Here is a 57,671-nt window from a genome sequence, read left to right on the forward strand (position 1 = left end):
GGAACTGGAAGGAAATGTTCGGTTCCTTTGGGGCTGAATTGTGTTCGGCGTGGGCCGTAGCCAGGTATATTGATGAAATAGCGGCCGGAGGGAAAGAAATCTACGATATTTTCATGTATACCAATGTATGGATGGATCGCAACAGTGATTACGGCTGGAACCTGGCCGGACTGGAATACCCCTGCGGCGGCGCAGTTTCCAAGTGCCTTCCGTTATGGCATTGCGCCTGCGGCCATCTGGACGCCGTCTGCCCTGATATCTACGAACAGAATCCGGATGCGGTCAGGAAAGCATATGGGATATATGAAAAGGAAGAGCAGGGCTGGCCGCTCTATGTACCGGAATCCGGTCTGACCAGTGTGAATGCGGCCTGTATGTTTGATGCCGTGGGAAGGCATAACGCCATAGGCTATCATGTTTTCGGTATAGAAAGCTGTCTGGATTCGGATGGAAAGCTGAAGGAATCCGCGGAGCCTGTCATGCATTCCTTCGCCATGCTCACAGCGGCGTCCGGGTTGCTTCTGCCGGGAAGCGGCGTACAGGAGCGTTACAGCTTCTTCCAGAGTATGGGGCAGGACTCCGCGTTTATGGAAATCGGACGGCGCAGGTGCCGGATTTCCTATGCGGGGGTGGGCGCGGACTATGCCGGCTGGGTTCCGTTCGACTATCATCATGGTAAAGAAAGCGGCGGGGATGCGTTCCGGGTGCCTGTAAGCCTTAACGAGGAAACGGCAAGAGGGCTGCTGTTCCGGATGAGCGAGGACGAATTTTATCTGGTGGGACATAAGGTGAGGCTGTTTTTTACCGGAGAAGAGCCGGAAGACGGTTCCATCCCTGTCAGCTGGATGAACGGGCAGCATCTGGCGCACAGCATGGAATTCCTGTGTCTGGAGGAAGGACATTTCGAAGAGGGGAAATTTGTGACGGACAGGGTGCGTTCCGGGGATGAAGCGAGACATGGTATCTGGGCTCAGTATGACTGCGGTGTGGTACATTTTATCCTGGGGAAATAAGCTGCGCGTTTTCGGCGCTGCAGCTTTAAAGAGCAATGGCCGGGGCATCCTCAGTAAGAGGAAAGCCCCGGCCATTGTCAGCTTTTGCTGGGAAAAGGAAATTGTGATAAAGCCGTTAAGGCACCAGCTGTATCACATTTACAGAATGCGGTTCCACAGAGATTTCCATATTCTCACGGAACATGCCAAGTTCTTCCTTGCGGATGGAAACCTCAGTCCTGTCCACATCATTATAGGAATCCGGGCTGCTTCCGTTCAGCCGGTAAATCACAACGTTCATACCTTCGAAAGCTGTGGACAGACGGATATCTGCACTGTCGGAAGGATGTTTGTTGACGGCCGCAAGGGCGGTTCCCGCGCGGTCCGACCAGGTGGTGGCGAGCAAATCCAGGGTTTCCACGTCAGTTTCCTGCCCGTTTTTGCCGGTGACATGCATACAGGGGACAGAATCAGGCGTCCACAGATCCACAACAGTATCGCCCAGGTAATTTACATATAAATCAAACACATGATAGGTGCTGCGAAGGACAATGCCCTCCGGATAGCTGTAAATGCATCCTCTGGTATTCAGTATGGGCGCGAAGTTGGCCATCCCCACGATATCGCAGTTCCGGTTCATGGCGCTTAAGAAGCAGGCTGTGAATACGGCGTCTGCCATGGTATACATGCTGTTGTCATCGTTTTTGTCCCTGGGAGTGATATAGTCCTCTTTTCCGGTGCCCTGCCGGACGGTATGTACATTGGGGTGGTGCCAGCTTCTTAAGTTCCATTCATCAAAGGCGATGCGGATTTTTTTATCCAGCTTCATGGCGGCCAGCATGCCTCTCACCTCGTCCATGGAATGATCGATATGGTCGGTATAGGCCATACATTGCTCGTAGGTGGCCGGCTCATTTTTTTCCGCCATCATATCCCAGTATTCGTGAATGGATATCCAGTCCAGGAACTGTCCGCAGTTTTTCAGCAGATTCATATTCCAGTCCAAATCGGAGAGGGCGGCAGCGGATAATTCGGCCCGGGGATCCACATGCTTCATCATCTTGGCGGATTCCTTTACAAGCCTTCCCCATTCGTCGGCAGATTTGGCGCCGATTTCCCAGAAGCCGTAGTTCTCGTTCCCGATACTCCAGTATTTTACCTCGTAAGGCAGGGGACTGCCGTTTTCGATGCGCCATTTGGCGTATTTCCCTTCGGATTCCAGGTTGCAGTATTCCACCCAGTCGCTCATTTCTTCCGCGCTTCCTGTCCCGGCATTGGTGCAGATATAAGGCTCACAGCCAATTTTCCTGCACATTTTGATGTATTCATCCGTGCCGAAGGTGTTGGGATCCTCCACGCGCCATGCCTTGTCAAAGAAGGGCTGACGTTTTTTCCCGACTCCGTCCTTCCAGTGGTAGGAGGATACAAAACAGCCGCCCGGCCAGCGCAGAACAGGCACCTTTATCTGCCGCATGGCTGATAAAATGTCGCCGCGCAGTCCGTCTTCATCGGATAAAGGGTTCTGCGGATCGTATATTCCGTTATAAATCTGTCTGTGAAAATGCTCGATGAAATGGCCGTAAAGCATGGGGCTTCTCCGGCCCTTTATTCTTTTTTCATTTACCTGAATGGATATTGCCATATTCGTATCATCCTCCTTTTGCCGTTTGCGGTATCTTGTTTAAAGGGGTACCACTGAAACATAATACATGTCTATCTTAATAAATAGCACGGACGAAGAAAATAGTATATAACAAATATGGTATTTTTGTCGTATATCTCAGATCCCGGAAAATTGATTTCTGTACTGACTGGGTGTCTGTCCGGTTTCTTCTTTAAAACAATGGCTGAAATGGCTTTGGGAGCAGAAGGCCAGCTGGTTTGCGATTTCATCCATTTTAGCATCGGAATATTTCAGCATATATTCTGCCTGGCGTACTTTTTCCCTCCGTATGTAATGCTGCAGGGTGATACCCTCGCAGCGGCTGAACAGCTGGGAAAGATAGTCCTTATGCAAACCCACATAACGGCTGATTTCCTCTATACCGATGCTGGAATGGAGATGCCGGTAGACATATTCCTTTGCCAGATCCACATATTTATTTTTGCTGTTGGATTTTTGCAGTGCCTGGACACTTTCGGCAAACTCTTCCTCGAACCGGCGGGCGGCGGAGCGGATCTGCAGGATGTCGTTCATCCGTTCCGTACGGATAATGAAGCTGTCGGCCATGGAAAAGGCCAGTTCCGGCAGCAGCCCTCCGCGGATCGCGGCTCTGGAGGCTAAGACAATCACGATGATGGCGATGTTTTTCTCCTGCCTCAAAGGCGTGTCGGCCACCCTTCCCAGCCTGCCCACCCAGACCTCTTCCTGACATTTTTTCAGCTGTTCCGGGCTGCCGTCCTCTATGCTCTTTAATTTTCTTGCCTCGTGGCTGTAAGGATTATGCGGAATTTCAGATTCCCGGGTGGAAAAAACAAGGCTGTTGAGCTCTTTCCTTGCCAGGTCAAGCTCATCTGCGGGAAAGCCGTGATAGCTGCATAATTCCGTCATGCTGATTTCCCTGCCCGTTACGGAATGATACAGGAGAAGGATTCCGTTCAGAAAGGTATTCTCCTCACAGAAGGGCAGCTTCAGCGGCGATACCTGAATCCCGTGTGCGGCAGCCATTTGGGAAGCCATATCATGTGATTCACGGATGATGCGGACAGGACCGGCCAGCAGGCTCGTCCTGTCGGGAAGGCTCAGCCTGGCATAATAGATATAGGTATTTTCACAGAAAATATCCGGCAGGGGAAGCGCTTCCCTGTCTAAACATGCGCGGAGAAAAGAAGGATCCGTACAGAAAGGATCCTCGTTTTCCGGAAGATTTCCGAATCGTTCCAGCAGATGCCCGGTATCATCAGCCAGGCGTATTTCACAGTGAATGATGTTTATGATCCGTTCTATCGTATATTTTTCCATGGTTCTTAAAATTGATGCCTAAATGGCATCCCTCCCGTAACTTTCAGTTGAAAAGGCCGGTAAACAGCCCTTTAAGAGGAGTTTAGCATGCAGCGAAAGCAGGGTCAATGGAAAGAGCTTTTTCATGTTAAGGAGCCATTTTCGGCAGCTTCATCCGGGAAACAACATACTGCCGGCTGCATACTCCGGTTCCAGCGGAGGCTGAAAAAAATACCGGCTGTGAGGGAGAATACCAGTGTTGCCGCGCCGGCAAAGGCAATACCGTACAGTCCGAAGAAGTGTTCCATAAGCAGCAGCACCGGCAGGTAGAACAGACCTTTGTCCAGCAGGGCCACAAGGGTTGCATAGGAGGCTTTTCCCGTGGACTGTAAAAAGGTCTGGCACAGCTGGTATATCCCGTAAAAAGGCCCTGTGATGATGGAGGCGATCACCATGACCTGTCCATAGGAAATCACCTGTCTGTTGTTAATGAAGACGGCGATGATATGGTTTCTGGCATAGAAGCATATGAGAGTCAGGACGGTTCCCATTACGGCTGTAAAAATTCCTGTATTGCGGATAATGAGGTTCATCCTTTCCCGGCTGCCGCGTCCGCAGTTAAAGGAGATAGCGGGCTGCATTCCCATACAGATTCCCATGGCGAGCATGGAAAGAAGCATGCCGATTTTCCCTGCCACTCCCTGGGCTGCCAGCGCGGCTGCGCCGTAGCCTATCATCATCCGGTTGGAAATCATGGAGGATATGCTCATCAGCAGCGTGCTGCAGGCAAGGGGGAGGCCCAGTGACAAAACCGGCAGCAGGATTTCCTTTTTCAGGGAAAAATAACGGAGGTGCAGGGAAAAGGCGGGCTGTTTTTTCAGAATATAGAAGAGCAGATAGCAGCAGCTTATGGCGTTCCCGAGAACCGTTGCCAGGGCGGCGCCTGCCACATCCCAGGAAAAAACAAAAATAAACAGAGCATCCAGAGCGATATTGGAAAGGGTGCCGAGCCCGTTGGCGATCATGGATTCCTTTGCCGCCCCGTCCGCCCGGATGATATTGGCAAATACATTATTAAAAAGAATGACAGGCGCGCCCAGGGCGATAATGCGCAGATAGCCGCAGGTGTGGGAAAGGGTAGCCGAATCAGCGCCCAGGGCCAGGGATATGGGCGTAAGAAAAATCAGGACAAACGTCAGGAACAGGAACCCAATAACCAGGGAACCGTAACAGCAGAGACTGGTATAGGCTTTGATCCGGCTGTTTTCCTGTTTCCCAAGAGCAAGGGAAACGGCAGTACAGCCGCCGCTGCCCAAAAGAGTGCCCAGGCCCGAAAGGATGGAGAACAGCGGGGCGCACAGGGAAATGGCCGCTATTTTAACGGGATCGCCAGTCTGTCCGATAAAGAAAGTGTCCGCCATGTTATAAACCACCATGACAAGCATGATCAGTATGGTGGGCAGGCACAGATTCAGCAGCAGCTTTCCGAAGGATGCCTCTTCCAGCATTTTCCGGTTCTTTTCCATAACAAAATTCCTCCTTTAAAACATCACTTGTAGATTTAATATGATTTCAGTATAATGAATGTAGGAGCAAAGAACAACCGTCAATATATCTACGGATGTAGAAATAATAAAAAGGGGTGTTTGTGTGAATACCAAAGGAAACCAGCGGTTTGTACAGACAAGGCAGAAAATAAAAGGAGTGTTTCTGGAGCTTCTCAGGGAAAAGAAAATAGGTGAGATTACGGTCAGTGAAATCTGCCGCCGCGCAGATATCCACAGGACTACCTTTTACGGGCATTTTGATGATGTTTATGATCTGATGCAGAATATGGTGGAGGAGATGTATGTCCAGCTCATGGATTTTTTTATTGTGGATGATAAGGTCTGGCTGCCGGAGGGATTCCTTCAGCTTTTTCAATTTATCAGGGAGCACAGGGAATTTTTCCGCAGCTATCTGGAAAGCTACAGCCAGCAGCGGCTTTCCTTTCAGGTGATTCCCACGAAGATGGAGGAGCAGCTTGTACACTTATTAAAAGAGATGGATTTCAGTTCGAAGGAAGAACTGAATTATCATCAGACTTTTTTCTGTGAGGGGCTGAAGGCGGTGCTGAAGCTGTGGATTTCCAGGGACTGTGCAGAAGAGCCTGAGGAAATGTGCCGGATAATTGAAAAGGAGTATTCGCCTAACCGAGGGTTCTTTGCGTAGGGAGGATAATGTTTCATGCCCTGTATGTATGATCGAGGGTGAGGGGGATTCAGTATCATGTCTGGTGTGATTTTACTGGGGGGCCTTAATGGGGGCTTAAAAGAAAAATGCTTGGCTTTATAGGAGTCTGGGATTATAATTTCTCTAGGGGCGGATGAGGGAGAGTCGAGCGTGGCTGTTAGGGGTGTTTAATGAGGATGGGTAAAATGGAAGAGGTTTTGGTTGCGAATATACAGAAATATGCGATTCATGATGGGAAGGGAATCCGGACTACTGTGTTTTTTAAGGGGTGTCCGCTGGCTTGCAGGTGGTGTCATAATCCGGAGACGCAGGGTTATGGGAGGGAACTTATTTTTTATGAAGAGCGTTGTACAGGCTGCGGGGAGTGTGTGGAGGAGTGCGGGAATGGGGCTGTCACAGCGGCGGATGGGAAGGTTTATACTGACAGGGAACTCTGCAGAGGGTGTGGAGAGTGCGTGGATGGGTGTATGCGGAATGCGCGGCAGCTGTGCGGGAGAGGCTATTCTGTCGGGGAGTTGGCGGAGGAGCTTCTGAAGGATAGGGCGTTTTATGAAACTTCGGGGGGAGGGGTTACTCTGTCCGGGGGAGAGCCGCTTGTTCAGGATATGGATTATCTGGAAAGGCTGATGGGAACGCTTTGTGGGCGGGGGATTTCTGTAAATGTGGATACCTGCGGTGCGGTTGCTTTTGAGAGGTTGGAGCGGGTGATGCCTTATACGGATCGGTTTCTGTTTGATTTGAAGCTTATGGATGAGGATAAGCACAGGGAGTATACGGGAAGGGATAACGGGCTGATATTGGAAAATCTGAAGCTTCTGTCCGGAAAGGGGGCGCGGATATGGATCCGGATTCCGGTTATCGGAGGGGTGAATGATGAGGCGGAAGAGCTGGAGCGGATGGCGGGGTTCCTCTCGGAAAATGTACATGCGGAGCAGATAAACCTTATTCCTTATCATAATACGGGAAGCGGAAAATATGTGCATCTGGGGCGGGAGTATAAAGGCGGGATGTTTTATGCGCCGCCGAAAGAGCGTATGCAGGAGCTGCAGCGGCTGATGGAGAGTAAGAATATTGCGCCCGTTTTTATCGGAGGATGAAGAAACGGGACGGCGATATCAGAAAAGGAAGGATGGCTGGAAATGGAAGAACGGGGAATGAACGCGCGGATACGGAAGCTGAGGCGGGAGAGTCTGGAGACTTTGCCTCGTATCGATATGGAACGGGCGAAGTATTTTACGGAAACGTACCGGCAGTATGAGGGGACGGTCAGCATACCGGAATTAAGGGCGCTTGCACTGAAAAATTATTTTGAAAAGAAAACCATAGAGATTGGAGAGGGAGAGCTGATTGTGGGAGAAAAGGGCTGCGGTCCCCAGGCGTCTCCCACTTTTCCGGATCTGTGCTGTCATACGGCGGAAGATTTAAGGGTGATGAATGAACGGGAATTGATCAGTTTCCGGGTGACGGATGAGGATATTGCGTTCCAGCAGCAGGATATGCTTCCTTATTGGGAAAAACGTTCGATCCGCCATAAGATTCTTTCACATATGACGCCTGAGTGGAAGGCGGCCTACCGGGCGGGGATATTTACGGAGTTCATGGAGCAGAGAGGCCCGGGCCATACGGTGGGGTCGGAAAATATATACCGGAAAGGGTTCCTGGAATATAAAGAGGATATCGGCAGGGAGCTGGAACGGCTGGATTATCTGAATGATCCGGAAGCGCTGGATAAGGAAGCTGAGTTAAAGGGTATGTCCATTGCCTGTGATGCCATTATACTTCTGGCCTCCCGTTATGCGCAGCTGGCGGAGAAACTGGCGGAAGAATGTGGGGATGAGGGGCGGAAGGCGGAGCTGCTTCAGATTGCCGAAAACTGCCGAATGGTGCCGGCCCACCGTCCTGCAACCTATTGGCAGGCGATTCAGATGTATTGGTTTGTCCATCTGGGAGTGACTACCGAACTGAATCCATGGGATGCTTACAGTCCGGGAAGGCTGGATCAGCATCTGATCCGTTTTTACCGGAAAGACGTGGAAGAAGGGCGGCTGGATGCTGATAAGGCGAAGGAGCTTCTGGAATGTCTGTGGATCAAGTTTAATAACCAGCCCGCACCGCCCAAGGTGGGAATCACCTTAAAGGAAAGCAGTACCTATACGGATTTCGCCAATATCAATACGGGCGGCATTACGCCGGATGGAAAGGACGGCGTGAACGAGGTCAGTTATCTGATTTTGGAATGTATGGATGAAATGAAGCTGCTTCAGCCCAGCTCCAATGTGCAGATCAGCAGGAAAACGCCTCAGGATTTTCTGAAGAAGGCCTGTGAAATATCCAGAAAGGGCTGGGGGCAGCCTGCTTTTTATAATACGGAGGCTATCGTCCAGGAGCTGCTGAATGCGGGAAAGAGCATAGAGGATGCCAGAAAGGGAGGAACCAGCGGCTGTGTGGAGACGGGAGCCTTCGGCAACGAGGCCTATATCCTTACCGGCTATTTCAATATTCCCAAAATACTGGAGCTGGCGCTGTTCAACGGCTATGACAATATGTCCGGCGCCCAGCTGGGGCCTCAGACCGGATACGGCTATGAATTCACAAGCTATGAGGAGCTGTGGGAGGCCTTCTGCACCCAGATGCGCTATTTCCTGGATATGAAGACAAGAGGAAATCTGGTCATTGAAAAGATTTATGCACGGGAAATGCCGGTGCCTTTTCTTTCCGTGCTGACCAACGACTGTATCAGCCGGGGAAAGGATTATAATGCGGGCGGGGCGAGATACAATACCAGCTATATCCAGGGAGTGGGGATCGGAACGATCACGGACTGCCTGGCGGCCATTAAATATAATGTATTTGATTATTCCCGGTTTTCCATGAAGGAACTGATGGATGCGCTGATAAATGATTTTGAAGGCTATGGGAAAATACATAACCTGGTTTCCAACCGTACGCCCAAATACGGAAATGATGATGGATATGCGGATTCCATTATGGAGGAAGTGTTTTCCTTCTATTATAAGAGCGTGACCGGGAGACGGAACAACCGGGGAGGGACCTATCGGATCAATATGCTTCCCACCACCTGTCATGTGTATTTCGGAGATGTGTGTATGGCCGGCGCCAACGGACGCTATGCACATAAGCCGCTGTCCGAAGGGATTTCTCCGGAAAAAGGAGCGGATACCAATGGGCCTACGGCGGTGATCAAGTCCTGCTCCAAAATGGATCATCTCAGTACCGGCGGCACGCTTCTCAATCAGAAATTCACGCCTTCCGTACTGGAAGGGGAAGAAGGGCTGAATCAGATGGCTAATCTGATCCGAACCTATTTTAATCTGGACGGACACCATATCCAGTTTAATGTGATCGACAAGCAGACCTTGATTAAGGCCCAGCAGAATCCGGAGGAATACAAGGATCTGATTGTGAGGGTGGCCGGTTACAGCGATCATTTCCGTAATCTGAGCAAAGCCCTTCAGGATGAAATCATCGAACGGACGGAGCAGAGCTTTTCCTGACGGCGGAGGGGTTCCTTTGGACACATACAACAGAAAGGATGGAAAATTATGAAAATTGGATTTATCGGATGCGGAAATATGGGGGGAGCCATGATGCATGGGATCCTGGATTCCGGGAAATGTACTCCGCAGGAGCTGATGGCCTCTGATGCGCTGGAAAAAGCGCTGGAAGCGAGAAAAGAAGAGATGGGGATTCTTGCGGCGAATGATAATAAGGAGACGGCGGCCTTTGCCGATGTGCTTTTCCTTGCGGTGAAGCCCCAGTATTACCAGAGTGTGATTGAAGAAATCAGGGATACGGTGAGCATGGATCAGATCCTTGTCACCATTGCGCCCGGCAAAACACTGGAATGGCTTGCAGACCAATTCGGAAAGCCGCTGAAAATCATACGCACCATGCCAAATACCCCGGCGATGGTAAAGGAAGGCATGATGGGTATGTGTCCCAACGAAAACGTAACGGCTGAGGATATGGAGACAGTCCGTGATATCTGCAGCGGATTCAGTAAAACAGAAATTATCGGCGAGCATCTCATGGATGTGGTTACGGCGGTGAGCGGAAGCTCCCCTGCCTATGTGTTCATGTTCATTGAAGCTATGGCAGATGCCGCGGTAGCGGACGGCATGCCCAGGGCCCAGGCCTATACCTTTGCCGCGCAGGCTGTGCTCGGCAGCGCAAAAATGGTACTGGAAACCGGAAAGCACCCCGGCGAGCTGAAGGATATGGTATGTTCCCCCGGCGGTACCACCATTGAAGCGGTACGCGTACTGGAGGAAAAGGGAATGCGCAGCGCGGTGTTTGAAGCGATGAAGGCCTGCGTGAAGAAGTCACGGGATATGTAAAAAATAACAGAAAACCTGCACAAAGGACATGTCGGAGGGCATGTCCTTTGTGCAGGAATGGAATAGGTCTTAAGATGACGGTTCGGCTTCCGCTGGTACAGGAAGAATTACAGTGAATTCCGTGCCCTCCTGGAGGGAGGAAGACGCTGTGATGCTCCCGCCGTGCAGTTCCACGATCTGTTTGGCAAGAGCCAGTCCCAGGCCATTTCCGGGTGTGTTCCGGGATTGTTCGCCCTGATAGAACTTTTCAAAAATCCGGTTCAAATCCTTTTCGGCAATTCCTATGCCTGTATCGCGCAGGAGAACCGTAATCTGTTTTTCTTCCGGCAGCAGCTGCAGAAAAACAGAACCTCCGGGATTGGAGAATTTCACCGCATTGCCGAAAAGATTCTGCCATATCTGAAACAGCAGTTCTTCATTTCCAACGTAGGTTACGGCAGGCAGATCCAGCTCCAGGCACAGTTCCTTCCGGTTCCATTCGTCTTCATAGAGCAGGACGATCTGCCGCAGCTGTTCATCCAGGGAAAAAGCGGATCGTTCTATTCCGGTCTGCTGGTTTTCCAGGCGGGACAGCATGAGGATATTCCCTGTCATTGTGGTGAGCCGTTTGGTTCCTGCGATGATACGAGAAGCATACTCCAGACGCTTTTCTTCCGACAGCCCGGGACTCTGCAGGAGAGTGGCATATCCTTCAATGGAAGAAAGCGGTGTTTTAAACTCATGGGAAACATTGCGCGCGAAATCATTGTGGATGATTTCCGTACGGCGCAGTTCCTCTGCCATGCGGTTGAAATTATGGGCCATTTCCCGGACTTCCGCCACAGTTCCTTCTTCCTTGATGGAAACCCGGAAGTTGCCGTCCGCGATCTGTTTGGTCGCATGATTCAGTTCTTTGATCGGGGCAAATATTTTTTCCCCGATAAGCCGCGCGAGCAGGGTGCTGATGAGTATGCTGGACACGGCAATGGCTAAAAACAGGAAAAAGGGCCGGGGTCTGATAAAGAAACCCATATGGATCAACAGAACAAAAATGGAGCCGATAAGAAGCATGCTTCCTGTGGTGATGAGAAATACGGCGGCGCAGAATAAAAGGATCAGATTCGGACGAAGTGTCGTTTTTTTCGATTTCATAATAACACCGCCTTATAGCCGAGTCCATGTACGGTGACCAGCTGGAAATCCGGATTATTCCGGAATCTTTCACGTAGCCTGCCAATATGCACCTCCAGGGTATGAGTCGTGGCATTGGATTCCAGTCCCCATATTTCATCCATCAGCTGCATGCGGGTGAACGTCCGGTTAGGCGTTGCCAGAAGCTTATACAGGAGCTGGAATTCTTTGGGAGGCAGAATGATTTCCTCATCCTCCCTTTTTACACAGTAGGAATCACAGTATAACAACGTGCTCCCCACCGTGAGCTTTCTTTCATGCGCAGCCTGGGAACGCCGCAGAAGCGCTTTTATCCTCCAGATCATTTCATTTACATCCACGGGCTTTACCATATAATCATCGGTGCCGGCCTGAAAGCCTTCTTTTTTATAGAAGCTGCTGTCCTTCGCGGTTATCATTAGAACCGGAAGATACATATTCGCCTTCCTTATTTCTTTGGTCAGTTCATAACCGTCCATATGCGGCATCATGATATCGGAAATAATCAGATCCACATATTCGGTTTCCATAACCTTCAGCGCCTCTTCTCCGTCACCGGCTTCCAGCGGACGATATCCGTTTTCCGAAAGCACGGTACAGAAAAGTTCCCTGAGTTCGCGATCATCTTCTGCAACCAGAATTGTAAACATGTCGGTTCCCTCCCTTCTCCTTTCCATTATACAGCAAAACCTCAACAAAACTTCAATAAATAAGTGTATTTCGGAGGAAAATATTGAAGCTTTGTTGAGGTTTGTTTTTTATGATGATAAACGAAGTCCGGCAGAGTTCGGAAATGATGGATGATGCGCCCGCTGAAATGGGCAGACAAGGAGCTATTTATGAAGAAATGGAAAGGAAAGAAAAAAATAATAATTCCGGTAACTGCGGTTATTCTGGTTGGATTGCTGCTGCTGGTGCCTGTCGTATCGGGAGCCTCCGCCGGCAAATACAGGGAGCTTAAACCGGAAGAAAGGGATTTGAGTACCTATCTGGAGTTCTCAGGAAATATTGAAACAGTAACGGACTCATCTGTTTATGCATTTGCATCGGCCAAAGTGCTGGAGGTGAAGGTGGAAAAAGGAGATGAAGTGAAGAAGGGGGATGTCATTGCCGTCCTGGATTCCTCCGACGCGGAATATAACATAGCTCTGAAGGAAGCGGCGCTGAAAGCCGGAGAAACAAGCGATTATTATAATGTGCGGGACAGCAGGACGACACTGGACAATTACAGCCAGGCCCTGGAAAGCGGACTGGATTCCTCTACCAATTCGGCACAGAAGAACCTTCTGACGGCACAGGAGGATTATCAGTCGGCAGTGGATGCCTACAATAAGGCCAAAGAGGATCTGGATGCGGGAAAGAGTGCTTCCGTGGTATCGGCCCGCCAGGCACTTCAGACCCAGAGCGCTTCCTATGATTCGGCCGTGGCCCAGCATGATGCTAAAATGATTACGGATGAAGCGCTGGAAACATACCGGATTGCCTATGAAAATGCCAGAGAATCCTATGATCTGGCTGTGGAAGGGGCGGGGGAGGAACTGGAGGATTATAAAGAAGCCATGGAAAAAGCGGAGGAGAAGCTGGCTAAAGCGGAAAGGGATTATGAAACAAGCGTCCTTACGGCAGGACAGAATCTGGAAGGCTATGAAAACAATCTGGAGAAGACAGCAGCCCTTGCGAATGAAGAGAGTACCAGGCTGGAGCTGGAGCATCTGAAAGAATCCCTGGAGGATTATGTCATAACCGCTCCGATAGACGGCGTGATAACGAGCCTGGATATCAAAGCGGGAGATGTCACAGCGGCAGGAACCAGGAGCATCGCGGAGATAGCGGATTTCAGCGTGATGCAGGTGGCGGTAAAAATCGACGAACAGGATGTGGCGGGAGTAAAGGAAGGAGACGAGGTTTCCGTCTACATAAATGCCCTGGACAAAACCTATGCGGGCCGGATTGCCAGCCTTTCCAAAACAGCTACCATTGATAATAACGCCGTATATGTGGACGCGGTGGTGGAATTCGGGACAGATGAGGAAATAAGGAGCAGCTTCAGCGCAGAAGTGAAGCTGGTAAAGGCGGAGGCGGAAAAGGCAGTCTGTATTCCTGCAAAATCCATTCTTTATGATGTGGATAATACCGCCTACATTTATGTAAAGGATGAAAAAGGCAAAGAACAGAAACGGAAAGTGACACTGGGAATATCAGATGGTACTTATACACAGATAACGGAAGGGCTTTCCCTGGGAGAAACGGTTCTGGAGGAAGTGACCGCCTCTTCTGGTATGGAAATGAGCTTCCCGAGGCGGAACTTCCCTGCAATGGCGGAATAAGGCAGCTTGGAAAGGAGGTGGAAAGCCATGTTACAGGCAGAAACAGCTGTAAGGAAGGAAAGTCCGGAACAAGTGAGGGATATCCTTGTATCCATGAAAGGAATTGTGAAGCAGTACCAGGTGGGCGGCGAGACTTCCACGGTATTGAAGGGAATTGATCTGACCGTGAGAAAAGGAGAATTCCTTGCGATCCTCGGCCCCTCCGGTTCGGGAAAATCCACCCTGATGAATATCATCGGCTGCCTGGATGTCCCTACGGAAGGCGAATATCTACTGTCGGGAATACAGATCAGCGATCAGGATGAAAAGACACTCGCACATATCCGCAATAAGCAGATTGGTTTTATCTTTCAGTCTTTTTTCCTGATGCAGAGACAGACAGCCCTGGAAAATGTGAAGATGCCGCTGATGTACGGCGGGGTCCCGGAAAAGGAACAGGATGATAAAGCGCTTCATATGCTGGAGCGGGTGGGGCTGGGGGATAAGGTTTCTTATTATCCCAATCAGATGTCAGGAGGCCAGCAGCAGAGAGTGGCCATTGCCAGAGCCATGTGCAACAATCCTTCCATACTATTGGCAGATGAACCTACAGGGGCGCTGGATCAGAAAACGGGAAGACAGGTCATGGAGCTTTTTCATGAATTGAATGAAGAAGGCCGGACGATTATTATGATAACGCATGATATCCATATCGCCGAGCATGCGGGGCGTATCGTGCGGATTCTGGACGGAAATATCGGGGAAGGAGCTTTGGAGGATGCATAATACCATATCTGTCATCAGGCAGAGCATTCAGATGTCCCTGCAGAATATAAAGAGCAACAAGATGCGTACTTTCCTCACAACCCTGGGAATTATCATCGGCGTTACTGCGGTCATAGCACTGATAACCATAGTGGACGGAGTGATCGGTTCGGTCATGGGGCAGTTCTCTTCCCTTGGGGCCGGAACCCTTTCCGTGTCCATAACCGGTTCATCATTAAAGAAGGGGCTGACGGAATCAGATCTGGATTCCCTTGAGCAGCTGGAAAATGTGTCGGGGATATCCCCTTCCGTCAGCATTACTACAACGGCTGCCCGTCCCGGAAAGCTGCTGGATCATGTGTCCGTACAGGGGAAAAATGACTACTATTTCCGGAATAACGATCTGGTATCCTATGGAAGGGCAATCACCAGGCAGGATGTGGAGAACGAAGCTTATGTGTGCATCATCGATCAGGATTTGGCGGATAATCTTTTTCCCGGAGAAGATCCTCTGGGAAGCCAGGTCATTGTGGGAGGAATCCGCTATACGGTAATCGGCCTTCAGGGAGAGGACAGCAATCTTATGGCCTCTATGGCCGGAATGGGAGGATCCGTGGATGGTACCATCACGATTCCCTATACCAACGCGCTGAAGCTTTCCGGAAACAGCAGTGTTACAAGCCTTGATGTGTATGTGGCGGATACCGACCGGACACAGGAGCTGCAGGAGGCGGTGGAAAGTGTGCTGTATAAAGCATTTAATGAAAATGAAGATTGTTATAATGTTTTCAGCATGGACAGTCTGCTGGACACCATGGACAGCATGATGAGCATGATGACCTACATGCTGACAGGGATTGCCTCCATAGCCCTTCTGGTAGGGGGAATCGGAATCATGAACATGATGCTGGTATCCGTGACGGAGCGGACAAAGGAAATTGGCCTGCGTAAGGCAATGGGAGCAACGCCGGAGCGGATCCAGGTTCAGTTTTTACTGGAATCCATCGTTCTGTCCCTGATAGGAGGGCTGATAGGCGTGGCGCTGGGACTGCTCATATCCTTTGCGGCGGCGTCCCTGCTGGGAACGGACTTTGTCATATCCTCATCCGCCGTAGGCCTGGGAGTCGGATTCTCTGCGGCCGTAGGCATTGTATTCGGCTGGGCCCCTGCCAGAAAAGCCAGCCGCCTGAACCCCATCGATGCCCTGCGGAGTGAATAGCATCCAGACCGGTTACCAATAAATAGAAAATGAAATCATATCGTTTCGGGAAGGCTCTCACCCGCCCGAAACGAAGACAGGAGTGAATATGAGAACGAAAAAAATGCAGTTATCAGAACATATCGGAACATATATAATAGGAACTATATTACTTTTACTGGCGGCATTCCTTCTTTTTCCCCCTTTCCCCACGGAGGCGGCGGAGGCACAGAGCATAACCCTGAAAGATGCCACAGCCCGTCTGTCAATCGGTGAGACGAAGACCATCCAGGTGGATTACAGCAAGCTGAAAGGCGGCTATGCGGATTTGGGAATTACAGTTTCCGATCCTTCTCTTATCCAGGCAGCCCTCCACGATGCCGGAAATTCCCAGGCAGTTCTCACCATTCAGGCCAAGGGCTTCGGTACTGCGTCCGTGGCCGTATATGCCGTAAGCAATCCCGCAGTCGTTTCCTATGCCGCGGTATACAGCGGCATGGCGGAAAAAGGAGAGGTGTATACGATAACAGAAGGAAATACCCTGATTACAGTATATGATGACCGGCTTATATACTACAATACCACCCTTACCGGCAAAAACGGAGCCACCCTTGCCGTAAAAGGAATAGGACTGGAAAGAAGCAAAGGTATAGACAATCTGAAAGTAACGGGAGATCTCCTGCAGAAAGATACCAAACTCCCCGGCCTTAACACCTTTTACGCCTGCTTCTACGATGCCGCGGGCAATCTGATAAAACGTCAGGCCGTATATGCATCCGATCCCATTTCCTACAATGAACTCACCATCAGCTGGTACCTGCCCGAAGCCTGTACCAAAATCATACTGGAATAACCTTCCTCAGGGAAAGCCCTAATATTCCGGCTCGCGTACCGGAGCATTGGGGCTTTCCCGTTTTTACGTTAAGCAACAGATAGACTTTAAAGGCGGGACATATTATAATAGTGGGAGAACATTGCCGGTAATTTGACTGCGGCAGAGATGGGGAGGGATTACATATGCAGTATAATATTATGGATTACGGCGCTCTGCCTGACGGAAAAACCAACAATCAGAAGCAGATCCAGGCGGCCATAGAGGACTGTGCCCAAACCGGAGGACGTGTACTCGTTCCGGCGGGCAATTTCCTGTCAGGAACAATTCAGCTGAAATCCAATGTGGAATTGTATCTGGAAAAGGGGAGCGTGCTGACTGCCAGCAACAGCCCTGAGGACATCATTGATTTTTCAGAGGACAGGGATGCCATGGACGGCATCGAAAACGGCTGCTTCCTGTATGCCTGCCATGCCCGGAATATCACGATTGCAGGTGAGGGGACTATTGACGGACAGGGCAGGAAGGTATATCTGGATGATAACGCTGATGAGGGTTTCCATGAATGCCCTCTGGCTGTGGCCGGTTTTCGGGCGCGGACTACTTATCTGGAAGATGTGGACGGCCTGCAGGTCAGAGGAATCACCTTTTATGACGCCTGCTTCTGGACCTTGCATATGGCAGGCTGCCAAAATGTCATTGTGGATGGAATCCGTATATTTAATAATGACAGAGGACCGAACAATGACGGAATCGATCCGGACGGCTGCCGGAATGTAATCATCCGGAACTGTATTATTGAAAGCGGGGATGATTCCATTGTGTTGAAGGCGACCAGGCCGGTCTGGGAGAAATACGGAAACTGTGAAAATATAGTCATCACAAACTGTATCTTACATTCCCGTGATTCGGCTCTTAAAATAGGTACGGAAACCTGGGGGGACATCCGGAACGTGATATTCGGCGACTGTGTTGTCCGGGATTGTTCCCGTGCGGTGGGAATCTGGGTGCGTGACGGAGGGACGATTGAGGATATCCAGATCCATCATATTACCGGAAATACCAAAAGATATGCTGACGGCGTAAACAGAACCTTTGCGCCCAGGTGGTGGGGAAAGGGAGAACCGATTTTCCTTTCCGCCGGTTACAGGAAGGGGGAAAAGAAATATCCGGGTAAAATCCGCAGGATAACCTTTGACCATATCAGGCTGTATTCGGAATCCGCCCTGTTCCTTGCAGGAGAAGAGGATTCCGTTATTGAAGATATCCGCATCACCGACAGCCGCATTACATGGAAAAAACAGAGTGTGCATAATCCGGGGGTGTTTGACGAACAGCCCTCAGACAGGGATGTGTATGAGCATCGGATTCCCTGGCTGTATACCCGTTACGTGGAGGGCCTGACCGTGGAAGGAATTTATGAAATCGATCCATCCCTGGAAGGATATGTGGACAGTGAGGAAATCCTGGAGGAGAGCAGCCGGATTTCGATAAAAAGGTAAGTGAGTATAAGAAAAAGAAAAGATTTACGGGGGTATTCATGAGGCGATTTTCTTTTTTCTGGCAGATTTTTCTGATGATTTTTTGTGTCCTGATCATTCCGACCTCGCTGATAGCTTATTACGCCATGCAGGATGTGGCCAAATATGCGGAGGAAAACATTGCGGTATCCAAGCTGGACAATCTGGAGTCTGTCAGCGATGCCACGGAACTGATATTAAGCAGCTATACCAGGAATGTAATCCAGTTTGCCAACAGCGCTGCCTACAGAAACCTGGGACAGGTCACTTCCTACCAGGAACTGAATATTGATTTTGAAATGGTCAGGACAGCCTGGGATGCCCAGTCTTATCTGAGCCGCGTTTTCGGTACGGAAAAAATGGTGCAGTCCTGTTTTTACGTGGGAAAGAGCAGCGATTTTGTGATTTCCTCGGACAAAAACATCTGCAGGCTGGAAAATTATGCGTCCCTGGACTGGATGAAGGACAAAGCCGTCAGTGAAACCGGAATCAGGGGAGAGTGGATAGCGCGGGAGCTATACAATAACCAGGACGGAAAAGATGGTGGAGAAAGCCAGGGGCGGAACAAAATTCCGGTCCTGTCCTATGTATATTCCATCAGCCCCCTGATAACGGCAAAGGGCGGTTACATTGTCTGCAATATCTATAATTCCAGGCTGAGTGAATTCATCAACCCCTCCAATCAGGCATCTGGGGTCTGCTATATCCTGGATGAAGACAGGAATATCATATGCCATCCGGATAATGCCTTTTTCCTGGGAGGGGAAGAAAACCCGCTCATCCTTGATAATATCTTCGGTTCCAAGCAAAGAACCGGCTATTTCGATTATGAAAAGGACGGAGTCCGTTATCTGTGCGCCTTTAAGAGATCCTCCTTCAACAACTGGACTTATGTGGTAAACTACAGCATGGATGAAATCATGCGCCAGGTAAAGTCGGTCACATCCACGGCGATGCTGATCATCATGTTTGCCATTGCGGTGGAAATGGTCCTGGTCCTTCTTATTTCTTACTGGATATTCAAACCCTTCCGGATGCTGTTCAACAATGTAAAAGAAAACATGACGGAGGGGATGACGGAAAAAGCTTCCTCCAAAAATGAAGTGTACTATCTGAACGAAGTATTTAAGAAAATGAAGTCGGAGGAAAGCCAGATCCATGACATCCTGGAGAAGAAAAATTCAGATGCCCAGCGGCTTCATTTGAGAGAAATGCTTACCGGGACACTGGAATCCAGAGAGAAAAAGGAAAGCTTTACGAAAATGTTCCCTTATGAGCATTTTATGGTACTGCTGGCGAGTGTGGATGACGGCAGCGAAATGCTCCGTAAATATAATTCAGATGAGCGGATGTTTTATTTCCTTCAGATAGAAGAGCTGTTTACCGACTGCCTGAGCCAGGAAGGATATGAGGCGAAGTCCATCCGCTTCCGTTCGACGACCTGTGCGGTAGTTTTGAATATAAAGACCTATGATCAGAGAAAGACAGCGGAATATATCACGGACAAATTAGAGCTTGTCAAGCAGCAGGTGAGGCAGATATTTGATTATACACTGACAATCGGGATAAGCGCCGTCCATGCGGATATCAATGATTTGAATGAAGGCATGGCGGAAGCGACGGCAGCGGTAAAGCACAGGATTATAGCGGGCAAGAACCAGGTTATTTTCTGGAATCCCAGGATGAACGAGAGCAAACGGTATTATTATCCCTATACAAGCGAGAATAAAATCATCAATTACCTGAAGCAGCAGAATACGGAGGCGGTTTACGGGGAACTGGAGCTGGTACGCAAACAGCTTTCCGACATAGAGGATATTTCCTATGACAATGTGGTGCTGGTCTATCAGCAGATGATAGGGGCGATAATCAAGGCGATGATGGAGGAAAAGATCCAGATATCCAAGTTTATGGGAAATGGAAGGCAGGCCTATACGACGATAGCGGAAAAGGATACGATAGAGGAAATCGAGCTGTTTGTGAAAGGGTTTATCCGGCAGATACAGGATTATCTGGGAGAGGTGACGGAAGAAAAAGAGGATGTGAAGCTCTATGACCGCATCATCGCGTATCTGGATGAGCATTACAAAGAGGATATTGACTATGAAGAGGCGGCGGGAGAGATAGGAATCAGTTATTCTTATATGCGCAGGGTAGTCAAAGAGGGCGGCGATATCAGCATGGTGGACTATGTGAACCGCCTTCGTATTCATGAAGCCAAGAAGCTTCTTCTGACAACGGACCTTAAAATACCTGAAATTGCCGGTATGGTTGGCTATCATAATGTACAGAGCCTGAACCGGTTTTTCAAAAAATATGAAGGGACAACACCCAACAGCGTGCGTGACCTTGAAAAAAAGTAGACGGAAATTTTGCTGAGAAACCTCTTGTTCGTCAAAACGATGGCGGATAAGAGGTTTTTTTATGCTCCAATATACAAAATGACACTTTACTTTTGATTTTCACCTTCGGAATTGCTACTTTTATGGGCAGAATTAAATGCGGTTTCCATATAAAAGCTCATGGAAACGGATTGTATACAAAAAAATACAATCCTGAAATGCCTTGTTTTCAAGGCTTTTCGGGCACACTCAAAAATGATTCAGCCTATCAAAAATGATAATTTACAAAAAAACGGCTAAAAGCTATACTGGGAAGCAAGAAAACGGAAACACAATGACGGAAGGAAGGGGAAATTATATATGAGTGGTAGAAAATCAGCTGTGGCGGCTGATAGCAAGCTTGCAGTAAAGCAGGCGAAAAAGAAGCAGAGGAGCTTTGCTTCCTGTTTTAAAAGGGATTGGCAGTTGTATTCCTTATTACTGATACCGATTGCATTTTGCTTCCTGTTCAAATATGTACCTATGAGCTGGTTGCAGATCGCTTTTAAAAACTGGAAAATCAAAGACGGGTTCTTCGGAGGGGACTGGGCCGGATTGGAAATCTTCTCTAAAGTATTCCATCACAGGAACTTTATGAAGTCTTTAAGAAACACATTGCTTCTTAATGTGCTTGACCTGCTGGTAAGCTTTCCGATGCCCATCATTCTGGCCCTGCTGCTGAATGAAATCCGGAATATCAAATTTAAAAAGGTAACACAGACATTATTGTACCTGCCTCACTTTCTTTCCTGGGTAATTATAGGAGGTCTTGCCTATCAGCTGTTTTCCGTGAATACGGGTGTTGTGAACGCGCTGATTCAGAACCTGGGAGGAAATGCAGTGAACTTCCTGCAGGAGGATACCAGCTGGCTGATAACCTATATTGTTATCGGAGCGTGGCAGTCCATGGGCTGGGGAACAATTATTTACCTGGCTTCCATCACATCGGTAAGCCCGGAGCTGTACGAAGCGGCCCGTGTGGACGGCGCCAACCGGTGGCAGCAGATGTGGAGCGTGACGCTTCCCTGTATAAGAAGCACCATCGTCATCCTGCTGATTATGCAGCTGGGCAAGATTATGGGCGGTTCCTTCGAACGTATTATGGCACTGATGAATTATGCGGCAACCGAGTATACCACAACGATACCGGTTCTCGTGTACCAATGGGGTATCCAGGATATGAAGTTCAGCCAGTCAACCGCACTGGGACTGTTCCAGTCCATTATAGGTCTGGCGCTGGTGCTCGGAGCCGATTTTGTTGCAAAACGGCTCGGCGAAACCGGTCTGGTATAAGGAGGATGGAAAAATGGCGGAACAAGTAAAAACAGCTAAGAAAAGCAGGCCGAAATCCAGGGGAATAAATCTGGTGGCAGACATTCTGATATATATATTTGTAGGGCTGGTCAGCCTGACCTGTGTGCTTCCCTATATTCATGTAATTGCCAAATCCTTCAGCTCGGAAAGCTTTGTCATTGCAAAAAAGGTTTTCCTGCTGCCCAAAGGATTCACCCCGGAGGCCTACATAAAGATTTTCCACGATAATTCCTTTATTGTATCCTTCGGTGTCACCGTACTGATGACGGTTCTTTTCACCGCACTCGGCATGGTCATCACCATATGCGCGGCCTATCCCTTATCCAGAAAGGAGCTGCGGGGCAGGAAAGTGATTAACCTGCTGTTTATCTTCACCATGTACTTTTCAGGAGGAATGATTCCTGATTATATACTGATTAACAAGCTGGGAATGCTGGAAAGCCTTCCGGCCCTGATACTCCCGCTGGCCTTCAGCGCATATAACCTTGTCATCATGAAAAATGCACTGGAATCGGGAATCCCTGACAGCCTTGTGGAATCCGCGGTCATAGACGGAGCGAATCATTATACGATTCTGGGAAAGATTGTCCTTCCTCTTTCCAAGCCGATTATGGCTACCCTGACCCTGTTTTATGCGGTGGGACGCTGGAATACCTACAGCGACGCCATGTTCTATATAAAGCAGAATGTGTCCCTCAGACCCCTGCAGCTTAAGCTGTATTACCTGATTGTCGCAGCGACAGAAAGTATCCAGGGCTCCGTAAATGATACGGCGATGTCAACCGTGACGGATCCGGAAATCCTGAAAGCCGCATGTATCGTATTTGCAACCATCCCGATCATCTGTGTGTATCCTTTCGTACAGAAATACTTTGTACAGGGGACCATGATAGGGGCGGTAAAAGGCTGAGGTTTACCGATAACTTAAGAAACCATTATGGAAGTATCCGCAAAAGCGGTCGCTTATAAATCAATTAAGGAGGAATAACCATGAAAAAAGCGTTACAAAAAATCCTTGCTGCAGGACTCGTTTCAGCAATGGCGCTTGGAACTCTCGCAGGATGCGGTTCCAGTGAAACAAGCACAGCGACAACAGAATCCCAGCCCGAGGTGAAGACAGAAGAGGCGGGAGAAACCACCCCGGAAGCGGTGGCATCTGATTTTACCGATTACTCCGGCGGCTTTCCCGAGGCAGTGACTCTGCAGGTTCCGGTATATGAAAGAGGCTGGGAAGGCTGGAATCCTACCGATAACTACTGGACGAAATGGATCCAGGAAAATTTTGGTGATAAATACAATGTAAATGTGGAATTCGTTTCCATCGGACGTTCTACGGAGGTACAGGACTTCACACAGCTTTTATCCGCAGGCTCCGCTCCCACATTCATTTTCCATTACGATTATCCCAATATTCTGGCTTATTACGCCCAGGGCGCTTATCAGGAACTGAATGCGGATGAAATCGCATACTATGCGCCTACCTTCTGGGGAACCATGGGTGATATCATTAAGGATTACGGCGTGATTGACGACAAGCTGATGGTAGTTATGGGAGACAGGACCGAGCTGGTATCTTCCAACTTCGGAACTCTTATAAGAAAAGACTGGATGGATGAACTGGGAATTGAAATGCCCACAAATCTTGATGAGTACAACGATATGCTGCTGAAATTCAAGGAAGCCGGTTATGGCTTCGGATCCGAGCCTCTTTTAGCCAAATCCTTTAACTTTGACTACAATTTCAGAGGATGGCCCAACGATGCAGAGGGCAGAGCTCTCAATTCAGACCTCGCAGTTGCTTCCTTTACATGGGAACCCACCAAGGAATATCTGAGAAACCTGAATTATGAATACCAGAATGGTTTAATTGACCCTGACTTCTACCTGGATACAGACGGAAACCAGTCCAAATCCAACTTCGTGGCTGGCAAAGCTGCTACCTACCCCTGCTATATCAATGCAGGAACACAGGAAAACGTAATTGATCCTTTACTTGCACAGAACCCGGATGCAGAAATCGCCATCCTTGACCCTGCGGCAAAATCCCCTGCAGGTGAAGCTCCCCAGGGACGTGAATACTGGCCCTTCGGCATGATTTACGGCATCAATGCGGATGCGACGGATGAAGAGAGAATCGCAGCATGGATGTATGTGGAATGGATGAGCCAGCCCGATGTTATTGACACCCTTCAGAATGGTTTTGAAGGAAAGAATTATGAAGTGACCGAAGATGGTATCAAAGCGCCCGCCGGCTATACAGGGGAAGAAAAGCTGTCCAATAATGATAACGGTGACTACTGGTGTCTGGTAAATGCCAACAAGCAGTATGAGACAGAAGAAGAATGGAGAAAATCCATCATATTCTCCAATGCTCCCGTAGGTTATGAATACCTGATCGAGGATATCCTTGCTTACAACGATAAATACGAAGAGTATTTCACACCGGATACCTGCTTTACCGTACCGATTGATACTCTGGCGGAATATTCCTCCGACCTGGCTGAGCTTTGGAAAGAGTCTTATGTCCAGCTTGTTACCAAGGCGGCTACCGACGAAGAATTCGAATCCATGTATGAGAGCATGAGCCAGTCCTATCTGGATGCCGGCTATCAGGAAATCCTGGATGAGAAACAGGCTGCCTTTGATGCAGGACAGTATCACTGATTAAGTGAAAAGATTAAGTAAATAACGGGGAACCTTAAAGGACTGCCGCAAAAGCCGGAAACAAACTGCTTTTGCGGCAGTCAGTTTATGCCCCGGAAATAAAGCTGCGTCCTCCTGCTGTCGGAAAATTTCAGGAAACGGCGGTTTTGATTGTGGTTTTCCGGATTATTAGGTATAATGTTACAAAGCAGTCAAAGATTAATTTTTGCACCGTATTATGTAACAGCGTGATTTTTGCAAAAGGGAGAAGGAAGGACTGGCAGGGGGAATAACGTGGAGTGGAATATAGCGGCGGAAGCCATTTCTTTGGTCATGATCGGGATTATAGGGGTATATGCCCGGAAAGGAAGCCATCTTCCTACTTTGAAAAACCGGATTTTTCAGTGGTGCCTGACGGTTACCTTCAGTGCCATTTTTACCAATATCCTGTCAACGATTATGATTCAGCAGTACCGGGTGGTGCCCATTTGGCTCACCTGGATAGTAACCATGGTGTATTTTGTGCTGACGCCGCTGATGGGAATGGCCTATTTTTTATATACGGTTTCTGTTATTTATACGGAAAGCCCTCAGGTAAAAAGGATAATGGCCGTGGGGATAATTCCCGGTGCGTTTTACGCCGTTATTGTCCTGTCCAATCCCTTTAACAGGCTTCTGTTTGATATAAACCGCAGTGACGGCTATACGAGAGGGCCGCTTATCCCGGTTACCTATCTTATTTTTTATGCCTATTGCCTTGCGTCGATCGCCCTCACTCTTGTGAACTACAAGAGAATAGACAGAAAAATCTACCGGATTCTGGCGGCCTTTCCGATTCTTGCCGTAGCGGTCATCATAATCCAGGAAATGTACCCGGAGGTGATCCTGTCAGGCTCGGCTGCAACCTGCGCTCTTCTTATTATATATCTGCATCTGCAGAACAAGCAGATTTCCGTTGATTACCTGACAAATGTGCCAAACCGGCAGGAGCTTTTAAATATGCTCAAAATCATGATTAAGAAGGATCCTGGCCGGAGGTTTACGCTGCTGGTGGTATCCCTGCGGGATTTCCGTCAGGTGAATAATACCTGCGGGCAGCAAAAGGGGGATGAGTTCCTGAAAATGGTCTGCCGTTTCTTGTGTGAGGCAGGGCCTGCGGAAAATGTTTACCGCTTTAACGGGGATGAATTCGCTCTTTTGTTCCCCGAAGCTGAGGATGATAAAATACGCAGATGTGTGGAAACGATACAAAAGCGGATGGAACAGCCCTGGCAGAGCGGGAATTACCGGTTCCGGCTGTCCGTTGTTATGGGAGCTATCCGTCATAATGAGGAAGAGACGCTGGAGGATACGATCAGCGCCATCGAATATGCGGTTTTCCAGGCGAAGTCCGGCAAATGCGGATCGATCTGCTACTGTGACAGGGCTATGATGAAAAAGCTGGAACGGCGCACACAGATCGTCCGGATCCTGAAGGAACAGCTGGAGCAGCAGAGCTTTGAAATGTACTATCAGCCTATTTACAGCGTGGAAAAAGGCTGTTTTGACCATGCGGAATCCCTGATGCGGATCCCGCATTCTCCCATCGGCCCCATTTATCCGGATGAGTTCATACCCATAGCGGAAGAAACGGGCCTTATTGTGGATATCACCTATGTAGTTCTGGATAAGGTATGCCGCTTCCTCAACCGGCTGCTGGAAAAAGAAATTCCCATAGAATCCATCCATGTGAACTTTTCCGCCATGCAGTTTTCCCAGCCGGATCTGGAGCAGCGTGTTTTGGAAATAATCAGCAGAAACCATACGCCCATGTCCGCCATAAAAATAGAATTTACGGAGAGCACGCTGGCGGAAAGCACACAGGCCGTCACGGAGTTCACCCTCCGGATGCTGGAGCATGGAATCAAGATGGGCCTGGATGATTTCGGGACAGGATATTCCAATATTGCGACGGTGATAAACATCCCCTTCGGAACGGTGAAGCTGGATAAAAGCCTGGTATGGGTATCCATGGAAAATGAGAAGTCCGCCCTTGCGGTGAAAAACCTGTCCCGTACCTTCAAGGAGCTGGGAATGAAGGTAGTGGCGGAAGGTGTGGAGACGGAGGAACAGAGAAGGCTGGTGGTGGATTTCGGCGTGGATCAGATCCAGGGCTATTTTTATGCGAAGCCCATGCCGGAAGAGGAAATGGAGGAATTCATGCTGCAGAAGGATGAGCGGTATGCGCTCAAAAGGGCATGAACTTTTATAAATAAGAAGGCAAGGATATGCGGAAGGATTTATCTGCATATCCTTTTTTTCAGAAATATTTTGTAAAAGGAATTGCCATCGGCGCAGTGAAGGGGTAGGCTGTTATTAACAGAAAGGGCTTCCGGTGCGGCGTATGGGGGCTACACGGAAGGAAAGCGAAAGAGGGAGAATACATGGAATTTAAAATACCTTTATCAAATTGGATGTGGGTTCCCGGGTGGGAAAAAATGGATCAGAATGAATGCTGGCTTGCACGCTTCCGTAAGGAATTTACTGTGTCCGGGCCTGTGGAAAGCTGCAGGATACGGATATCGGCGGATTCCCGGTATAAGCTTTATGTGAATGGGAGGCTGGCGGAGATCGGCCCGAGCAAGGGGGATCGGCAGGTCTGGTTTTATGATGAAGTGGAAATTGCTCCGTTTCTCAGGCCAGGGGAAAATGTGATCGCGGCCCAGGTACTTAGGTATCCCATGCTTCACAGCAAAGGAAATCACGGGATTTTCCGGACGGAAATGCCTGGGCTGTATGTAAAAGAACAGCAGGGAAAAGAAAACATGCTGGGAATATCCGGCGATCCCTCATGGAAGTGCAGCATGGAAGAGGGATTTCAGATTATCTCGGAATCTCCTTATTTTGCTCCGCTCCAGATACTGGAGGAACGTTCCGGCTCTGCGGCAGATGCGGGCTGGAAGGAGCCGGGGTATCAGGACGGGGGCTGGCCGGATGTGTTCGTTTATATGGAGCCCGCGGTCAGCAAAGCGGTCAGTCCGGGGAACCTGCTGGAGCGTACCATCCCTTATATGCGCAAGGAAATGCGCCGGTTCACAGGGCTTGTCTGCGTCAGGCAGTCGGAGGCAGCGAAAGAGGATTGGGAACGTATGCTTTCCGGAGACGGACATGTCATCCTTGCGCCGCACAGCCGGACGGAAGTGGAAATCAATGCCGGAGAGCTGAATACGGGTTTTTTGTCCCTGCGTATGCAGATGGGGGCGGGAAGTACGGTGAAGGTCCTGACCTCAGAAGGGTATGTGCAGATCGAGGAAGAAAGGGGACCTATGAAGCTGCCCCGCAAGGGAGACCGCTGCGACTGGAAGAATGGGCAGCTTCATGGTTTTACAGATACCTACCATGTGGCAGGGTATGGGAAAGACGGTCAGGAGGAGACCTATGAGCCGTTCTGGTTCCGTACCTTCCGGTTTATCCGGCTGGAAATCACAGCAGGCGAGGAACCGCTCTGTCTGACAGGCTTTGATTATCTGGAAACAGGTTATCCTCTGGAAGCCAGGACACAGGTAACCACATCTGACAGTTCTCTGGAAGCGGTCTGGGACATCAGCCTGCGCACCTTGAAACGATGCATGCATGAAACCTATGAGGACTGCCCTTTTTATGAGCAGCTCCAATATGCCATGGATTCCAGAAGCCAGATTTTATATACCTATATGGTGGCGGCGGATGACCGGCTGGCGAGAAAATGCATGGATGATTTCCGCCGTTCGCAGCGATATGACGGGCTTTTGAACTGCTCCTATCCCTGTTACGGCCCCAATGTCATTCCCGGCTTCTCCATCTATTATATTTTAATGCTGTATGATCACATGATGTATTTCGGAGACAGGGAATTCCTGCGTCAGCATATGGGGACGGTGGACGGTATTCTGGAATATTTCCGCAGGAACTTGGATAAGAGAGGGCTGGCAGGCAGGATGGGAGGAATTAACGGAAAGGACCGTTACTGGTCCTTCATCGACTGGACCGCACAGTGGGATGAAACCTCGGGCATGCCCCGTGCCGGCCTTTCGGGGCCGATCACCATGGAAAGCCTGCTTTATATCATAGGGCTTGACCATGCGGCCAAGGTATTGGATTACCTGGGACGTAGCCAGGTGGCCCGGGAGTACCGCAGCCGGGCGGATGAGGTGAGAAAGGCGGTAAATACATATTGCAGGGATGAAGCAGGCATGTATACGGACGGCCCGGGAATCCGGGAATACAGCCAGCACTGCCAGGTGTTTGCCCTGCTTACGGATACGGTTTCTGTGGAAAAGGGACGGGAAAACCTGAAAAGGACTCTGGAGGCAAAGGAGGATTACGCACAGTGCTCCGTAGCCATGGCTTATTACCTTTTCCGCGCCCTGCAGAAGGCCGGTCTGTATGAAGAGACGGACAGGGAATGGGATCTGTGGCGTAATATGGTGAAGAAGAATCTCACTACCTGTGTGGAGGACGGGGTGAATGAACGCAGCGACTGTCATGCATGGGGTGCGCTTGCCCTTTATGAGCTTCCTGCAGTAGTTCTGGGAGTCCATCCGGAAAAACCCGGATATGAAACCATCGGAATCGCTCCTGTGGAAGGGTGCTTTACCTGGGCAAAAGGAGAAGTGGCGACAAAGTGGGGCATGGTGAAGGTGGATTGGAAGAAGGAAAACGGGAAGCTCCGGCTTTATTATCAGGCGCCGGAAGGGGTGAAGGTACGGGTTTGCCCACCCGGAAACAGACAGGGATAAACATCGGAGAACAGAGAAGATAAAATTACAAAAAATCTTTAGAAATTACCAGTTTTTATATCCGAAAAAAGCTATAGTGTTGAGAATAAATACAGATAAGAAAGCAGCCTGTCACCGCTGGTTTGGAAAGCAGCTTTCTGTCATCTCACCATGATACCGGGAGGATTAAACTATGACACACAGAGAGCGTTTTATAAAGACGCTGAAATGCGAAAAAATCGGAGGTCAGGTACCGACCTTTGAACTGGTCTTTTTTCTGACGATGGAAGCCTTTGGCAAGGTTCACCCGTCCCATCGCTTTTATGAGCAGTGGAACCAGATGAGCAGCAGGGAGAGAAAACTGCATATAGAAGATATGGCCGATATCTATATAAATACGGCAAAGCGTTTTGACCACAGCGCCATCTTTATTCATCCGAATCCCGGTGATTTGGACAGCACCCAGTGGCTGCTTGAAACGATCCGGGAAAAAACCGGGGACGAATACTATATCATGATGCACGGGGATCCTACCTGGGCGATCCCCGATGGTGATTCCATGATGGATTTTGCCGCACAGATGTATGAAGAACCTGAGGTCTTGAATGAGGAAAGCAAAAAAAGACTGGACAACAGCCTGAAATTTGCCGCAGGACTCGATGCAAGAGGCCATCTGCTGGATGGTTTTGCCCTGTGCTCCGATTATTGCTTTAATGTGAACCCCTTCTTCAACAGTGAACAGTTCGACGAGCTGATTGTTCCTTATCTGAAGGAAGTGATTGCGGAGTACCGGAAGATGGGGTATTACACGATTAAACATACCGACGGAAATATCATGCCTATCGTAAAACAGATGGCTGACTGTAAGCCGGATGCCATCCATTCCCTGGATCCTCAGGGCGGAGTGGATCTGACGGAGGTCCGTAAAATTGCGGGAGAAAATATTGCCCTGATCGGAAATGTGAACTGCGGCCTGCTTCAGACCGGCACGGATGAGGAATGCCGGCAGGATGTGCTGCGTGCCCTGAGGCAGGGAATGGAAGCGGGAAAAGGATATGTGTTCGCCACCTCCAATTGTGTGTATACCGGAATGGCTCTGGAGAGATATGAGATGATGCTGGACATCTGGAGAGAATACGGAAACTACGATAATTACAAGTTTTGAATGAATGTCCGGAAGCATAAAATTACGCTGTCAGGTTACATAACCTGACAGCGTAATTGCAGTTTAAGGCAGTCTGTGCCGGTATTTAGGGCATCCAGATCCGGTACCTCCCGCTCAGGGCCAGCAGGGCGAAAAGATACAGGCAGTTGTCATAATACCGTCTGTTCCCGGTACGCAGAGGCGTATTCCAGAATTTCAGGACACAGTCTCTGGCGTATTGTCCGTCCGCAGCCAGGGAAGCCTGGGCGTTTGTGGCGATAACAGCCACCGGATGCAGGGCTTTTTGCTCCACCGGAGTCCCGTCAATGAGGAAAACCCCGTCCTGGTTGTCTTTGGCTGTTTCCTGATAGAATTGCTGCAGCTTCGCCGCGATTTCCTTTTCCCAGGGGTCTGCCGCAAACCACAGGTAATCCAGCCCTATGTTGGCAATCGTACGGTAGGCGTCGCTGTAATACCAGTCGTGGCGGTCATTGCCGCCGGGCTGGGAATACACGGGGGTTCCGTCATATTCCGCATATTCTGCGCACAGGCCTGTCTCGGGATGACAGGCTTTTTTCAGATATTCCCTGCTGGCCTTAGCCGCTGTTTTCCAGAATTCCCTGTCTTCCTCATCAGCCCAAAGCGCGAAAAGCTCATAAAAATGCGGAAGATGGTAGGAAGGATCGGAAAAATCGCATTCCGTGATAAATTTTATCAGATGATTGTCCGGATCCCACATGGGCTTTCCGGTACCGGGTTTCTCACCCTTATGGATGCAGTCATGCAGGATTTTCCGCGCCTGGGCTGAATAATTGAAAATCCCTTCTCCGTCGCCCCAGCGGTTGGAAGCGAAGAAGAGTGCCATGGCAAAAAATTCTTCGCCGTCCGGCGCAGGACCCCAGGCATTTTTGGTTCCGTCCAGCTGACAGGACCATGCGAAATAGCCTTCGTTTTCCATATTTGCTTCAGGATGGGCCGCCAGGGTTTCGGCGCCCATGTACATATACGTCCTGGCCCATTTCCAGATGCGGTCGAATTCTTCTTTTTTATCCAGCTGGACGCACATCATCATACCGTAGGACATGCCTTCCGTGCGCACGTCGTTGTTTCCGGTATCGGTGAGGAAGCCGCAGTCCGGGCCTGCCTCATGATAAATCCGTTCCTCCTCCTTTCCGTAGAACATAGTCCGGAAGGTGTCGGACACCTTCTTTTCAATTTCTTCCTCCGGAATGCCGCATTCCATAAATACATTCCGGTAAACCCCTGTTTCAAATGCACCTGTCATTTCTTTCCCCTTTCTTCTGTGTCCTTACAATAGTTCCGATTCGGTTGAGTTATTCCTTTACGCCGCCAATGGTAAGTCCTGTTATAAAATATCTCTGCAGAAAAGGATACAGGCATACAATGGGCAGCATGGTCAGTATGGTCGCCGCAGCACGCACGGAGGTAGGCGTTACGGCGCTTGCAGCCGTGGCGTTTTTCATGGATTCCGCGCTTGCCCCCTGATTGGTGACGGAGGAGAGCAGCTTCATCAGCTCGTACTGGAGCGTTGTATACTGATCACTCATTCTATTATACAGCATCGCGTCAAACCAGGAGTTCCACTGGCCCACGGCAACGAATAAGGCTACTGTTGCGTATACCGGTTTGCACAGGGGAGATACGATTTTCAGGAATATGGTCATATATCCCGCCCCGTCCAGCTGGGCGGATTCCTCCAGGCTGTCCGGGATTCCCGTCATATAGGTGCGGATGACCAGCATATTAAAGGCGCTGAGCATGCCGGGGACGATATAAACCCAGAAGCTGTTGGTCAGTCCCAGGCCCTTATAAAGAAGGAAAACGGGAATCAGCCCGCCGTTTACATACATGGTGACAACCCAGAACAGGGAGAGCTGGCTCTTGAACAGAAAACGCTTCCTGCTGACGATAAAGGCCAGGAGGGCGTTGGAGGCGAGAGCGGTGAGAGTCCCGATAATCGTTCTGGCAACGGAAACAACCGCGCCATTAATCAGATTGTTTTTATGTATGACGGTTTTATAATTCTGCAGGGTCCATTTACGCGGCAGCAGGTAAATCCCTCCGCGGAGGGAGTCGGTGCCGTCATTGAGAGAGATTGCCAGCGTGTTGAGGACGGGATAGAGCGTGATTACAACAAAGGCAATCATGAAAAGGGTATTTAAAACAGTGAATATTTTGCCGGATACGGAGGAGTTGTAAGCCACTCCCTTTTGTCCGGATTCTTTTTTTGTTTTCATTTTTCTGCCTCCTTAGAACAAACGCTCTTCGCCGGTGCGTTTTGCCATTTGGTTTGCGATTACAATCAGGATGATGCTGACCACGCTCTTGAAGATACCGGCGGCCGTACCGATAGCATAATCACCCTGGCTGATCCCCCATTTCAATACGTAAATGTCAATGGTCTGGGAAACGCTCTGCACAAGGCCGTTGCCTAACAGATACTGTACTTCGAAGCCCGCATTCAGCACGTTGCCCACATTCATCAGAAGAAGTATCATGATGGTGGGCTTGATCCCGGGGAAGGTAATGTGCCGGATTTTGGCCCAGCGTCCCGCGCCGTCTATGGATGCGGCTTCATACAGGGAAGGATCGATGGCGGTGATGGCGGAAAGATAGATGATAGCGTTCCAGCCTGTCTCTTTCCATACATTTGCAAATGCCACAATCCACCAGAAGTACTTGGGATAAGCAAAAAAATTCAGCGGCTGTTCCAGAATGTGGAATTTCAGCAGTAGTTCGTTTACAATACCGGTGCCGGAGAGGGCGTCGTGGAGAATCCCTGTAACAATGATCCAGGAAAGAAAATGCGGCAGATAGGAGATGGTCTGTACCGTTTTCTTTCCCGTTTTGGACTTCACTTCGTTGAGTAATATGGCAAAGGCGATCGCCATGACGAAGGTGAGCACCAGGTTGATGACGCCCATGGCCAGTGTATTGCGGATGACCCGTAAAAAGGTGGCGTCTGAAAAAAGCTGCTGGAATTTGGCAAGGCCGATAAACTTTGAATGCAGGATACCGTCCTTGGGTTTATAGTTCTGAAAGGCCATCAGCCAGCCGCCTAACGGAAGATAGCAGAAGATAAAGCCGTATATTACAAAAACAGCGGCCCAGAAAATAAGGACCTTCTGTCTCCTCAGTTCCTTCCAGGTGATTTCCGTCTTATTCTTTTTTTTCTTTCTTGCATTTCCTGCCATAACTGCTCCTTTATATAGGGCAGGCAGCCGTAATCACATATCGTAACCACTGCTGCCTGCAGCTGCTTAATATTCGCCGTTATCTTTTGCCAGCTGGATTCTTCTGTCCAGCTCGGTCTGCATTTCACTTAAGAAATCTTCCGGCTTGCAGTCTGAATAAACTTTCATGTATTCTTCCCAGGCGCTTTCAAAATCGGAAGCCATAACAACCTTGGGCAGATATTCATGCTTGATTTCTCCCATTTTTGTCCAGGCGGTTCCGCCGGGGGTGGAGGTGGTCATAGTGTTGCTGTAGGAATACATAGGATACCAGGGACCGGGAGGTGTATTGGTTCCAATCATTTCCACATAGGTGGAACAGCCGTAGGCTTCCAGACATTCCTGTACGTCCGCCTGTAAACCGTCCAGGAATTCCTGAGGCTGTTCGGCAGGGGTGGCGGCGTTGATTCCGTCCTTGCTCATGCCGCTGTAGTTCGGGAAATAGGAATAGGTGCAAAGGTGGGATGCCTTGTAAGCGGGATCGGAAGCATTGGTACGCATTTCATCGGTACGGGAGAAGACACCGTTCTCATCTTTATTGTAGTCTACGCCTTCGATTCCCCAGTTGCGCAGGGTGAGTACTTCAGGGCTGAGAAGATCATTGATGAACTGGAGAGCGCCGTCAATGTCTTTGCAGCTGGTGGTGATACCGAGGCCATTTGATACGTTCAGGGTGCCGTCGGAGGTATGCCACATATTTTTGATATCTTCAGAGATGGTGATAGGCAGAGGAACATAATCGCAGCCCTGCTTATCCAGTCCCTGCTGCTTTAAGGAATCATTTACGGAATAAGCGAAGTTCCACCACTGGTCAATCATTCCGAGCACACGGCCCGTGGAAAGCTTGGCGATATATTCATCATAGGTCTGGGTGAAGGATTCCGGATCCACAATTCCCTTCTGGAATTCTTCATTCAGCTTCTGGAAATACCTTTTTGCTGTGGGCGTTGTGTTATAGTCCACAATCTTCAGGGTATCCGTGTCTACAATAACGGAGCCGTCGTTGGGATGCCCATCCAGAAACTGGGGAGCGTTTTCCAGACAGAAGTATCTCCAGTCATCGCAGAGGATGGTATAAGGGATGTTTGCCGTTCCGTCTTCCATGGAAGGATTTGCTTCGTTATAGCTTTCAATGAGGTCAAAATACTGATCCATTGTTTTCACTTCCGGATAACCGGCCCATTTTAACACGCGGGTCTGGATCCAGAAGGCCTCGTCGCTGTGTACGGCGCTCATGTCTTTTTCCCAGATATTTCCGAACTGGGGAATCCAGTAGATTTTTCCGTCTTCCTGACGTACCTTATCCCATTCCGCATCGGAATAGAACTCCTTGATGTTAGGGTATTTATCCAGATAATCATCCAGGGCCACAAGAGCTCCGGCTTCATACAGCTGAATCTGTCCGTCGCTGCCGTCTATGAAATCCGGGTATTCCCCGCCGGCGATCATCGTTCCCACGGCTTCCTGGGCGGTCTGGCCTGTCAGCCAGGTTTCCTTGACTCTGGCGCCTGTGATATCAGCGATAGCAGCCTGTATTTCGTTGTCGTCATTGATCTCTGTTCCGGGAACGGCAAAGAATGCGGTGTATTCCCGAATTCCCTGGCTCTCTGTTTCGCCGGCGCTTTCCTGGGAAGCGGTGCTTCCGGAAGAGGCTGCATTGCCGCCGCAGCCGGATAAAAGGGAAAGTGCCATTGCTGCAGAGAGTAAAAGCGCTGTCAGTTGTTTCTTTTTCATTCTGAATCCTCCTGATAATTCTTAATTACCTGCTTATTAAAATGCATTGTCAAAATGTATACCCGGGTATGTCCTTGTGTATTTATTCTATACCAACTACACAAAACAACAACCTGAGAAAATACATAAAAAACCCTGACAAATTATAGTTGCACAATTGAACTGTAATTTATCAGGGCTTTTTTGATAAGTGGACAAAGAACTGTGCTCCCGGCCGGTGCTATTCTCTGCATTTTTTCCGGAATCTGGCCGGGGTGCAGCCCTTTGCCGCGATAAATTTATTGATAAAATAGTCCAGATCATGGTAACCGACCTTTTCCATGATCTCATAGTTCTTCATGTCCGTATGAAGGAGAAAGGAGGCGGCCATTTCGATCCTGTAATTATTCAGGTAATCCTTAAAGGAGACGCCATAGGTTTTCCGGAACAGCTGTCCCAGATAAGCGCTGTTTATGTAATAGTTCTGGCCCAGCTCCTTCAGGGTCAGGTTTTCCGAATAATGTTCCCGGATGTATTGCTCCACCTCTCCGAGAACGCCGCCGCGTATCGTTTTCCCCCTGATCTGGGAAAGGTAATCCGCATATTCTTCGGCAAAACGCTTCAGATGCATCCGGCTGCCTCTCATGGTACCAGAGTCAAAAGCGCTTCCGCTGATAAATTCCAGGATTTCCTCCTGGTTCACATTGGGATCCTGGGCCTGTGCCAGATGGACAAGCTGAAAGAGGAGATAGTCGATATTGAGGCTCACAAGCTTGGCATCCATGGCATTCTGATTGATTTCATCATACAGATGATCCACAAGGCCCGGTATCCGTTCCTTGTCATTCTGTTCCACAGCCCTGGCCAGATCGTCCAGGCTGGCCTTGAAAAGCAGGCTTCTGCCTTCCGTCCGTTCCTGTTCCTCATACCAGGAAATGCACTGGTTCATCCCGTCAACATGGAAATTCTGGAAGGAGCGGGCGATATTGGCGGTCCGGTAGGATTCGGACAGACCGGATATATGATCCACACGGTTTCCCACAAACATGACGACCGGATGCTTGATGGCTTCCTGAATGCTGCCCAGGAAGCTGTCGAGATAATCCTGCTCGTTCATTCCGGCTTCCTGCGCCATATAGTCACAGTAGATCAGGCCGATATCATAATCCCTTTCATTGCTGGATACATCGAAAATGCAGTGCCAGCCGTCTTCTCCCAGAAAGTCCAGACAGGATTGGTACAGAAGCCTCTGCAGTTTCCTTTTTTCTTCCTCTGTTTTGGGCGGCACGTATTCGGAGCCTTCCTCATTACGGTCATCAATTTCAATATCGATATACCGGATGCCGCCGTCCGTACGCATCTTTGCGGTCACATATTCCAGGTTCATCTGATCGTATTTGCCGCAGATAATGGCGATGAGGTTTCGCGCAAAATATGCCTTTTCCTGAAGGGCTTCCTCTTCCTTTTTCCGGAGGGTCAGACTGCTTTCGGCCTTCACCTTGTCGAGAGCGGCTATGAGCTCCGTCTTTCGTACCGGCTTTAAAATATAATCCATGCAGCCGTACTGGAGCGCTTTTCTTGCATATTCAAAATCACTGTATCCGCTTAAAATGATAAAATAGGCATCGGAAATGCCTTCTGTCCTCAGCTTTTCCAGAAGCTCCAGGCCGGACATGGCGGGCATCCGGATATCGGCCAGTATCAGATCCACTTCATTGTTTTTCAGAAACCGGATGGCTTCCAGGCCGTTTGCCGCGGTCCCCGCAATTTCAAATCCTTCCTTTTCCCAGTCGATCAGGACGGAAAGCCCCTGCAGGATAAAGGGCTCGTCATCAACAAATAATATGCGAAGCATCAGGTACCTCCTTCTGTATCATTTATAAATTTTCATTCTGTTTCCATGCTTTTTTATGGAGTGCTTCCACGGGAATTTTGATCGTGATGATAGTGCCGGAGCCTTTTTCGCTTTCCAGCTCAAAACAGGCCTGATTGCCTGTGGCCATACGCAGCCGCAGACAGGCGTTCATAATTCCCACCCGGCGGTTTTCCTTGAGCAGCTGCATGCTGGCATTATTCATGTTTTCCTGCATGTCACGGACCAAATCCGGGCTCATTCCGTGGCCGGTATCCTCCACCTCCATACAGAGTACGCCTTCGTCACAGTAGCAGCGGACGAAAATCCAGCCCGCCGCGGTTTTGTTTTCCAGCCCGTGGACACAGGCGTTTTCGGCAAAAGTGACCAGGGTCAGCTTGGGGACACAGTATCCCCGGCAGGAGTCATCCACTTCTATCTGGTAGGAAAGGCGATTGCCGAACCGGTATTTCTGAAGCTCCAGGTAAGCTTCCACAAACTGTATTTCTTCATGGATGCTGATGGAATCCGTTCCCCAGTCAACATACTGGCGTTCCATCAGAGCCAGCCTTTCCACCATGCCGGCGGTTTCCAGCTCCTTTTTCAGCAGGCTGTGCATGCGGATGCTTTCCAGGGCGTTGAAGAGAAAATGGGGATTGATCTGGCTGTGGAGGGCCAGAAGCTCCGCTTTCTGTCTGGCGATATCCATTTCCTGTTCCTTGAGCCTGTCCTTGTAAACGGTCTGTATCAGGTCGTTGATACGGCCGGCCATCAGGTTATAGCTTTCCATAAGGATTCCGATTTCATCCTTTCCCCGCACCGCGGGCAGGGCTTTCAGTTCATCGATGCCGCCTTTTTCAAAAGCGGCGCCAAGCTCCATGAGCCGTGAGGTGAAGGAATGGTTCAGGCCGGTCATCAGCAGGGCCGGCAGAAGCAGGTTCAGACACAGAAGGAAAATCAGAAGTTGGAAATTGTTTTTTATGAGAGCAAGGGCGCTTAATTCCCTGTTCAGGACATAAATATTCCATACCCGTCCGTATACATTCATGCTCTTTGAAATCCCTGTTTTCTTCAGCAGGTCGGAGGTGAAGGTCTCATAGGGCTTTCCCATGCCGCCGTGCCCGTCGTTGGAAAAGAGGATAGTGTCCCCGTCGCAGATATAAACGAGAAAGCTGTATTTGGCGTTTACGATACTCTGGGACATACTGCTGTAGTCCAGATCCATTTTCACCAGGTTGGGGCCGGAGCCTTTATGATAGTAGTCCATTCTGCGGATGATGGATATTTTCCGCTGTGAAGAGGTGACGGAGGATTCATAGTAGGGATAGGCGAGAATTTCCTGGCCGGAATCTATAAAATCCCGGTACCACTGTTCTCCTTTTATGGTATCCAGGTTCCAGAAGCTGCCGCCGTTAACGATACCGGGATTATCCGTATACATCACGATCTGATAATTGCTTGTCACGACGCTGGCTTCATAAAGGGAATCCTTCAGAAAATCCTGATAGCGTTCAAAGTAGTCCAGGGGGGATTGGTAGTCGGCTTCCAGAAAGGCATTGATATATTTATTGCTGTAAATATTCAGAGAAAGATTGGCGGCATTATCCATACGGTTGCTCAGGCTGTATTTGATAGCGTCCGCGATATTTTCCATTTCATGCCGGCTGGTATTGTGCTCGGCGCGTACCGTCATGTAAATGATTACGCTGTCAGTCAGGATCAAAGGGAGCAGGACACAGCATAAATAGAGTAGCATAAGTTTTCTGGCGAGGGGAAGGTTATCCAGAAACTTTCCCGGCCCTGCCAGCAGACGCTGCTTTACATTTGCAAAAAGGTTTGTTGTCCTCTTATCCATATGTGTCCCCCTCCACGCCAAACGGCGGCAAAAAAACGGGAACCATGGGGCCCCGATCTTAGTCAGGTTATACTAATACCGCTTTCGTGTGAAAGAATTGTAACATATTAGCCAAAGGGAAACAAGCTTCAGTTGGTTTACAGCGGATGTATACAGGTTTTTCTGTAAACCTGCCGAAAAAATGAATGCTCCTTGCGTGATGGGGCCAATAATGCTATAATTCCTTATTGAATTCAGAAAAAGGGGAATGCCTGAAAAAGAAAATAAGGGCATTATTTTGTTTAACGTAAAACTTGTAATAGGAAAAGAGAGGGTGCTATTATAATTATGGTTACATTAAAGGAAATTGCGAGAGAGTGTAATGTCTCAGCAACCACAGTCTCCAATATACTGAACGGGAAGCCGAAGGTCAGCGAAGAAACCAGGCTCAGAGTCCTGGATGTGGTGAAGAAAAGGGGGTATCAGCCTAATTATATCGCTCAGGGGCTGAGAAACCAGAAGACAAAAACGATAGGAATCATTGCGGAAGATATTTCCCAGTTCAGTACGCCCGGAATGATAGAAAGCATTATGGCCTGCTGTGAAGAAAAGGGGTATCGGACAATCGTGCAGAACCTTCGTCTGTATGCGAGGTGGAAGGAATCCTGGTACAATAACGAGGAAGCCTACCGTTCCGTGCTGGAGCCTGCGCTGCAGGAGCTGCGTTCCATTAAAGTGGACGGGGTGATTTATGTGGCGGGGCATGCGAGGATCATTCATTTTTTCCCGGAGGATTTTTCCATGCCGGTGGTGCTGGCATATGCCTATACGAATGCCGACTGGATTCCGTCGGTGGTGATTGAAGAGGAAAAGGGCGGCTATGATATGATGAAGTACCTGCTTTCCATGGGACACCGGGAAATAGGCATCATCGGCGGACGGGCGGATAATATTCATACCCAGAAAAGACTTCTGGGGATCCAGAAAGCGATGTTTGAGGAGCAGGTACCCTATAATCCGGGCTGGGTCCGTTACGGAGCCTGGGATCGGGAATCAGGATATGAACAGGCAGGGCCGCTTGTGGATGCGGGCGTGTCGGCGATCTTCTGTATGGCGGACCGCATGGCGGGCGGTGTTTATGATTACCTGGAGGAGCATGGGCTGAGGGCCGGAGAGGATATTTCAGTTACCGGTTTCGATAATCAGGATCTGTCGGAATATATCCGTCCGGCACTGACGACGATGAGCCTGCCTCTTTCCGAGATCGGGCATAAGGCGGCAGAGATGCTGCTGGAGAGGATCGGCGGTGAGGAGAAGGAGGCGGAGGCTGCGGATGAAAAGGCGGCTGAAATCAAGATTCCCTGTTCTATCGTGCTGCGGAATTCGGTGAAAAGGAAGCAGCCATAAAAAACACAAAACAAAATTATATAGTAACAGTAAGGTGTATGGAAATTATAATAATGGCCATGCACCTTTTTTTGATGGATACCGTTTGAAAGAGATACGGATGACATCTTGATGTGACAGAAGTCTTTATGGCAGATGAAAATAGAAATGCATTTTCCATTACTGTAAATACAGAATATAAAAACTGGTAAAACGATACATATGTAGATTTTAGTGCAAATAACATAAAAATAACACAAATAGAAAATTTCTAAATCGTTTAAGTAAATAGAAATATGTGTAAATTGTATAAAAATCATAATATATTAAAACATATATTGACATTCATGGTGGAAGAGTTATATAATCCATTTAAACAAAGGTTTAACGATAAACAAAATGTAAACTCTTTGGGAGAAGGGAGAGAAGTATGAGTCTTTTTCAAAACAAGAAAAAATGGAATTCTTTCAAAATGTTCCTTTATGTACTGCCCTTTATTGTGCTGGTTTTAATTTTTGCCTATTATCCGCTGTACGGCTGGGTATACGCATTTTTTGATTACAAACCGCCGAAACCATTTTCCATCCATGACTTTGTGGGGCTGAAATGGTTCAAGTCTCTGGTGGAGAATCCTATTAAAATCAATCAGCTTCTGCAGGTGCTTAAAAATACCTTTGCCATGAGCGGCATTACGCTGGCAACCTCCTGGCTGCCCATGATATTTGCCGTATTTATGAATGAGCTGCGGTGTGTGCCCTTCCGGAAATTCGTGCAGACAGTGACCACGCTTCCCAACTTCATCAGCTGGGTGCTTGTATATTCCGTGGCATACAGCCTTTTCAACAGCACAGGTATGGCGAATACCCTGCTTCAGACACTGGGGATTACTACGGAGCCGATTCTTTTTCTCCAGTCCTCCGAACATGTATGGCTGACGATGTGGCTGTGGCTTACATGGAAGAACCTGGGCTGGTCGGCCATCATGTACATAGCGGCGATTTCCGGGATTGATGATGAAATGTACCAGGCGGCAAAGGTGGACGGTGCGTCAAGGCTGCAGATGATTTGGTATATCACGATTCCGAGCCTCCTTCCCACATACTTTGTACTGCTGATGCTCAATATCGCGAACTTCCTTTCAAACGGTATGGAACAGTACTATGTATTCCAGAATGCTTTTAACAAAGAGACGATCCAGGTGCTTGACCTTTACGTATACAACACCGCGATGGGAAGCGGAAGCTATTCCGTATCCGTTGCAATCAGTATGCTTAAGAGTGTTGTCAGTCTCATTCTTTTGTTCTTTGCCAATACCATGTCCAAGCTGATACGCGGCGAAAGCTTTTTGTAGGGAAGAGGAGGAAAAAATGAGCAGGGAAAAAGTTCTTAAAACTAAAATGCACCACAGCTTCGGCGATAATATGCTGGCTGTTGTCTGCTATATCATATTTGCCCTTTGTGCCTTAATTTGTATTTATCCTTTTTACTATATTTTCATAAATACCATAAGTGCCAATGATTTGAGTGCACGCGGTGTGATTCTGTTCTGGCCGAAGGGGCTTCATTTTAAAAACTATCTCAGTGCGCTGCGCATTGACGGCCTTTTCCAGGCGGCCAAAATATCCGTGCTGAGGACCATTATCGGTACGGTGGGTACGGTAGGAGCCTCCGCCTTCCTGGGCTTTATGTTTACTCAGGATAATATGTGGCACAGGAAGCTTTGGTACCGGCTGGTGGTTGCGACCATGTATTTCAATGCGGGTATTATCCCCTGGTACCTCACCATGAGGAACCTGCATCTGACGAATAATTTCTGGGGCTATATTTTTCCGGCAGTTGTCTCCCCGTTCTATATTATACTGACCAAAACATTTGTGGAGTCGGTGCCCAAGGAACTGCAGGAAGCCGCGCAGATTGACGGTGCGGGAATCATGAAGATTTTCTTCAAGGTTATGCTTCCGGTTATCAAGCCTATCATGGCAACTGTTGCGATTTTCTCCGCGGTAAACCAGTGGAACTCTTTCCAGGATACACTGCTTCTGGTAACGGATACCAAGCTTTATCCGCTGCAGTTCATTCTGTATCAATATCTGAATCAGGCGAGTTCGCTGGCCGGCCTTGCCAATACCAATAACAGCGCTTCCATGGCGGCGGCAGTAGCCACAAGCCAGACGCCTACCAGCGTCCGGATGACGGTAACAATAATCGTAGTTATACCGATCATTCTGGTATACCCCATATTCCAGAGATATTTTGTTAAGGGTATCATGATCGGTGCCGTAAAAGGCTGAGAAAATAGCAGAAGACCGACTTCTGTTATAGATAGACTCAATAAAGAGCAGGAGGAAAATACTCTGTTCGCAGAGGCTCATATTTTTCTTCGGAAAACAAGGAGGATTCAAGATGAAAAGGAAACGTTTAGCATCCCTGGCACTGGCAGCAATCATGACAGCTTCAACTGTTCTGGCAGGCTGCGGACAGGGCAAAGACACAACAGCGCCGGCAGGCGGAAGTTCAGAACCGGCAGCGGCAGAATCTGCAGCAGAAAGCAGCGCAGGTACGGAGGCTGCACAGGGAGCAGCTCCTGTGGTATCCCATGATACGGAGATGACCATTGAAATTTATGATAAGGCCGCCAATTACCAGGGAATACAGGCCGGCTGGTTCGGTAAGGTACTCAAGGACAAATTCAATATCCAGCTTAACATTATCGCGCCTCAGGTATCCGGAGATGCCAATTCCCTTTATCAGACACGAAGCGCATCGGGCAATCTGGGAGATATCGTAATCATTGACAACTCCGAAATGCAGGACTGTGTGGAAGCCGGCCTGATTATGGATATCGGCGATATTATCGGAAGCTATGAAAACCTGACCAAGTATAAAGAACAGATAGATCTGTTCAACGGAACCATGAGCGGTGTGGAAGCAGGAAGCGTTTTTGCGATTCCCTGTAATATGAACAGCAACGGCCCTACGGCTTTTGTGGGCACGGAGGTTTTAAGCGCACCCAGAGTGCCGTGGGATCTGTATGAAGGGTTGGGTTGTCCGGAACTGAAAACCACAGATGATCTGTTGAACATGCTGGCGGATATGCAGGAAAAATATCCTACCAACGCAGCAGGCGACAAAGCGTTTGCAATTACCATGTGGAAGGATTGGGATGGTACAAGTATTGAAAATGCCAATCTGCTGACAAACTGGTTCGGACAGCAGGTAAAGGAATCCGTTCTTCTTGGCAATGACAATACCATCATGCCTTTGACGGATAAAAACGGCGGTTACTACAAAGCTCTTCAGTTTTTCTATAAAGCCAATCAGATGGGGCTGGTTGATCCGGACTCCGCTACTCAGGACTGGACCACAGCCTGTGACAGCAAGATGAAACAGAAGAGAGTATATCTGTTCTGGTATAACTGGCAGAATGGTTTCTGGAATACACCGGAGCACGGACAGAACCGTGAAAATTATATGTATACACCTGTAGCGGATCTGAACTTCTTCCAGACAGCTGATTCCTATTATGGCGACGGCCGTGTATGGGGCGTTGGTTCCCAGGTGGACGAAGAAAAGAAATTACGGATTATGGAGCTGCTTGACTGGCTTGCATCTCCCGAAGGGCTTACCTATCAGCATAACAGCCTGGAAGGTTTTATTTACACAGTAAATGATGATGGAACCTATACTCTGACCAAAGAAGGACAGGATCGTTTTACCGGAGATCTCCAGGTTCCGGAAGAAATGGGCGGCGGCACTTGGAGCGACGGCAACAATCAGATCAACCAGTGGATCGCAGGAAGCGCTGAAAAGAACCCTGTAACAGGAGAATATTTTGAGCCCAACTTATGGTCATCTACCATAGAGATGAACCAGACCGCGACAACAAAGGAATGGTCGGAGAAATTCGGAGCTGTGAACGAAGTGGAATATATGAAAGACAAAGGACAGCTCGGCATGGTTGCCAATGTAAATATTCCTCTTGCAAGTGACGATACGGATACCGCGCTGATCAGAAGCCAGTGCAAGAGCGTTGTATGTGATGCTTCCTGGCGTATGGTATTCGCAGCAAGCGATGAAGAATTTGAAAAGATGTGGGATGATATGTGCGTACAGCTGGAAGGCTTCGGCTGGAATGACCTGGTTGCCTTTGATACCGATAAATATCAGGCAGTCATTGACGCAAGAAAAGCAGCAGAATAAGAGCAGAATAGGAATGACAGAAAAGTGGGGGCTGGCGGTTGCCGGCCCCTTTTTCTCTTTTTACGGACACAGTAACGGTTCCGGCTTGTCTGAACGGTTACGGTAATTTGTGATTTTCCGCAGAAGCGGAGGGAGGGGAATGACATGAGTCTGAAAACAGTATATCAGCCATATTTCAGGATGGGGGCCGCCGTTCCGGCGCAGGTATTTGAGAGCGCTATAGCTTGTGGGGAGCTGTGCGCGCAGTATGATTCCATGACCTGTGAGAATGAGATGAAACCGCAGTTTCTTCTGGATGAGGGGGAAAACAGAAGGAATGCGGCGCAGTATGACCGCTGTCCCGCCGTATGTTTTGAAGGCGTACGGAAATATCTGGATTTTGCCCGGGAGCATGGCATGAAAATGAGGGGGCATACCCTTGTATGGCATAACCAGACACCCGGATGGTTTTTCACAGAAGGGTACCGCGGGGAAGAGAATGCTCCCCTTGCGGACAGGGAGACTATGCTTGCCAGGCTGGAAGGGTATATCCGTCAGGTGCTGGAATTTACCCAAACAGAGTATCCGGGAATTATCTATGCATGGGATGTGGTAAATGAGGCCGTGGAGGACGGGGCGCTGCGCCGTTCCCTGTGGACGGAAACCGTGGGCGAGGACTTTATCCTGCAGGCGTTCCGGTTTGCGAGAAAGTATGCGAAGCAGGATGTCAGCCTGTTTTATAATGATTATGATACCTTTATTCCCTGGAAACGGGATGTGATCTGCGAACAGGTCTTAAAGCCGCTGCTTTCGGAACAGCTGGTGGATGGCATGGGAATGCAGTCCCATATGACCATGAACACGCCTGACCTGGAGGAATATGAAAAATCACTCCGCGTTTACGGTTCCCTTGGAATCCAGATTCAGGTGACGGAGCTGGATATCCATAATGCAGATCCGTCGGCGTCGTCCATGGAGGCCCTTGCCGCCCGCTACAGAGAGGTTTTCACCATCCTGACAAGAAACAAAAAGGAAGGGACGGCCGATGTGACCGGCGTGACCTTCTGGGGAATGCAGGACGATGACAGCTGGCTCACCGGTTTCCGGGGAGAACGAAGCTTTCCTCTGCTTTTCCAGGACGGTTTCCGGCCGAAAACGGCTTATCAGGCAGTACTGAGCGTACCCGGACGAGTGGAAGGGGATACGCAGGATCGCCTTCCGGGAGGGGAACGCTTTGCCTTCTGGGAAAAAGCGCCGGTATTCACCAGAGAATATCATGTGAATGCTGCCCATCCGGAAGCCTGCGATGAAAATGACGGAAGCATGGAACATCCCTTTGCGACCATTCAGACAGCGGCCAATCTGGCGGGGCCGGGAATCAGGGTATGGATTCATGGCGGTGTTTACCGGGAGTGCGTCCATCCGGTATGCGGAGGAAACGGCCCGGAGGAGATGGTGAGCTTCGAAGCCTTTGGGGATGGGGAGGTAGTTATCAAGGCTTCTGTGGAGACACATGATTTCCGCCGCAGCGAAGGCTGGAATCTGATACCTCCCGGAGCACAGGTAAGCCTGCCGGAAGGGCTGCAGATATGGGAGACAAGGCTCAACCCCGATGAATTCAGGGGCTACAATCCCTTCTGCGCCGTAAATATCCTTCATGACCGTCTTTTTATCGAATATGAAAAGACGGATATGACGACCTATTTAAACCGGAGAGGCATGGTATTCTGCGACGGAAAGCCGCTGAAGCAGGTTTCTTTGTACAATCAGCTCGGCAGCACACCCGGATCCTACTGGGTGGAGGCCAACGGACAGACCGTACACTTCCGGCTGGAGGATGACTCCGATCCGGCACAGCACCAGATAGAACTGACGTGCAGGGAACAGTGCTTTGCGCCTGAGATTCCTTTCCTTTCTTATATCAGGGTAAAGGGCCTGACCTGTGCCCATGCGGCGACGGGAGCGCCCGTACCCCAGCGCGGAGCCATTTCATGCTACAGAGGACACCACTGGATCATTGAGGATTGTAAAATTGACTGGTCCAACGGCGTGGGGATCGATATCGGCAACGAGTGCTGGCACCATACCTTCCGGGAGGATCAGATCATCGGGCATACGGTGGTGAGAGGCTGTGAAATCCGCGATGCCGGAGTGTGCGGCATTGCAGGCATGTTTGCCACCGACCTGCTGATAGAAGACAACCGGATCGAAGGAACCGGCTGGCAGAAGATGGAGCTTTCCTGGGAAGCGGGAGGGATTAAGGTACATAACAGTGTGAACAGCCTGATACGGCGGAATATTTTTACTAAGACCTTCCGGGCGGATCATCTGTGGATGGATGTGGGAAATGAAAATAACCGGATCACCCGCAATCTGTTCCTGGATGGAATCGAGCAGAGAGAGGCCATTTTCATCGAATGCTCCAGAGACGGAATCAACCTGATAGACAATAATATTTTCTGGAATGTGGAAGGACGGTTCCGGCCTGAGGATATCCCTTCGGAGCCGGGCTCCACGGGCTGGTACAAGATGGAAGAGACCGGAGAAATCAACGGCTATGCGGTGTACGGCGAAGGCACGGACCGTCTGCACGTGGTGAACAATTTTATCGGAAGATGCCGCAGCGCCGGATATTTTGTCAAACCTGTAGCCTTCCGTATCTCCGGAAACGGAAGAGGAGGTACCTCAAGGGAAGCCAGGATCGTGAACAACATGTTCTATGACTGCGGGGAAGCCGCCATTAAATTCCCCACCAAAGATAACGATTCCCAGGGCAATCTGTATGTGAAAATGCCGGGAGGCTACCTCCGCATTCTGTATCCCGCTCCGGAGAACTGCCTGGATCTGCAGGCATGGCAGGAGTTCTATGGTTTTGACAAAGAGGGGCAGGAGGGCTTTTTCACGGTCGAAGTGGATACGGAAAAACTCACCCTGGAATTGAAAAAGGCGGACGGACTGCCTGAAATGAGGCATCATGGCACGGGAAGGCAGAACTATATCACAGAACCGGAGAAGGTGCTACCGGTTAAGGCCTCCATGGAAACCGCGGATGCTTTTGACGGGGACGCATGCGGGGAACGCCGGGTGCCCGGACCCTTTGCCATGCTGGAAACAGGCAGGATATATGAACTGGATCCCAGAAAAAGAAAATAAAGAGAGAGCAGGAGAAAAGCGTGATTACATTATACATCAATGAAAATAAAAAAATGGGCCATATCAATCCGGAAATCTATGGACATTTCAGCGAACATCTGGGAAGATGTATTTATGAAGGCCTTTATGTGGGAGAAAATTCCGAAATACCCAATGTCAACGGCATGCGCACCGATGTGGTGGAGGCTCTGAAGGAATTAAAGGTTCCGGTACTGCGCTGGCCGGGAGGCTGTTTTGCGGATGAATACCATTGGAAGGATGGTGTGGGGCCTAAAGATAAGAGAAAGAAAATGGTCAACACCAACTGGGGAGGCGTGACGGAGGACAACAGCTTCGGTACGCATGAGTTTTTCGAGCTGTGCGAGCAGCTGGGCTGCAAGACCTATGTGAATGGAAATGTGGGAAGCGGCACGGTGCAGGAAATGAGCGAATGGGTGGAATACATGACCCTGGACGGCGTTTCCCCCATGGCGGACTGGCGCCGTGAAAACGGCAGGGAAAAGCCCTGGAAGGTGGATTATTTCGGCGTGGGCAACGAAAACTGGGGCTGCGGCGGCAATATGACCCCGGATTATTACGCCCACCTTTACCGCAGATATCAGACATATATCCGCTGCTATGACAAGAATGCCCCCATATTCAAAATCTGCGGCGGAGCCAATGCGGATGACTATGAATGGACGGATGTGGTGCTGAGGGAATGCTTCAGAAATCCTGCGCCCCCGGAGGCACACGGCTTTATGGATGGCTTGTCCGTCCACTATTATGCCGGGGTGGAAAAAGGAATCCATAAGGGAAGCGCCACAGACTTCGACGAGGCAGTCTGGTTTAATACTCTTGCAAGGGCTCTTTATATAGAAGAAGTCCTTACACGCCACAGCACCATTATGGATACATATGACCCGGAAAAGAAAATCGGGATGATGGTGGATGAATGGGGATGCTGGCATGATGTGGAGCCGGGTACGAATCCGGGCTTCCTGTACCAGCAGAATACCATGAGGGATGCCCTGACGGCAGGAGTTTCCCTGAATATTTTCAACAAGCACTGCGACCGGATCAAGATGGCCTGTATTGCACAGATCGTAAATGTGCTCCAGTCCGTGATCCTGACGGAGGGAAAGAAAATGCTCCTGACGCCGACCTACCATGTATTCCATATGTATAAGCATCATCAGGATGCGGAGCTTGTGGAAAGCTGGCTGGAAGGGGCGGGAAAAATCGGCCTGAAGGAACAGGAGATGGTGCCTGACGTGCAGGAATCCGTTTCGGTGGATAAGGACGGTGTTCTGACAATTACCCTGAATAATCTGTCCCCGGAGGAAGACAGACAGATAGAAGTGGTTCTGACAAAGAAAGAGCCCTCCCGCATAGAAGCCAAAATTGTGCGCGGAAGGATGCAGTCCTATAATACCTTTGAAGAGCCGGAACAGGTAAAGGAAGAAGCGTTTACGCAGATACAGGTGACGGACAGAGGGCTTTCGTTCACGATGCCTGCATGCAGCGTAATGATGATAAGAGTGAAGTGAGAAAGGAGACAATATGCTGAAAGTAGTAAAAACGGAAAACGGTCTGGTCAGGGGTATCCCGGCGGCGGATCCCCGGGTGATATCCTTCAAGGGAATTCCTTTTGCCGCACCTCCGACGGGTGATTTGCGCTGGAGAGCGCCCCAGCCCGCAGCGGACTGGGACGGCGTCAGGGACTGCCTGGAGTTTGCGCCCATTTCCATGCAGAGCATACCGGGACTGGATGAAACGAACATCTATACAAGAGAATGGAATGTGGATCCCTCCATCCCCATGAACGAGGACTGCCTGTACCTGAATGTATGGACGCCTGCAGTGAGCACAGAGGATAAGCTTCCTGTTTATGTATGGTATTTCGGCGGCGGCCTCCAGTGGGGCAATCCTGCGGAAATGGAATTTGACGGGGAACGGCTGGCACGCAGGGGAATCGTGGTGGTGACGGTAAATTACCGGCTGAACGTATTCGGCTTCCTCACCCACCCTCAGCTGTGGGAGGAAAACCCGGAAGCTCCGGCGAACTTCGGCAACCTGGATCAGCAGTACGGCCTTTTCTGGACAAAACGCAATATCGCAGCTTTCGGAGGCGATCCGGACAATATCACCATAGGAGGACAGTCGGCAGGGGGCGGCAGCGTGCTGGCTCAGTTGAATTGTCAGGGAAATCAGGGCTATATTCAGAAGGCTATTGTTGAGAGCGGGATTTTCTATGATCCCTTCCAGGACCGTATGCGGTTCACAAAAGAAGAATTACTGGAGCAGGGAAAACTCTTTTTTGCTTTCCTCGGCGTGGAAACACTGGAAGAAGCCAGGGCGCTTCCCGCAGAATTCATCCGTGATAAAAACAATGCCTTCGGCGCGTTCTGGGGAACCATCCCGGACGGCGTATACCAGACCGATACCTACTGGAACAATATGAAAGCGGGAAAATTGCTGGATGTGCCGATCATGACTGGCTTCACCAACAACGAATTTTTCACGGCGCCCCAGGCGGAGGATCCGGATGCCCTGAAAAAGGAAGCGGAAGAAAAATTCGGAGACCGTGCGCAGGAATATCTGGATTTGATCCATGCGAAGGATGGACTGGAAGCAGCCAAAGAAAACGGCTTTGTCAGTTCCGTGGAGCTGGGAATCCGCAGGATGTGCAGCCTGCTGGAAAAGGCAGGGGCCAAGCAGCCCTGTTATGTATACGAATTCGGCCCTGAGATACCCGGGGAAGACAATCCGGGAGCCTTCCATTCTTCGGATTTATGGTTTTTCTTTGAAACCCTGGCGAAATGCTGGAGGCCTTTTACCGGAAAGCATTATGACCTCGCCCGGCAGATGTGCAATTACTGGGCGGAGTTTATAAAAAAGGGAGATCCTAACGGCGCGGACGCGGACGGGACTCCTATGGAAAAATGGGAAGCTTTTCTGGAAGAGAAGCCTGCTGTGATGACCTTTTTTGACAGCCCCAGGGCACAGGTGAAGCCGGAAGACGAAGTGACGGCGTTTTTGATGGATGTTACAGCACGAGAATGAGAGGAAAGAGGACGGAAAGGAAAGAATCGGCATGGGAGTAGATTTTGCGGAGAAGAGCGCCAGAATTATGGTATACACAAGAAAAACGGATGAGAGGTTATATCCGGACGGACTGGCGCGCAGCATTCACCTGGCATACAGCAGGGATGGAGAGAATTATGAGGCCATGAATGGAAACTACGGTATTCTGTTTGCGGAGGGGACATTGGATAAAAAGGATACCATATGCCCCAAAGGGGTGGAGGCTCCCAGGGTTTTCCCCATGCCTGGGGGAGGTTTTGGAATTACGGCTTCCCGTGTGAATGAAAACGGAAGTGCGGATGAAGAGAGTGAAGGAAGACTTCTGCTGTGGACCACGGATGATTTCATTGCGTTCAGGGAAATGGGGTTTGCAGATCCCGGGCAGCTGCCGGAAGGCGCCCAGGCGGGAAATACGGTGGAGGTAAGCCGCAGCCTGTGTGACAGGGCGGCCCTTCACTGGAGCAGGCTTTCTTCCGTTGCCGTGCATGTGCCGGATAAGATACCGGCACATGATGCGGAAGCTGTGGAAAAGATAAAGGCGACCGTTGTGTATTCGGATGGTTCTACCGCACAGAAACGTGTCCGCTGGGATGTGGGGAAAATTGATTTCGGCAGGAAGGGAACCTGCCGGATTGCCGGAACTGTAATAAATGAGCAGTATGCCTTTCCCCTTGCCTGTGGATTCGGAGATCCGGTAGTTTTCCCGTGGGAAGGCCGGTACTATTATATATCAACGAATGACAATCTGAATGATGTGGGGTTCTATGTGAGGGAAGCCGGGACTGTGGCCGATCTTTTTAAAGAGGATGTGAAACAGCACCTGATTCTCGATCTGGATGAGGAACGGGGGCTGGTACAGACCTTCTGGGCGCCGGAATTCCATGTGATTGGCGGAGAGCTTTACATACTGTTTGCGGTAAGCGGCACACAGTGGGGGCCGCAGTGCCACCTCATGAAGCTGAAAAAAGGCGGCAGCCTGACGGATGCGGGCAGCTGGGAGGATCCGATCCGGATCCGGAGAAAGGACGGAAGCTGGCTGGCGCAGGACGGTATCACGCTGGACATGACCTATCTGAAATCGGGAGACTGTTCCTATGTGGTCTGGTCCTACCGAAGGGGAATCGGTACCGAATATGATTCAGGCTCCATGCTGTATATTGCCCGGGTGGATGAAGCAGAACCCTGGCGGCTTACAAGCGATCCTGTCCTGCTCACCCGCCCTCTTTATGGCTGGGAGAATGTGAGCCATACTATCAACAACGAAGGGCCTTATGCTTTTACGGCCAACGGCAGAATCTATCTGACCTATTCCGGAGGCGCGGCCAACGGTTACACCTATGTGCTGGGTCTGCTTACGGCGGAAGACGGAGCCGATCTGCTGGATAAATCGGCATGGCACAAACGCGGCACCCCGGTTTTATCCTTTTATTCCGTAGAGGGAGAATACGGTCCCGGCCATAATTCCTTTTTTACGGACTCCGAAGGGAATCTGATGATCGCATACCATGCGGAAACATCACCGGACAGTACTCTCCGCTGCGACGGCATCAGGCGGGTGCATTTTGACATAAACGGCGATCCGGTGTTTGATATGTCTGCAGAACGGGATTTGGATCCCGGCCTTGCGCATGTGGAAATGGATGTGGAAGTGTGCTGAGGCACAAATAGAACAGACAGTAAGAAGGGGGGATAAGCTTGCATATCACAGAAGGGAAAACAGATTGTCTGCCGGAAGAAACCGGTTATCATTCCGGACGTATCCTTGCTTTAGATGAGCATTTTGCCCGGATGATGGAAAGAGGGGAAATAGAGGGCGCGGCCTACTGTATTTCAAAAAACGGGAAAGTGATTGCAGAAAAGGGGATGGGGCTGGCCCATTATTATGATCATAATGATTCCATGCGGCCGGATACGATACATGGAATCGCATCCATTACCAAAACCTTTACGGCAGCGGCATTGATGAAGCTGGTGGAGGATGGTTATACCAGGCTTGATGTGAAGGTGGGGGATATTCTGCCCCAGTTTGCCAGAGAGCCGTTCGACGGGATTAATCTGTTTCATTTGCTGACCCATACTTCGGGGCTTCAGCCGGATGCGGGATGTTTTCCGAATCCCTATTTTGCCCCGGTATGGAGATATATGGAGGAAGCGGCAAAAGAATGGAAGCCGGGAGAAGAATTTGACTGGCTTACGCCTTCCATGTCCTGCGGCATGAGAAGAAAACCGGGAGAAGAATGGCAGTATTGCAGTTATGGTTTTGTTGTGCTGGGGGCAGTGATAGAAAAAATCAGCGGAGTAATGGCGGAAAAATACATTTATGATAATATCCTTTCTCCGTTGGGAATGAAGGACACTTTCTTTCTGCCTGCGGATTCGGAGAGACTGAAAAGAATCCATGTGACTGACGAAGAGGATAAAGAAGATATAAAAAGTGCGGTAAAAGGGGAGAAACAAAGTTTATCATCCTGGATGGATTACATTCCCAATACGGGAGGCGGGCTTTTTTCCACACCGGGAGATTTGATCCGTTTCGCAAATATGATGCTTGGAATGGGGCAGCTTGACGGAAAAAGGATTCTGGGAAGAAAAACGGTGGAAAAGATGACTTCTTCTGTTCTTGCCCGTACTCCGGATTACTGCTGGGGTGCAGAGGAACCGGACAGGAAATACGGGATAGGTTTTGACAGAAGAGAAGGCCCTGGTTTTCTTTATTCAAAAGGCACCTATATGCATGAAGGGGCAGGCTCCTGTTCTCTGGTGATTGATCCGGCAGAACAGCTTGCCGCGGCATGGTTTGTTCCGTTCCGTCCCGGAGAGTGGTATGCGGATGGGCTGTGGAATGTGAGCAATATTATCTGGTCGGGGCTGATATAAACAGGTTTGTTAAAGAAAAGGAGAATCGTATGATGCAGGAAAAAAAGTATACTGTTGAAAAAGATACAAAAATACCGTTCCATAATAATGTGGCCTACTGCATAGGAACAGGCCGCATGGGGCTTGCCCTGCAGAAGGAGTATCAGGAGCAGCTGGCTTACGTACAGGAGGAGATCGGATTTTCCCACATCCGCGGCCACGGCCTGTTTTCGGATGATATGGCTATTTATCAGGAGTACACGGATGAAAACGGGATAAAGCATGCGGAATATAATTTTACCTATCTGGATCTGGTGATGGACAGCTATCTGAGCCTGAATATACGCCCTTTTCTGGAGCTGGGCTTCATGCCGGACAAGATGGCTTCCGGGAAACAGACGGTATTCTACTGGAAGGGGAATGTGACGCCTCCGGAAAGCTACGATGCCTGGTGCTCACTGGTACAGGCGACTCTGCGCCATCTGATGGAACGCTACGGGGAACAGGAAGTGGTGCAATGGCCCATAGAGGTATGGAACGAGCCTAACCTTCCCGGATTCTGGAAGGATGCGGATATGGAGGAATACTTTAAGCTGTTTGCCCTGACCTTTGCGGCGATTAAAGAAGTGGATGAACGCTTCCGTGTGGGCGGCCCCGCCATCTGCGGCGTGGAGGATGAAAAGTGGATCCGCTGCTTCCTGGAATTCTGCCGGAAAGAAAGCATACCTGTGGATTTTGTGACCCGCCATCACTATACAACAGAGGTGCCGGAGAATGTGGGCCACTATGGATATGTGAAGCTGCGGGAGCCGGAAGAAGGATATGCCAACCTTCAGACGACCAGGGATATTATCGACAGCTTTGAGGAATTTAAGGGGATGGAAATCCATATTACGGAATTCAATACTTCCTATATTCCCAATTGCCCGCTGCATGATACCAATCAGAACGCGGCTTATATCGCAGGACAGCTGTCACGGCTGGGAGATATGAACGAATCCTATTCCTACTGGACCTTCGGTGATATTTTCGAGGAACAGGGCGTTCCTTTTACACCCTTCCACGGCGGCTTCGGGCTTGTGGCAAACGGCGGCATCCCCAAACCTACCTTCTGGACCTTCAAGTTTTTTGCCGATCTGCAGGGAACCTGTGTGCACCGTACGGATGAAGCGGTTATTGTGAGAAAAGAAGACGGCAGCTACAGAGGGATTGTATGGAATATGACAATGGACGGCACCGGAGAGGATATCTGCCGCAGTTTCCGTCTTCCCATGGAAGGGATTCCTTCCGGGGAAAAAGGGGAATGCTGCATTCTCACAAAGACAGTGGATGAAGTGACCTGCAACCCGCTGAAGCTCTGGCATGCCATGGGCGAGCCCTCCAGCCTTTCCGAAGAACAGAAGAAGCTGCTGAAGGAAGGGGCGAGGCCTCTTGTGGAAGCACAGAGAAAGGAACTGGAAGACGGAATGGCCGATGTCTGCCTTACGGTGCGGGAAAACGGAGTGGTTTATTTTGAGGTATCCCCGGTGAAGGCCGGAGGGGACAGAGGCTATTGCTATAAGAGAGTGGTCGGAAAATAAGTGAATATTGGCAAAGGCGGGTTACTATGAGCAGAATAACGATACGTACAGAAAATAAAAAATTCCCTGTCGCCCCGAATCTGTATGGCATTTTCTTTGAAGATATCAACAGAGCGGGTGACGGAGGCTTATATCCTGAGATGCTCAGAAACAGATCCTTTGAAGATTCCATCGAACCAAAGGACTGCCATACGGAGCAGGACGGTTATGCACTGGTTACCAGGGCAGGCTGGAGAGATGAGTTTAATCACGGAGAAGGGCTTTCCCGATGGATCAGAAAGAATCAGACGCCCTATACCCCTGTCCCTGCCTGGTATACCCAACAGGCGGTGATGCGCCTGGAACGGGAGGATACCCTGAACAAACACAGGCAGGCCGCCCTTTCCGCTGCCTTTGAAAAGGGCGGAAAACTATATAATACAGGCTTTAACGGGATTTCCCTGAAAGCCGGAGAAACATATTCTTTTTATATGTTTGCGAAAACAGAACATCCGGTCAGCGTAAGAGTCTGCGCTGAGGATGATTCCCATGTGTACGGCAGTATGGATTTCCTGCTGGAGGGCACAGGGTACATGCGCTATGACGGCAGCTTTGCGGCAGACAGGGACGGCGATAATGCCAGGCTCTCCATCTGCTGCCCGGAGGGCGGTGAAATAAGCCTTGGCTTCTGTTCCCTGATGCCGCAGGACACGTATATGGGGCATGGACTGAGGAAGGATCTGGCGGAAAAGCTGAAGGCCCTGAACCCGCGGTTCCTGCGGTTCCCGGGCGGCTGTATTGTGGAAGGCTTTTCCCCGGAAACAGCCATGCGGTTCAGAAATGTGATAGGGCCGGTATGGGAACGCCCCGGCCATCAGCTGATGTGGCATTACCGCAGCTATAACGGCCTGGGATTTCATGAATATCTGCAGCTGTGCGAGGATCTTGACATGGAACCCCTGTATGTGTGCAACTGCGGCATGACCTGCCAGGGAAGAGCGCCTGTGCTGTTTGAAGGAGAAGAACTGGAGGATATGCTGCAGGATACACTGGATGCCATAGAATATGCTGTGGGCGGCAAAGACACGGTATGGGGAAGCCTGCGGGCTCAAATGGGCCATCCGGAGCCGTTCCGGATGAACTATATCGAAATCGGAAATGAAAACTTCGGATCTGATTATGAAATGCGGTATCGGAAGTTCTTTGATACCATAAGAGCCAGATATCCCAACATCCGCCTGATTGCCAATACACACCTGGAGAAGCAGGGGATTCCCGCAGATATCGTAGATGAGCATTTTTACAGTACCGCCGAATTTTTTGCTGAAAACATCCATTATTACGACGGCTATGACAGAAAAGGCCCGGGTATTTTCCTGGGAGAGCTGGCAGTGGTCCGCGGATGGGTGGGACAGCTGTATGGCGCGCTGGGGGAAGCGGCTTTCCTGATAGGAATGGAACGCAACCAGGATGTGGTGGAGTTGGCTTCCTATGCCCCTCTTCTGGAAAATGTAAATTATAATGCATGGTTTCCGAACCTGATTCGTTTTAATAACAGGGAAAGCATGGCGATTCCTACCTATTATGTCTGGAAAATGTTTGGCAACAGCCGCGGTGAAAACGTGGTGGAGGCAGAGGAGGAAACCGGGATTTTGTACCGTCCGGTAAAGGGAATGGCTTCACTCATGGGGCCGTCCGGGCTTCGGTACAAAAATGCGTCATGGAATGGCCGGCCTGTTGGGATCAGCCATAAACTGATGGGGAGAATCGAGGAAAAAGACGGTGTATTCCGTATCCTTCCGCCGGATCAGGAACAGCGTGAAGAAGCGGGAAAGCTTTACGGGGTGGATCCGGAAAGGGTATTTGCCGTATTTGGAGAAGAAGATGTCACAAGCGGAGCTTTTGATATTGAGATCTATGCTGAGGAAGGGAAGGAAATCAGTCTTGGCATATACAGCAGCCGTATGCCGAAAGAGGTATATGTGGCGGACGAAACCCATCCTCCCAAAGAATGGAATGCGGCGAATGTGAAGCCTTTTGTGTGGAGTCTGGAAAATGGTATCAGTTCCTTCCGGGAACAGGCTTATCCGGAGGACAAATATCTGGATAAAGAACGTTTGGTGCAGCTTCAATACGGACAGTTCAACCGGTTCCGGTATGAGGCTGACGGGAAAAGCATGAAGCTTTACGTGAATGGAGAATGTATCCATGAAGCGGCGGTTCCCAGCTTCCCGGCAATGGCTTGCGCAGTCAGTGATTCTTCAACGGAGGTGATTGTAAAAATCGTGAATTTTTCACCGGAAGAGGA

At 49.7% G+C, this 57,671-nt stretch carries 39 protein-coding genes (2 of these 39 cut by a window edge); 28 read left to right on the plus strand and 11 right to left on the minus strand.

Translation table 11 applies throughout. The features are described 5' to 3' along the window. Positions 1 to 1,013: the 3' portion of a DUF5597 domain-containing protein gene (locus tag BLA28_RS25350; RefSeq protein WP_069156976.1), read on the plus strand. The gene continues 664 nt to the left of window position 1, outside the view; only the last 1,013 of its 1,677 coding nucleotides appear in the window; the start codon falls outside the window, past its left edge; it ends in the stop codon at positions 1,011 to 1,013. Positions 1,014 to 1,128: 115 nt separating this feature from the next. On the opposite strand, the gene BLA28_RS25355 is transcribed toward BLA28_RS25350, so the two are convergent. From BLA28_RS25355 to BLA28_RS25365, 3 genes are all read right to left on the minus strand, one after another. Beyond that, positions 1,129 to 2,634, minus strand: a complete 1,506-nt coding sequence (locus tag BLA28_RS25355) for an alpha-L-arabinofuranosidase C-terminal domain-containing protein (protein WP_071699639.1) — start codon at positions 2,632 to 2,634, stop codon at positions 1,129 to 1,131. A gap of 138 nt (positions 2,635 to 2,772) precedes the next feature. Further along, positions 2,773 to 3,954, minus strand: coding sequence for a helix-turn-helix domain-containing protein (locus BLA28_RS25360; protein ID WP_069156978.1), 1,182 nt, complete (start codon positions 3,952 to 3,954; stop codon positions 2,773 to 2,775). 122 nt (positions 3,955 to 4,076) lie between these two features. Further along, entirely contained in the window at positions 4,077 to 5,459 is a 1,383-nt protein-coding gene (locus BLA28_RS25365) for an MATE family efflux transporter (RefSeq protein ID WP_069156979.1), read from the minus strand. 124 nt (positions 5,460 to 5,583) lie between these two features. Here BLA28_RS25365 and BLA28_RS25370 point away from each other — a divergent pair, with 124 nt between their 5' ends. The 4 genes from BLA28_RS25370 to proC all read left to right on the plus strand — a co-directional run bounded on the left by BLA28_RS25370 (position 5,584) and on the right by proC (position 10,523). Beyond that, entirely contained in the window at positions 5,584 to 6,144 is a 561-nt protein-coding gene (locus BLA28_RS25370) for a TetR/AcrR family transcriptional regulator (RefSeq protein WP_069156980.1), read from the plus strand. Positions 6,145 to 6,335: 191 nt separating this feature from the next. Next, a complete protein-coding gene (locus BLA28_RS25375; protein ID WP_330388780.1) occupies positions 6,336 to 7,262 on the plus strand; it encodes a glycyl-radical enzyme activating protein in 927 nt (308 codons plus the stop codon). A gap of 42 nt (positions 7,263 to 7,304) precedes the next feature. After that, positions 7,305 to 9,680 (plus strand): trans-4-hydroxy-L-proline dehydratase, encoded by a 2,376-nt coding sequence (gene hypD / locus BLA28_RS25380; protein ID WP_069156981.1) that lies wholly within the window; start codon positions 7,305 to 7,307, stop codon positions 9,678 to 9,680. Between the two features lie 48 nt (positions 9,681 to 9,728). Beyond that, on the plus strand, positions 9,729 to 10,523 hold the full coding sequence (gene proC / locus BLA28_RS25385; RefSeq protein ID WP_069156982.1) for a pyrroline-5-carboxylate reductase: 795 nt from the start codon (positions 9,729 to 9,731) through the stop codon (positions 10,521 to 10,523). 69 nt (positions 10,524 to 10,592) lie between these two features. Here proC and BLA28_RS25390 read toward each other — a convergent pair whose 3' ends face one another. After that, positions 10,593 to 11,654 carry a sensor histidine kinase gene (locus BLA28_RS25390; RefSeq protein ID WP_069156983.1) on the minus strand — a complete coding sequence of 354 codons (1,062 nt, stop codon included), beginning with the start codon at positions 11,652 to 11,654 and terminating at the stop codon, positions 10,593 to 10,595. Next, positions 11,651 to 12,322: a response regulator transcription factor gene (locus BLA28_RS25395; protein WP_069156984.1), complete on the minus strand. Its 672-nt coding sequence runs from the start codon at positions 12,320 to 12,322 to the stop codon at positions 11,651 to 11,653. The genes BLA28_RS25390 and BLA28_RS25395 overlap by 4 nt, the downstream gene beginning before the upstream one ends. Before the next feature lie 189 nt (positions 12,323 to 12,511). On the opposite strand from BLA28_RS25395, the gene BLA28_RS25400 reads away from it, so the two are divergent. From BLA28_RS25400 to BLA28_RS25460, 12 genes are all read left to right on the plus strand, one after another. Further along, a complete protein-coding gene (locus BLA28_RS25400) occupies positions 12,512 to 13,999 on the plus strand; it encodes an efflux RND transporter periplasmic adaptor subunit (protein WP_169897300.1) in 1,488 nt (495 codons plus the stop codon). Positions 14,000 to 14,026: 27 nt separating this feature from the next. Further along, complete coding sequence (locus BLA28_RS25405) at positions 14,027 to 14,764, plus strand: ABC transporter ATP-binding protein (RefSeq protein ID WP_177216409.1); 738 nt, start codon at positions 14,027 to 14,029, stop codon at positions 14,762 to 14,764. Further along, positions 14,757 to 15,962 carry an ABC transporter permease gene (locus tag BLA28_RS25410; protein ID WP_069156986.1) on the plus strand — a complete coding sequence of 402 codons (1,206 nt, stop codon included), beginning with the start codon at positions 14,757 to 14,759 and terminating at the stop codon, positions 15,960 to 15,962. The genes BLA28_RS25405 and BLA28_RS25410 overlap by 8 nt, the downstream gene beginning before the upstream one ends. Before the next feature lie 88 nt (positions 15,963 to 16,050). Next, positions 16,051 to 16,794 (plus strand): hypothetical protein, encoded by a 744-nt coding sequence (locus BLA28_RS25415; protein ID WP_069156987.1) that lies wholly within the window; start codon positions 16,051 to 16,053, stop codon positions 16,792 to 16,794. Between the two features lie 164 nt (positions 16,795 to 16,958). Next, entirely contained in the window at positions 16,959 to 18,275 is a 1,317-nt protein-coding gene (locus BLA28_RS25420) for a glycoside hydrolase family 28 protein (RefSeq protein ID WP_069156988.1), read from the plus strand. A 38-nt stretch (positions 18,276 to 18,313) separates the two neighbouring features. Next, positions 18,314 to 20,656: a helix-turn-helix domain-containing protein gene (locus BLA28_RS25425; RefSeq protein ID WP_044972185.1), complete on the plus strand. Its 2,343-nt coding sequence runs from the start codon at positions 18,314 to 18,316 to the stop codon at positions 20,654 to 20,656. A 339-nt stretch (positions 20,657 to 20,995) separates the two neighbouring features. Further along, entirely contained in the window at positions 20,996 to 21,967 is a 972-nt protein-coding gene (locus BLA28_RS25430; protein WP_009253567.1) for an ABC transporter permease, read from the plus strand. Positions 21,968 to 21,980: 13 nt separating this feature from the next. Continuing rightward, positions 21,981 to 22,898 (plus strand): carbohydrate ABC transporter permease, encoded by a 918-nt coding sequence (locus BLA28_RS25435; RefSeq protein WP_081329941.1) that lies wholly within the window; start codon positions 21,981 to 21,983, stop codon positions 22,896 to 22,898. Positions 22,899 to 22,978: 80 nt separating this feature from the next. Further along, positions 22,979 to 24,652 carry an extracellular solute-binding protein gene (locus tag BLA28_RS25440; RefSeq protein ID WP_069156989.1) on the plus strand — a complete coding sequence of 558 codons (1,674 nt, stop codon included), beginning with the start codon at positions 22,979 to 22,981 and terminating at the stop codon, positions 24,650 to 24,652. A 273-nt stretch (positions 24,653 to 24,925) separates the two neighbouring features. Further along, positions 24,926 to 26,872, plus strand: a complete 1,947-nt coding sequence (locus BLA28_RS25450; RefSeq protein ID WP_069156991.1) for a GGDEF and EAL domain-containing protein — start codon at positions 24,926 to 24,928, stop codon at positions 26,870 to 26,872. 236 nt (positions 26,873 to 27,108) lie between these two features. Beyond that, complete coding sequence (locus BLA28_RS25455) at positions 27,109 to 29,388, plus strand: alpha-L-rhamnosidase-related protein (RefSeq protein ID WP_242880582.1); 2,280 nt, start codon at positions 27,109 to 27,111, stop codon at positions 29,386 to 29,388. 172 nt (positions 29,389 to 29,560) lie between these two features. Beyond that, positions 29,561 to 30,532, plus strand: a complete 972-nt coding sequence (locus BLA28_RS25460; protein ID WP_044972180.1) for a uroporphyrinogen decarboxylase family protein — start codon at positions 29,561 to 29,563, stop codon at positions 30,530 to 30,532. Between the two features lie 85 nt (positions 30,533 to 30,617). On the opposite strand, the gene BLA28_RS25465 is transcribed toward BLA28_RS25460, so the two are convergent. The 6 genes from BLA28_RS25465 to BLA28_RS25490 all read right to left on the minus strand — a co-directional run bounded on the left by BLA28_RS25465 (position 30,618) and on the right by BLA28_RS25490 (position 39,185). Next, positions 30,618 to 31,796, minus strand: coding sequence for a glycosyl hydrolase family 8 (locus tag BLA28_RS25465; protein ID WP_071699640.1), 1,179 nt, complete (start codon positions 31,794 to 31,796; stop codon positions 30,618 to 30,620). Positions 31,797 to 31,845: 49 nt separating this feature from the next. Next, a complete protein-coding gene (locus BLA28_RS25470) occupies positions 31,846 to 32,769 on the minus strand; it encodes a carbohydrate ABC transporter permease (RefSeq protein ID WP_171902296.1) in 924 nt (307 codons plus the stop codon). A 12-nt stretch (positions 32,770 to 32,781) separates the two neighbouring features. Next, positions 32,782 to 33,726 (minus strand): ABC transporter permease, encoded by a 945-nt coding sequence (locus BLA28_RS25475; RefSeq protein ID WP_009253557.1) that lies wholly within the window; start codon positions 33,724 to 33,726, stop codon positions 32,782 to 32,784. Positions 33,727 to 33,792: 66 nt separating this feature from the next. Further along, on the minus strand, positions 33,793 to 35,499 hold the full coding sequence (locus BLA28_RS25480) for a type 2 periplasmic-binding domain-containing protein (protein ID WP_069156994.1): 1,707 nt from the start codon (positions 35,497 to 35,499) through the stop codon (positions 33,793 to 33,795). 220 nt (positions 35,500 to 35,719) lie between these two features. Beyond that, complete coding sequence (locus tag BLA28_RS25485; RefSeq protein ID WP_069156995.1) at positions 35,720 to 37,333, minus strand: response regulator transcription factor; 1,614 nt, start codon at positions 37,331 to 37,333, stop codon at positions 35,720 to 35,722. A gap of 22 nt (positions 37,334 to 37,355) precedes the next feature. Further along, on the minus strand, positions 37,356 to 39,185 hold the full coding sequence (locus BLA28_RS25490; RefSeq protein ID WP_081329942.1) for a sensor histidine kinase: 1,830 nt from the start codon (positions 39,183 to 39,185) through the stop codon (positions 37,356 to 37,358). A gap of 327 nt (positions 39,186 to 39,512) precedes the next feature. Between BLA28_RS25490 and BLA28_RS25495 the strand changes: the two genes are divergently transcribed. From BLA28_RS25495 to BLA28_RS25550, 11 genes are all read left to right on the plus strand, one after another. Continuing rightward, complete coding sequence (locus BLA28_RS25495; protein WP_044972173.1) at positions 39,513 to 40,571, plus strand: LacI family DNA-binding transcriptional regulator; 1,059 nt, start codon at positions 39,513 to 39,515, stop codon at positions 40,569 to 40,571. A 409-nt stretch (positions 40,572 to 40,980) separates the two neighbouring features. Continuing rightward, a complete protein-coding gene (locus BLA28_RS25500) occupies positions 40,981 to 41,901 on the plus strand; it encodes an ABC transporter permease (RefSeq protein WP_009253549.1) in 921 nt (306 codons plus the stop codon). Positions 41,902 to 41,917: 16 nt separating this feature from the next. Then, on the plus strand, positions 41,918 to 42,841 hold the full coding sequence (locus BLA28_RS25505) for a carbohydrate ABC transporter permease (RefSeq protein WP_009253548.1): 924 nt from the start codon (positions 41,918 to 41,920) through the stop codon (positions 42,839 to 42,841). Positions 42,842 to 42,953: 112 nt separating this feature from the next. After that, the gene (locus BLA28_RS25510; protein WP_069156996.1) at positions 42,954 to 44,750 is read left to right on the plus strand and encodes an extracellular solute-binding protein; all 1,797 of its coding nucleotides are present in this window, start codon (positions 42,954 to 42,956) and stop codon (positions 44,748 to 44,750) included. A gap of 144 nt (positions 44,751 to 44,894) precedes the next feature. Next, the gene (locus tag BLA28_RS25520) at positions 44,895 to 47,882 is read left to right on the plus strand and encodes an endo-1,4-beta-xylanase (RefSeq protein ID WP_081329943.1); all 2,988 of its coding nucleotides are present in this window, start codon (positions 44,895 to 44,897) and stop codon (positions 47,880 to 47,882) included. Between the two features lie 20 nt (positions 47,883 to 47,902). Continuing rightward, the gene (locus tag BLA28_RS25525) at positions 47,903 to 49,411 is read left to right on the plus strand and encodes an alpha-N-arabinofuranosidase (protein ID WP_069156997.1); all 1,509 of its coding nucleotides are present in this window, start codon (positions 47,903 to 47,905) and stop codon (positions 49,409 to 49,411) included. A 13-nt stretch (positions 49,412 to 49,424) separates the two neighbouring features. Next, on the plus strand, positions 49,425 to 50,927 hold the full coding sequence (locus tag BLA28_RS25530) for a carboxylesterase/lipase family protein (RefSeq protein ID WP_069156998.1): 1,503 nt from the start codon (positions 49,425 to 49,427) through the stop codon (positions 50,925 to 50,927). 31 nt (positions 50,928 to 50,958) lie between these two features. Then, positions 50,959 to 52,605, plus strand: coding sequence for a family 43 glycosylhydrolase (locus tag BLA28_RS25535; protein WP_169897301.1), 1,647 nt, complete (start codon positions 50,959 to 50,961; stop codon positions 52,603 to 52,605). A gap of 38 nt (positions 52,606 to 52,643) precedes the next feature. After that, positions 52,644 to 53,825, plus strand: coding sequence for a serine hydrolase domain-containing protein (locus BLA28_RS25540; protein ID WP_069157000.1), 1,182 nt, complete (start codon positions 52,644 to 52,646; stop codon positions 53,823 to 53,825). Between the two features lie 29 nt (positions 53,826 to 53,854). Continuing rightward, positions 53,855 to 55,384: a GH39 family glycosyl hydrolase gene (locus tag BLA28_RS25545; RefSeq protein ID WP_069157001.1), complete on the plus strand. Its 1,530-nt coding sequence runs from the start codon at positions 53,855 to 53,857 to the stop codon at positions 55,382 to 55,384. A gap of 26 nt (positions 55,385 to 55,410) precedes the next feature. Beyond that, a protein-coding gene (locus tag BLA28_RS25550) for an alpha-L-arabinofuranosidase C-terminal domain-containing protein (RefSeq protein WP_069157002.1) crosses the window boundary here: on the plus strand, positions 55,411 to 57,671 show its 5' portion. The gene runs 205 nt beyond the window's last position; only the first 2,261 of its 2,466 coding nucleotides appear in the window; it begins with the start codon at positions 55,411 to 55,413; its stop codon lies off the right edge, out of view.

Source organism: Eisenbergiella tayi, from assembly GCF_001881565.1.
Lineage (GTDB): Bacteria > Bacillota > Clostridia > Lachnospirales > Lachnospiraceae > Eisenbergiella > Eisenbergiella tayi.

Excerpts from the sequence above, each read along its gene's own strand:
- BLA28_RS25355 (WP_071699639.1), bottom strand. The coding sequence starts at position 2,634 with ATGGCAATATCCATTCAGGTAAATGAAAAAAGAATAAAGGGCCGGAGA.
- BLA28_RS25360 (WP_069156978.1), bottom strand. The coding sequence starts at position 3,954 with ATGGAAAAATATACGATAGAACGGATCATAAACATCATTCACTGTGAA.
- BLA28_RS25365 (WP_069156979.1), bottom strand. The coding sequence starts at position 5,459 with ATGGAAAAGAACCGGAAAATGCTGGAAGAGGCATCCTTCGGAAAGCTG.
- BLA28_RS25375 (WP_330388780.1), top strand. The coding sequence starts at position 6,336 with ATGAGGATGGGTAAAATGGAAGAGGTTTTGGTTGCGAATATACAGAAA.
- hypD (WP_069156981.1), top strand. The coding sequence starts at position 7,305 with ATGGAAGAACGGGGAATGAACGCGCGGATACGGAAGCTGAGGCGGGAG.
- proC (WP_069156982.1), top strand. The coding sequence starts at position 9,729 with ATGAAAATTGGATTTATCGGATGCGGAAATATGGGGGGAGCCATGATG.
- BLA28_RS25390 (WP_069156983.1), bottom strand. The coding sequence starts at position 11,654 with ATGAAATCGAAAAAAACGACACTTCGTCCGAATCTGATCCTTTTATTC.
- BLA28_RS25395 (WP_069156984.1), bottom strand. The coding sequence starts at position 12,322 with ATGTTTACAATTCTGGTTGCAGAAGATGATCGCGAACTCAGGGAACTT.
- BLA28_RS25400 (WP_169897300.1), top strand. The coding sequence starts at position 12,512 with ATGAAGAAATGGAAAGGAAAGAAAAAAATAATAATTCCGGTAACTGCG.
- BLA28_RS25405 (WP_177216409.1), top strand. The coding sequence starts at position 14,027 with ATGTTACAGGCAGAAACAGCTGTAAGGAAGGAAAGTCCGGAACAAGTG.
- BLA28_RS25410 (WP_069156986.1), top strand. The coding sequence starts at position 14,757 with ATGCATAATACCATATCTGTCATCAGGCAGAGCATTCAGATGTCCCTG.
- BLA28_RS25415 (WP_069156987.1), top strand. The coding sequence starts at position 16,051 with ATGAGAACGAAAAAAATGCAGTTATCAGAACATATCGGAACATATATA.
- BLA28_RS25420 (WP_069156988.1), top strand. The coding sequence starts at position 16,959 with ATGCAGTATAATATTATGGATTACGGCGCTCTGCCTGACGGAAAAACC.
- BLA28_RS25425 (WP_044972185.1), top strand. The coding sequence starts at position 18,314 with ATGAGGCGATTTTCTTTTTTCTGGCAGATTTTTCTGATGATTTTTTGT.
- BLA28_RS25430 (WP_009253567.1), top strand. The coding sequence starts at position 20,996 with ATGAGTGGTAGAAAATCAGCTGTGGCGGCTGATAGCAAGCTTGCAGTA.
- BLA28_RS25435 (WP_081329941.1), top strand. The coding sequence starts at position 21,981 with ATGGCGGAACAAGTAAAAACAGCTAAGAAAAGCAGGCCGAAATCCAGG.
- BLA28_RS25440 (WP_069156989.1), top strand. The coding sequence starts at position 22,979 with ATGAAAAAAGCGTTACAAAAAATCCTTGCTGCAGGACTCGTTTCAGCA.
- BLA28_RS25455 (WP_242880582.1), top strand. The coding sequence starts at position 27,109 with ATGGATCAGAATGAATGCTGGCTTGCACGCTTCCGTAAGGAATTTACT.
- BLA28_RS25460 (WP_044972180.1), top strand. The coding sequence starts at position 29,561 with ATGACACACAGAGAGCGTTTTATAAAGACGCTGAAATGCGAAAAAATC.
- BLA28_RS25465 (WP_071699640.1), bottom strand. The coding sequence starts at position 31,796 with ATGACAGGTGCATTTGAAACAGGGGTTTACCGGAATGTATTTATGGAA.
- BLA28_RS25470 (WP_171902296.1), bottom strand. The coding sequence starts at position 32,769 with ATGAAAACAAAAAAAGAATCCGGACAAAAGGGAGTGGCTTACAACTCC.
- BLA28_RS25475 (WP_009253557.1), bottom strand. The coding sequence starts at position 33,726 with ATGGCAGGAAATGCAAGAAAGAAAAAAAAGAATAAGACGGAAATCACC.
- BLA28_RS25480 (WP_069156994.1), bottom strand. The coding sequence starts at position 35,499 with ATGAAAAAGAAACAACTGACAGCGCTTTTACTCTCTGCAGCAATGGCA.
- BLA28_RS25485 (WP_069156995.1), bottom strand. The coding sequence starts at position 37,333 with ATGCTTCGCATATTATTTGTTGATGACGAGCCCTTTATCCTGCAGGGG.
- BLA28_RS25490 (WP_081329942.1), bottom strand. The coding sequence starts at position 39,185 with ATGGATAAGAGGACAACAAACCTTTTTGCAAATGTAAAGCAGCGTCTG.
- BLA28_RS25495 (WP_044972173.1), top strand. The coding sequence starts at position 39,513 with ATGGTTACATTAAAGGAAATTGCGAGAGAGTGTAATGTCTCAGCAACC.
- BLA28_RS25500 (WP_009253549.1), top strand. The coding sequence starts at position 40,981 with ATGAGTCTTTTTCAAAACAAGAAAAAATGGAATTCTTTCAAAATGTTC.
- BLA28_RS25505 (WP_009253548.1), top strand. The coding sequence starts at position 41,918 with ATGAGCAGGGAAAAAGTTCTTAAAACTAAAATGCACCACAGCTTCGGC.
- BLA28_RS25510 (WP_069156996.1), top strand. The coding sequence starts at position 42,954 with ATGAAAAGGAAACGTTTAGCATCCCTGGCACTGGCAGCAATCATGACA.
- BLA28_RS25520 (WP_081329943.1), top strand. The coding sequence starts at position 44,895 with ATGAGTCTGAAAACAGTATATCAGCCATATTTCAGGATGGGGGCCGCC.
- BLA28_RS25530 (WP_069156998.1), top strand. The coding sequence starts at position 49,425 with ATGCTGAAAGTAGTAAAAACGGAAAACGGTCTGGTCAGGGGTATCCCG.
- BLA28_RS25535 (WP_169897301.1), top strand. The coding sequence starts at position 50,959 with ATGGGAGTAGATTTTGCGGAGAAGAGCGCCAGAATTATGGTATACACA.
- BLA28_RS25545 (WP_069157001.1), top strand. The coding sequence starts at position 53,855 with ATGATGCAGGAAAAAAAGTATACTGTTGAAAAAGATACAAAAATACCG.